Consider the following 57,671-nt stretch of genomic DNA (forward strand, 5'->3'; position numbering starts at 1 on the left):
GCCATCGTGATCACCGTCTGAATGATCGTCTTGATGCGGCGGCGTTTCACTTTGTGATGTAATGGATGTCTCGGGTCGCTTAATAGATCTTGTCCGATCAGGCGAAGAAGGTTGTACACGAAGGCTCCCATGACCAACACGAGCGCATTCGTTTTCATCTTCCCAGATGGAAGCCGCTCTAAATCTAAGTCGCTCTTGAGTTCGCTATGAAACTGTTCGCATGTCGCATGATCATGATACAACGCGAGCACATCGCTCATTCGAACATGCTCGTATCCTTTGAGCCGCACCCAATAGCTTTCCACTTCATAATTAGGAACGAGCATCACCTGTCCATTGCGTTCCATCGTCCGTTCCGTCACTTGGGTGACTTGAACGTACGTATACGTATTTCCATCGATCGCTGCCGTCTGTGGAAGGCATAACTCATACGTTTGGACTCCTTCTGTTTGTCCATCATCGACGCGTTTGCCCTTTTGCGAAGCGATCTGGAACCAAAGCGCTTTCGATTCTCGGCGCAAGTTTCGTTTGATGACAAAGTCCACGTCTTCCTTTAGACACACGTGCACGTTTGCTTCCGCGTCGTTTCCTGCATCCATGCGAACAAGCAGACGAGACGAGGTCAGTTGACGAGCTCGACGGATGGCGGTGGTTAAAAACGAAGGCATGTTGTCTTGCACATGTTGTTTTCCAGGACGCAACTCGGCATGAACGATATAGCCTTCCTTCCCCGCATACGCAAACAACGGCGTAAAACCGTCAAATCCTTTATACGTTCGACTCACTCCTTCTTTTTTCGTATCGGAGTTGTCAAATGGGGAGCCATCTATATCAAGGGGAAGCCATGTCGTCTTTCCTTTGGCCCAACAAGGGGACAAGGTGGCATGTCGTTGAATCAACAGACGCATGGACTCCTCCCAAAGAATCGTTTCGGTCATCGGAAGACAAGCGAGCTGATCGAGTCGCTGTCTCAACGTTGGGGAGGAAGGCACGTGCTGAATGCCCATCGATGTCGAAAAGATATCGTCCTGACGATATGCTTCAATATGATCAAAGTCCGTTTTTCCTGTGGCAAGCAAGCCGATCATCGAGCGAATGACGTCGCTATGGGAAATGTGCACGTCTCGACGAACGGTAGGAGGCCGAAGCGCGTTTACTCGTTTATTCAGTTTCGTTTGATGGAGCAAGTAGCCAACGAGGGCAAGCCCCGCACTTGGGGTAATGGCTTCATCTGTCAACACAAACCGAATCGGGAAATCTTTCATCGCATTTTCACCTGCTTGATGAAAAGTCGTTAACGTCGTTTTCCCTTATCGTATCAACGGTTTGCGACCATTGTAAAGATGTTTTGTCACGGATTCAGGTTTTAAGTTTGACACGGATCCTTACAAGCAGGATGTGCGAGCCAAGGAGCAAGGTATATCAGGGATCTAGCACCGGCTCAAACTACCAATCATGGTCGTTTTTCCGCATTAAATGATGGTAATTTAATTGTGTATTTACTTTGCAACTTTTTTATTACAAACTGTAGTTGAGCAAATTTACTAACATAAATTTACATCCAAACAAAAAAGGAGACATGAACCCGACTCCTTGGTTAAAATAGATGTGCTAACCAACCATTCACAAGGAGGTTCATGTCTCATGAATAGATTAGCACATCATCAAGGAATCCACAAGTTTTTCATGGCGTTGGAGTCAGTCAAGACTTTGTGGAGAACATTTTTTCGGTTCACTACGGGCGTTGTCAATCACTAGTTATCGAACCATTTTCAGGAATTAATATCGTAAGCGCTTTCCGACTCTCATCCCTCATCTTGAGACGATGATACGATATTCCATTTTTTTACACCCAACCACCATCCCGGAGCGCCGACAACGCTTGATGGATCGGCGTCCCAGATGACTGTTGCAGACACGGTAGATTCTGACGCACCACATCCGCCCACAACCGTCCTGCCTTCCGTTTGGCCTGTTCGATCCGCTTGGACGTTGTTGAGGCCGAGACGGCCGACTGGGGCTCTTGCTCCTCCCACCGTCCCTTTCTCCACCCGATCCCGTCGATTCGGGCTGCCATCACCCTCAGAAACGCCCGAAGCCCTTGGTCTTTCCAGCTGCGGCGGGATTTCACCCGATGCGCAAATCGGCTCATCACGCTCTCGGCGTGGCCCATCGGACGCATGCCGGTCGTCTCCACCCCTTGCTCCGACAGCCACTCCCGGTAGTCCCGGATGCATCCCGGCATCGACTCGATCCGGCGGATCATGGCAGCCATCTGCTTCTCTTTCGCTTCGTCCTCCAACGTGCCGATGGCGCTGTTCAGCTCCACGAGAAGCCCTTCTTCGTCTTGTTTCGCCAGCTTCTTCCGCACTTCCCGCCAACGCGGATGGCCGGACAGACACTGACGCAGCTCCCGCGCCACATGAAATCGATCCAGCTGAAAGCACGCCCGCTTCCCAAAATACTCCCGGGAGGCCGTGATCCACGACGCCGCGTCGCCGTTGAGGACCAACAGGTCTCGGCACGGATCATAGGCATATTCCTTCATCAGCCACTCCTCAAACCGTTCCCACACGTCCCCCGTCCCTTCATGGAGGTAGTGGCGCCGGTTCACCAGCTCAAGCTGCGACCCGTTTCGTCTCCATCCCTCGTGAACCGCCAGGATTTTCTCTTCTTTCGCCCGTTTCCCTTTCCCCTGGCGGGAAACAGAGTCCTTCCGCCTCCACAAACAGCACCCGGCCGTGCCGTTTGGAAACAGGGTGATGCAGCGAGACAGGGGCCCTCCAGCACCAGTTGGCGAATCGCCTCGTGGCTGAGGACCGCATACCCCACGATCGACTCCAGCGTGCGAGCTGCTTTGCGGTAGGAAGAGCACTCTACGGCCAACTCGACCGCCGTTTCCTCGAGGCAAGGGCTGATCGATTGGGCTCCATCAAAGCCCAGTTCGGCATCCAGCAAGAAGGTATAGTTCCCCGTTTGCCGGTCATAGTAGTAGTTCCGTCGGAACGTCACTTCCCCAAACAGCGTTTGGATCGTAGTCGGCCGTTTGTCTTTCAGCTGATGCCGGCGCTTGTCCCGCGCTTCCGCCAGTTGTTGATCGATCTCCTCCAAAAGGGCCGCCAACAAGACAGCGAACACCTTTTGAAGAGTTCTGACTAATTGCTCCTCCAGCTCTTTTAATAAAGGCCATTCTGTGGTAAGATGTTTCATGGACTCTCTCCCTCCTGTTTTCGGTTGGTTTGCCAATCACCATCATAGCAGGGAGAGAGTCCTTTTTGCATGACATTTGCTTGTTCTACCGCGCTTCGCTTGGTGGCCCCGACGAGCGTCGCGAACAAAAGTTCGCAACCCTCGTCGGGGAATCATTCCGGAATGCCCCCCACAAATATTTTACTCACACGGAAAAGAAATCTTGCCGATGCCGGAGCGAAAGCGTTTTGCGTATGACCAGATCAATGAGCTATGGCAAGGGGACTTATCCCATGGACCCACGATTCGCGTCCATGGGAAACCCCAGAAAACGTTTTTGATCGCTTATATCGATGACTGCTCGCGGTTGGTGCCGTATGTATAGTTTCCCTTCGGAGAAATTTGACGGGCTGCGGATCGTCACAAAGGAAGCGGTGCTTCGTTGCGGGAAGCCAAAACGCATTGACTCGGACAACGAGAAAATTTATCGGTCCGAGGTGCTGCAGTATGCGTGCGCCGAGATGGGGATTACACTCATCCACACTCAGCCGTATGACCCGCAAAGCAAGGGAAAAATCGAACGGTTCTTCCGCACCGTACAGACACGGTTTTATCCACTGTTGGAGCTGAATCCGCCGAAATCGCTTGACGAGTTGAACGAGCGTTTTTGGAAGTGGCTTGAAGAAGAGTATCATCGAAAGCCTCACGCCTCGCTGGATGGGAAAACGCCGCATGAGGTGTTTCAGTCCCAAGTGGAACGAGTGGTGTGGATCGAAGACATCGATTGGCTGGATGCGATTTTTCTGAAACGGGAGCACCGCAAGGTGAAAGCCGATGGCACGATCACCTTGAATAAACAGCTATACGAAGTGCCGCCTCGGTTCATTGGGCAATCGATTGAGCTCCGCTATGACGAACGAGGCGTCTATGTGTACGAAGATGGCAAACGGGTGGCGGAAGCCATTCGGGTGCGTTTGGAGGACAATGCCTATGTGAAGCGCCACCGGTCGCCGTTTGCGGCGGTTTCGGCCAAGGAGGGCGAACAGGATGTATAAAACGTTTTATTCCCTCTCGCGGGAGCCGTTTGCGAAAGAAACCGACCCGTCCGAGGCGTATCAAGGGGCGGCGTTTCAAGAAGCGCTGCGGGCGCTGGAGTACGTGAAGCGAACGCGGGGAATCGGGCTGTTGATCGGAGAGCCGGGGGCGGGCAAGACGTTCGCCCTTCGGGCGTGGAAGGAATCGTTGTCCCCTTCTTTGTATCATGTGGTCTACTTCCCGTTATCGACCGGAGGCGTGATGGATTTTTACCGCGGGCTGGCCTTGGGATTAGGAGAGGAACCGAAGTACCGCAAGGTAGATCTCTTCCGCCAAATCCAGCAGGCGATCGAGCGATTGCATCATGAACGACGGATCACACCGGTGTTCATTTTGGACGAGATGCATTTAGCAAAGGATGCATTTTTACAGGACATCGCCATCTTGTTCAACTTTGAGATGGATTCAACCAACCCATTTGTCTTGATTTTGGCCGGGTTGCCTCATTTACAGGGGAAGCTGCGGCTCAATCAGCACCGCCCTCTCGACCAGCGGATCATCATGCGATACCGGATGGGGCCGATGGAGAAGGAAGAGGTGGCGGGCTACATCGAGCATCGAATGAAACAGGCCGGGGCGAAGCATCCGATCTTCACCCCATCGGCGTTAGAGGCGATGGCCCTGCAATCACGTGGTTGGCCCCGTGTCATCAACACGTTGGCCACGACTTGCCTGCTGTACGGGCATCAGCTGAAAAAGGACGTCATTGACGAAGAAGTGGTGCGCATGGCCGCAGAGGAAATGGGGTATTAGCACGAAAGGGGCCAAATCGGCCTCTTTTGTGCTTCCTCTTTTTCATCGATCCATCAGGCGCGCTGGAAATCTTCATCTGAAAGAGCGTGCAAATGTTCCGAAAGAATGTGCAAAATCCGCAATAATTCGCAAAAATTTTGCACATTATTTCAGAATCCGCCTGAAATAATTTGAAAAAGGGATTCTGAAATAATGTGCTAATTTACAGCGATTTCTGTCCGATTGCCGTTTTCATCGTAACGGTACGTTTCCGATACAATTTCTGTTCCGCCCGCCGTACCGACCGAAACGCTTTCCACGAGGCCGCGGTCATCATACGTAAAGGTCGAGCCGGCTCCGTTTCCTGTCGTGAAGGTGCGAACGTTCCCTCTCTCGTCATAGTCAAAGCGATACGTATACGTTCCGTCTTGGACGACTGTATTTTGATCCAAGGCATTGTATTGGTATGTGACTGTTTGGCTAAACGATCCATGGGAGAACATAAACTGTTGTAATTTATCCGATGTCGTCGGATAGGTCCACTTTTGTAATCCTCCGCGGTCGGATTGTTCAATGACACGATTCGCGGAATCAAATTTTCTTGTCTTGATCGTACCGTCTTTTACATATTGTACAGAAAGTTCGTTTCCGTTTTTGTCGTAACTAAATTCGTAATACGGAACGTTGTTGTAAGAAATCGTTTTGACCCTTTCCGTTCCGTCATACGTCCATTGAATCGTGTTTCCTTTCGGCAAAACCGTTTTGATTTTATTTCCATTGGCATCATATTCATTCGTTGTCACATCATGGAGCGGACCAACGGTTTTCATGAGTTTGCCGGCCGCATCATAAGAATAGGCAAATGTTTGAGACTGGCCGTCGCTGGTTCGAATGACTTTTGAAGTCATATTGCCATTTACGTCATAATCGTAGTTGACGGAAGTGCCGTTCGCTAACAACAGCTGTTTTAAGCGATCCGATAAATCGTACGTGTACTCTTTCTTGTTTCCTTTCTTATCGTACTCGCTTAACAGGTTTCCTACGGCATCATAGTTCTTTTTCGTGACATACCCGGCTTCATCTGTTTCTTCCTCAACATAGTTGCCATTGGCGTCGTACTTGTTTTTCGTGACGACGTTGCCTTCCATCAAACGAATGGCGTCAAACCATACCGTTCCTGTGTAATTGCCGCGGAAGACAGCGGATATGTCGATTTTATCCATTGGCTTGGGAGGTTGAATCGAAACGGCGGCACGGTTCCAATCTTGATTGCCAGTAGGGAAATCGGCGGTATACGTTTGGGTCGTTCCATCCACAAAGTATACTTTAGCCGTAATGGAATAATCGCTTGCGCTCACTGTGCCATTGGCTTTTACATTTTCAGCTTTCGAAACCCCAGTAAGCGTAAGGTTAATTGGTGCATCACCAGATGTTTGGCCAACGATGATGGTCTGCTTATACTCACTTGCCGATTGCGTGGTGCTTGTTCTAGATAGTTTTAGTGAGCACCCTCCATCAAATGATTGCGTAGAATCTACGCTTCCTCCTGTTCCACTCCAATTCGTGGTGGTTCCTTCAAAACTACTATTTACAACTGGGTTGTAGCTGGAAGAAACCTGCGCTTCTTCCAATTGAACATTATCAAACCAGGCTTCTCCGGAAGCATCTGGAGACTTATGATCGACCTCTAAATAGACGCGAATTTTGGCTGCATTCGAAGGAGTAGTAAACGTAACTTGCCGCTCTGTCCAAGGTCTTGTGCCTGTAAGTTGGCTATAACGATGATCCGCCCAAGAAATCGTTTGATTTTGACTATTCATGAATTGAACATTGAAAAAGGCATTGGCTTTCGTTAAATTCGTTTTGATCTTCCCGCTTAACGTATACGTGGTATTTGGTTTCACTGTGATTTCTTGGGTAGCCGCTACATAGCCAAGTTCTGTATTAGGAGAAGTAGAGTCAGCGACGATTTTTAACGTTTTTCTCCCTGTCAATCCATTATATACATTCGTGTCTTCCAGTAATTGCCCAGAATCATCATGACTGAGAAGATTCCAAGCTGTGATTCCTTGTTCAAAGCCGCTATTAGAGAGCAAATTCGTCGCACTGCCTAATGTATCGCTTTCTTCAATGATATTCCCATAGGCATCGTACTTCGATACAGAAGACGTTTTTCCCGATTGATCCGTTTCGGATACAGGATTTAAGCCATCATAGGCAATCGTGGTTGTATCGCCTTCCGTATCTGTCATGGAGATGACATCATTATTTTTGTTATACTCGTATGTTTCCGTACCATAACGATCTTTCGCCGTTAACACATTCCCCTTGGCGTCATACGTATATGATTCAGTAGGATTCGCTGCATTTTGATCATTCGGATCCCGTGATTCTACTAGATTATTTCCCTCATAAACATAGCTTGTCGTAATGTTTAAGCCATCTACGTCTTCGATAATTTGAATTGGGTTCGCTGCTTCATTAAATTTATACTGAACTGTAGATGAGCAAATTCACTAACATAAATTGACAACCAAACAAAAAAGGAGACATGAACCGGACTCCTTGGGTAAAATAGATGTGCACAAAACCCATTCACACAAGGAGGTTCATGTCTCATGAATAGATTAGCACATCACCAAGGAATCCACAAGTTTTTCTTCACTTTGGGGTTGACGCTGCAGCTTTCCAAACCGGTCATCAAGCATCTCATTCATATCGTCGATGCCTTGACCACCAAGGGATTCTCGGGAACATTGACCGATATTCATCACTGGAGCTTTCATCCGAATCATCGAACGACGCTCAGTCACTTTTTCACGAAAAGCCCTTGGGATGAGGAAAGGCTGCTTGGGAAGCTTCAAGAGTGGATCCTCCGCCGAATCGAGCGCCTGGTCGAGCGAAAGAATCAGCCTCTTTTTGTCTCGATTGATGATACGATTTGCCAAAAAACGAAGCCTTCGTCACGGGCAACGCACGCCATTCAAGGGTGTGGTTGGCATTTCTCTCACAAAGATCATCAATCGGTTTGGGGGCATTCGCTCGTTTGGCTGATGGTGCACACCTTGACACAAGCGTTTCCGTTTGCGTTCCGCCTGTATGACAAGAAAGCGGGAAAAAGCAAGATCGACCTGGCCATCGAGATGCTTTCTTCGCTCAAAGTGAAGCGGGCTCAGCCGGTGTATGTGCTCATGGATTCGTGGTATCCGTCCAAAAAGCTCATTGAAGCCTGCTTGAAACAGGGATTCCATGTCATCGCCATGCTCAAGACGAACCGGATTCTCTACCCGAAAGGCATCGCCATCCAAGCCAAGCAGTTCGCCCGCTATGTCGAGTCCGAAGACACCCGCCTCGTCACGGTGGGTCAGGAGCGTTATCGCGTGTATCGCTATGAGGGGGCGATCCATGGCCTCGATGACGCGGTGGTGCTGCTGGCTTGGAAGGCGGATCAGCCGATGGCGCCGGAACATCTCCATGTCGTCTTGAGCACCGATCGGGAGCTCGGGGACGAAGACATCTTGCGTTACTATGCTCAGCGTTGGACGATCGAGTGCTTTTTCCGGCAGGCGAAAGATCAACTGAAGCTTGATGGATACCGCGTTCGCCACATTCGGGCGGTGAAACGGTATTGGGCGGTGGTGCTGCTCTCCTGCGTGTATAGCATCGCCGAATCCCGACAAAACCTCTCCGCCGGGCTGGAGCTTCTTCGGTCGCGGAAAGACCACAGCGTCGTCGAGTTCATTTATGACGCTGCGAAGCAAGATATTCCCATTGATGTGATCAAAAAACAGCTCCGTATCGCGTAAGGGGTACCCTGTTTGTCTCTCTAACCATGGAAATTATTGTAATGAAAAATGCTCATCTACAGTACTGAATTTTACGGCCATTCGGTTGCGTTACGACAAGTTGTCGTTTTGTTTGGTCATAGTTCATCGTATAGATGCGGTTTTCAGGATCAATCGCTTGGCTTAGCCTGTCGCCATGATAAATGAACTGATTAACGACCGGTTTTGCTTCCGTATGCGTCGGTTCCAATACTTTCTCTAATCGACCAAGTTCATTATATTGGTATCTCGTTACTTCCCCGCCCGTCTGGGTTACTTTTGTTAACAAGTCGTTGTTATACTCATACGTGATTGTCCGATTCATTGGGGCGGTAATTTTCTGGATTCTGCCGCTTGCGTTGTACTCCATACTCAGTTTTCTGCCCGACGCATCGGTAATCGACACTAGCTTTCCGTTAGAATAACTGTAGGTAGTGGCATTCCCATGTCCATCTACGATTTTAGTTAACTTGCCGTCACTTTTTTGAAAGTGGATTTTCGTTTGATCTTTTGTCGTTAGGATATATTCATCGGTTGTTTCGCTTAACTCCAAGTAAACACCTGTCGGGGCTTTATACGTGCCGTCGGATAATTTCGTGAATATATGGAGCGTGCCATCTTCATCCGTAAATCTTGCTTCGTTTCCTTGGGCCACGATGTTCATTTCCGCATCGCTATGCCATCCTTTTCCAAACAATCCAACCGATGTGGATAAACTATTGTAAGTTCTTGTGATTTCAAGCCCCGGTCCTCTTCCGGAAATCGAAACATCGTCTTCGTCTATAATCAGATTGCCGGTAGCGGCATTCACGCTGCCATACGGAACATCAATGATGGACCAGTACTCTTCTTTTCCTAAATACTCATTCGCCTCCGGAATTTTCACCGTCAAGGCATTGCTGGAAAATACTGTTTCCCCATCCGCATTGTATGCACTGAGTCGGAAGTAGTAATTGGTGCTTGTGGCGTATTTTGTCCCCATTTTCTCATACATGGGGGAAGGATCTTTCGGAAGTTCCAATCCTTTTCCATCATGATGCAACGTTAAGGTGCTGGAATCCCCCTGTTGGATTTCCTCCGGAGTTGGCCAAATTCCTTTGTTTTGTGTCGTCCAATGGTCCACGTCTCCTACATCAAATGCTTCATAGTAAAGTCCATTGAAAATCCACACTTTATACCCTGTCGCTCCAGGAATCTTATCCCAGTCTAACATGACATAACCCGAGTTGCTTCCTAATTGGTTGCTGTAAGCAAACCCTGAAGGCGCTGGCGGCACTCGCAAATCTGGAATACGAGGCATATACGCATCCGAAAAGACGGTTTCCCCTTGAGAGTTATAGGCGCTTACTCGAATCCAGTAGTTGGCAGCTGTTGCGTATTTGGTTCCTGCATTGGCATAGACCGGGGACGGGTTAACAGCTAATTCCGTGCCAAGACCATCGTTTACATGCAACTTATATCTACCTGCATGAATTTCCGTGGATGTTGGCCAATACTTTTTGTTTTTCGTTGTCCAAGAAGTGACGTTCCCGACATCTAACGATTCATAGTAGGAACCGTTAAAAATCCAAATTTTATACCCCGTCGCTCCACTCACAGGATTCCATTTGAAATCGATATATCCTGTTCCATTTCCGTTTGTATAACTTCCCCCCGTCGGAGCAGATGGTTTCGCCAAATTCGGAATGGTTGGCATATAGGCACCTGACATAGCGCTTTCGCCTTGAGGAAAAATCGCACTGACTCGGAACCAGTAGTTCTTGCTGTTTGGATAGCTTCCGCCTGAATTTCGATAGACTGGGGAAGGATCGACAGCCAACTCCGTCCCTAACTGATCTTGATGCAGGTCATATCTTCCAGCGCTAATTTCAGAAGGGGTCGGCCAAATTTTTTTCCCTTTTGTACTCCAGGAAGTAACATTGCCTACATCAAACGCTTCATATGATTTCCCGTTATAAATCCAAACCTTATAGCCCGCAGCGCCAGGAACCGGATCCCATGATAAATTGATATATCCTGTGCCATTCCCATTGCTGAAGACCGTTCCTGTCGGCGTATGGGGAACGGGTATCGTATACGTGACAGACAAATATGGTTTATAACTGCTATTCGTCGTGGAAACAACTTTTTTCCAATACGTTTGTCCATTGCCATTCGTATGAAGTTTCAATCCGTAATTTGGCTTTGTCCCGGATGCCCATTCTTTTACCGTATTCGTGACATCAAATTGCGCCCATTGGTCTCTTGCGACATCGACCTTGCCAATGTTGGTGGAGGAAGGTTGATTACTCCATGTTAACGTGCTCGCGGACCATGGACCGTTGACAGCATCTAGCCATAGACCTGTTGGCGTCGTTGCATAGTACGAATGGGTGACATAGACATGGAATGTGGCACTCGTCACGTTCATATTTTTGATGCTCGATAGATCTGGGTTCAAAAAGCCATAGCAAGTACCTGTTGTTCCATTATAATAACCCACTTTCAAAACGTATTGTCCCTGTGCAGAGTCCCACTTGCTTGATGAGGAACTATAGTTGGTTGTGGGATAGGCGCTCATCACAAATGCATCGGCAGACACCTGAATGGAAGTGCTCGGATCAATATAAACAGGGTATACACGTTTAGGATCCTTCAGCCAATCAGGGTCGGCTTTGACCGTTAAAATATATCCTTGATCATCCTGTTGTAATTCATACGTTACATTCTCTGAGCGCTGCACTTCACCAGAGTGTTCATCGACATTCGAATCCACCATAAACGGCTTCGGCAGTTCAAACACCTTTTCATGTTCTTGATTTGTCAATAAAATGGAGCCATCGTCTTGAATGTCTGCTTGCAAATCCGTTTTCAGGCGGAATTTGAAAATATGATAGCCAGTAAACGAATGAAGAACCAAATCTTCTTTTGTTGACTCGTTAAATGCAATATTTTGCAGGTCTATGCTCGGAAAAATGTTTTTGTGAAGAATTTTGTTGTCTTTTTTCTTATAGACGGCGGCAACATCCTTCGCTTTTATCGATTGTACGTCATTACCTGCCGCCTCTAAAATAGAATAGGAAATCGAATATCCATTGTAATGGAACGTGGCGTATTCTCCATCGACCATCTTTTTATAAAAGTTTGTCTCCAAAATGGTATTCTCTGTTTCAACGTAATTCGTATTATTGGTGCTATCCGTTAGACTAGAAGATACTTCCTCAAATATTTTTTGTCCCTTTTTCTTCACATGAATAGGCTCAAAGTAAATCTTCTTGGTAAACGTGCCATCGCCGTTGTAGTAAACCTTTGTATTCTCAGTTCTTTCTTCTATGATTTCCCCTGGCTTGAGATCACGTTTCGGGGCTTGCGGCACCTTTGGCGGCTCCTCTTTTGGCTCTACACGGTCAACCCCTGATCGGATCGTTTCGGCAAGTCCCTTTGTCGGGACGCTTGACATCACTAAAGCCCATACGACCATCCAAACCAACCATCGTCGCAAACGAATGTTTCTCATATGCTCTCCTTCCCCATTTCCATTACTTTTACAATCAAATTGTATCTTTCCTCCTCCCTTCCATCCACCGTTTTCGACAGACAAAGTTCGACATGATTGGGCATGTTCTGCAGGAGCTTTTGCGGCGCGCTTCGTCATGAAAAATGCTCATCTACAGTCTCTAACATGCCGTCTTGGTTACTAGCCATTTTTTCAATCATCCATGGGGTGTCAACGATTGGAGAGAATCTTGGTTTCATCAAGCACCAAAAAGCCCTTAGAACCGCCTTCGGCTCTAAGGGTTTTTCGCTTATTTCAACCATTCCGTATGGAAAATGCCTTCTTTGTCGACGCGTTCGTACGTGTGGGCGCCGAAGTAGTCGCGCTGCGCTTGGATTAAGTTGGCTGGGAGCACCGCGGTGCGGTAGCTGTCGTAATAGGCGAGGGCGCTTGCGAATCCTGGCACTGGAATGCCGCGCATCGCCGCGGTGGCGACGATTTCGCGGAGCGCGTCTTGGTAGCGTTCGACAATGTCTTTGAAATACGGATCCAAGAGCAAGTTCGAAAGCGCCGGATCGCGGTCGTACGCCTCTTTAATTTTTTGCAAAAATTGCGCGCGGATGATGCAGCCGCCGCGGAAGATCATGGCGATGTCGCCATAGCGCAAGTTCCAGTTGTATTCCTCAGAAGCCGCCTTCATTTGCGCAAATCCTTGGGCGTACGAGCAAATTTTGCTCATATAAAGCGCGCGGCGCACGGCTTCGATGAAGTGGCCGCGGTCGCCTTCAAACGGCTTCACCGCTGGGCCTGCCAGCACTTTGCTTGCTTTCACGCGCTCGTCTTTCATCGCCGAGATGAAACGGGCGAACACCGATTCCGTGATGATCGGCAGCGGCACGCCCAAATCGAGGGCGTTTTGGCTCGTCCATTTGCCCGTCCCTTTTTGCCCAGCTTTGTCCAAAATGACATCAACAAGCGGCTTGCCTGTTTCTTCATCGATTTTCGTGAAAATGTCGGCCGTAATTTCAATCAAGTAGCTGTTCAATTCGCCTTTGTTCCAGTCGGCAAACACTTCGTGCAATTCGTTCGCATCCATGCCGAGCACATGTTTGAGCAGGAAGTACGCTTCAGCGATCAGCTGCATGTCGCCGTATTCGATGCCGTTATGCACCATTTTGACATAATGCCCCGCGCCGTCCGGGCCGATGTACGTCGTGCACGGCTCGCCATCGACTTTGGCGGCGATGGCTTCAAAAATCGGGCGCACGAGCTCATGCGCTTCTTTTTGCCCGCCCGGCATGATCGCGGGACCTTTCAATGCCCCTTCCTCGCCGCCGGAGACACCCGTGCCGATAAAGTGAATGCCGAGTTCAGCGAGTTCTTTATTGCGGCGCTGCGTATCCTTAAAATACGTATTGCCGCCGTCAATTACAATATCGCCTTTCTCCAAATGCGGCTTCAGCTGTTCGATCGTCGCGTCCGTCGGCGCTCCGGCTTTGACCATCAGCAAAATTTTCCGCGGTTTTTCCAAGGCGTTGACGAATTCTTCGATGCTGTATGTACCGACAATGTTTTTTCCTTTCGCTTCTTGCAAAAACTCGTCCGTTTTTTCGCGCGAACGGTTGTATACCGCCACTGAATAGCCTTTGCTTTCAATGTTCAACGCCAAGTTTTTCCCCATGACCGCCAGTCCGATGACGCCGATTTGCTGTTTCGCCATTGTCCAACGTCCCTTTCCGTTTTGGTTTGTTCATCAAACAACATACCATACGTTTACGCTTGCCTGCAAGTTTTTCTAAACCGATTTATGAACGAGTCTGCACGACGGATTTGTTTGCCATTTTCATATTGAAAATGAAAGGGGCGCAACGCCCCTCATGCTTAGTAGCCTCCATAGTGCGGGAAGCCGTATGGGGAAAACGGATAGTGGCCATCATACATCCCGTATGGAAAATGGTGATAGCCGCCGTAGCCCCCGTGCCAATAAGGATAGTAGCCATACGGATAGTGGCCGTAGCCGCCAAAGTACGGCGGATAAAAGCCGCCCGGATACGGGCCAAACGGTCGAACCATGGAATGCGCCTCCTCTTCATGAGTTGAAGTTCATTTCCATGATTAGGATATGCGCGGAAGAAAAAACGGTATAGGCAAACACCTATACCGTCTCTCCTGCCCGGACAGCGGCTTGGGCAGCGGCCACCTGCTCGCGAATCGCGTCCGCTTCCTCCAAATGGGCAAACAAGACGCGCGGGTCAAGCACGGTCAACAGCCGGTCGTCTTGCGCCGCCATCCCGACTACATACGGCGTGCGCTCCGCGGACATCAGTTGAAGCGGTTTAATGGCCTCAGGCTCAATATCGGCGATCTCTTTCGCCTCATCGACGATAAACGCGACCGACAAGCCATCCACAGCGGCGACAATGAGGCGTGTCTGATCCGTTTCCTCAATCGCTCTTCCGTACAACAATTCCCGCATATCAAGCACCGGCACGAGCTCGCCGCGGATGCGCACGACGCCGGCCATATAGTCCGGCATATGCGGAACGGCGGTCGGCTCTGTCATTTTTTCAATCGAGACGACATACGCGATCGAAACGGCGTACTGTTCCCGCTCAACGCGAAAGATGACGTATTTGTCCATTCCCCAGCCCTCTCTTCTTCAACATCTTGCCTTTGCTTTTTTTATCGGCAGCTTTCATCCTATTTTCAGCGCGAATGTTCTCCGCTCGAGAAAAAGAGCATCCAGCCTCGGGATGCTCACTCGGCATTGGCGACTTCTTCGACAATGGCGATGACCATTTCCGTCAGTTTGACCAACTCTTCAATCGGCATCCGCTCGTTCGTCGTATGGATCTCTTCATAGCCGACAGCGAGGTTGACCGTCGGAATGCCGAAGCCGGCGATGATATTGGCATCGCTGCCGCCGCCGCTTCGCTCGAGCTTGCACGGCCGGCCGATTTTCGCCGCCGCCCGTTTGGCGATTTCCACGACATGGTCGCCGTCGCTGAACTTAAAGCCAGGGTACATCACTTCCACTTCGACATCGGCGCGGCCACCCATTTCCGCGGCGACCGTTTCAAACGCCTCTTTCATTTTCGCCACTTGCGCTTCCATTTTTTCTGGGACAAGCGAGCGGGCTTCCGCTAAAATATCGACGCGGTCGCAGACGATGTTCGTTTGCGTGCCGCCTTCAAAGCGGCCGATGTTGGCCGTTGTTTCCTCGTCGATGCGGCCGAGCGGCATTTTCGCGATCGCCTTCGCCGCAATCGTAATGGCTGACACCCCTCGCTCCGGAGCCACACCGGCATGAGCGGTTTTGCCGTGCACAACCACTTTCAGCTTCGCCTGCGTCGGGGCGGCGACGACGATGTTGCCGACTTTGCCGTCGCTGTCCAAGGCATAGCCGTATTTCGCTTGGATCAGCGACGGATCGAGCGCCTTCGCCCCGACAAGCCCCGACTCTTCTCCGACGGTGATGATAAACTGGATCACGCCGTGCGGGATGTTTTGCTCTTTCAACGCCCGAATCGCTTCCAACATCGCCGCCAAGCCCGCTTTATCATCCGCGCCTAAAATCGTCGTCCCGTCGGTGACGACATAGCCGTCTTGAATCGATGGCTTCACGCCTTTGCCCGGCACGACCGTATCCATATGCGACGTGAAATAAATCGGATCCACCCCGTCTTTCGTCGCCGCGAGCGTGCAAATCAAATTGCCGGCGCCGTGCCCGGTTTTCGCGGCGGCATCGTCTTCGATCACCTCAAGGCCGAGCGCTTCAAACTTTTGTTTCAGCACCTTCGCAATGTCGCCTTCATGCTTCGTTTCGGAATCGATTTGCACGAGCTCCAAAAATTCGTCGACAAGACGCTGTTCATTGACCATAACTTTCTTCCTCCTGCTTATGTATTCCACCTTAAGTATACCGAAATGTTCCGCCAAGAGCCAAACCGGACGCCGGAACGATCAAAACACTGCCAACGTATCAAAATGTGCTTGAGATGCACCGTCTCAACAAGAGGGCTCCTGCTGCGACCCGAGTTCGACAGTTTTGAGGCCATTTTAGGCAAATGAAAATGGCCAAAATGTGGTTATATCAAGGATTTCGCCATACCGATCCTAGAAAAAAGCGCTGAATTCCACAGGCACACGACTTGACAATTTAACCTTTTTAAAAAAGCTCCATATCGTTTATCATATAGGCATGTACATACGACGAGTCACACGCAAAACCAAAGGCGGAACAACCGTTGCTTATCTCCATCTTGCTCATAGCGAATGGAATCCGAAGGCCAAATGGGCAAAAGCGAAGGTGATGGATTCGTTTGGACGCGAAGATGAGGCGAATCGCACCGTCTTGGAGCGTCTGGCCAAAAGTTGCGATTCCTTTCCCCTGACTCATGAATCATATCCGAAAATAAGAGACGGGTGGGAGCGTTCTCATGCTTGGACATTTTTCTTCCAAAAACGAAGACCTTTCTCAACGAACCGAACTGACGGCCAAACAGGCTCAACTCTTTGTGGCTCTAGGGTTGGAGCCTCCTCCGAAGATCCTAGGCATCCATCCTCGCGCCTAGATACACGCCCAAAGTATGCTCAAATGCCTCCCGTCCCTTTTGTATCAAGGGTCGAGAGGCATTTTGTTTGCCTAGTCAATGTCGAACTCGGGTCGGGGGTGATGACTCAAATCCCTCATCCCTACAACTTTGGGGACAAAGGGTACATCAGCCACGCTCTTCGAGAAAAGCTGTACGAAGAACACCGATCCGCGTTCTGGACACCGTCTCGACACAATCAAAAGCACGGCCCATCCAAGGCATGGGAAGAATGGATCAGGAAAAAACGCAAAGTCATCGAGACGGTGTTTTTGATTCTCGTAGACCAATATCGGTCACCGACATTCGAGCGAATTCCATTGCCGGGTTTGAAGTGGTATTCGATGGCATCTTGTCGGCGTATTCCCTAGTCACAATAGGGCTCTAGTTGAGTGTTGACGCTCAACTAGCACCACGGGTAATCATAATCTCATCGTTAATATATTGGTAAATTTCTTTCAATCGAGGAAATGTAGACAAGGACAATAATTTACCGTTTACAATTACAGCCGGTGTAGCATACTGTATAGCTTTTTCGGCATTAGATGCTATTGCTTTAAATCCTCTTTCTTCTAATATAGAGGTCAATTTTTTTTGAGCCAAAACCAAATCTAGATGAACTTGGTAATTATATATTTGAACAATCACTTGGTCCTTAAATTGTTTCAATAAACGTTGCTTTAGTTCCTGCATTTCAGCACCTGATTCGTCAGAGACTGTATCACAGCATACACTTTCTGGTGTGCATTCAGTGATTTCAGATTGAACAAGGTACTTTGGGAATAGTTCAACCAACAGTTTTTTTTTCATGCAAATCTCCTCCCTCTAGAAATGGTATTGTCAAAAGTTTATCCTCCACACTCAGGGTTTTCCCTTGAGTTTCAACGGTTGAACGAAAAAAGCTTGCCACCCCCGTTGTTTTCGGCCATCATTGAGGTAACCACACACTCAACAGCCAAAACAAAGGAGTGACAAGCTTTGTTACCTCAATGATTAGCCTATTTGCTTCAAATCATCAAGACCCAATATCAAATCATTGTGTATTTGATGGGTGTGATATTGGGAAAATCCTTGAATCTCGAGGACTTGGACGAACCCATCCAAAAGCCGTACCGGAAACTTCAGGTCGATGACCTTCCCATCATCGATGTGCCGGAAACCCTTGATTACCGGAAGCTGTTGGCGGACTACGAAGCCCAGCACGGACGTCCTTTACGGCCCATCCAGCGCCGCGCGAATGCGAAACACCGTGTTCCGGATTCGTTGACCTGCCCTCGCTGCCAGGCTCCCTCTTCTTACCTGTACGCCAATAACGGCGGAAACGGGCAATACCCATGCAAAGTGTGTCAGTGCCGGTTCAACCACCGAAATCGGTTCACCAAGCAAGCGGTCTTTCGCTGCCCGCACTGCAAAAAGACGTTGGAAAAAATCAAGGAACGCAAAGAATACAACATCTATAAGTGCAAGAACAACGATTGCCCGTTTGACCAGGCCAACCTTCGCCGGATGACGAAGAAGGAGCGCCAACAGTTTCAACAGGATCCTCAAGCCTTCAAGGTGCGGTATTTGTTTCGAGAGTTCTTGTTTGACTTTCTCCCGTTGGCTTCCTCGTCGCTCATCAAGCCGAAGGTCGATTTGTCCCGGCTGGCTGCGTCGCCGCACGTGTTGGGGCTCGTGTTGACGTACTACGTCAACTTTGGGATGTCCTCGAGGGAGACCGCCGCCGCCATGAAGGACATCCATGGCGTCTCGATCTCCCATCAGACGGTGCTCAACTACGCCAACAGCGTCGCGCTTTGGATCAAGCCCTTTGTCGACCGGTTCCCGTATGAGCTGTCCGGTTCGTTTTGCGGGGACGAGACGTATATTCGCGTCAAAGGGCGCTGGCATTACCTGTTCTTTATGTTTGACGCCGTCAAAAAGATCGTGCTGTCCTATCGCGTCTCGCCCAACCGGGACACGCTCTCGGCCATCAAGGCCATCGATGATGTCCTGAGGAAGCTGGCGTCCCTCCCAGACGACTTGTCGTTCGTCGTGGATGGCAACCCGATTTACCTGCTGGCGCAACACTTCTTTGCCCAGCACGGGATTTCGTTTGACGTCCGCCAGGTGATCGGCCTGACCAACGAAGATCCGGTCTCGGAAGAGTTTCGCCCTCTCAAGCAGATCATCGAGCGATTCAACCGGACTTTTAAAGGCAACTACCGCCCGACCCATGGGTTCGGTGCGGAAGAAGGCTCGGTGTCCTTTGTGACGCTGTTTGTGGCGTATTTCAACTTTCTGCGCCCGCATAGCGCGCTCGAGGGCCGGGTGCCGGTCGTCATCCCGGAGCTCGCCGAGCTGCCGCATATGCCGGCCCGGTGGACGAAGCTGATCGCCATGGCTCAAGATTTCCTCCAACAAGAGGCGGCCTAACTTTTTTGTCCTCCGGAGCCCGTTGAACAGAACTCCTGCCGGATTCGGCGAAGCGAACCCTTGACCAACCGAACACCGCCAAAGGTAACATTCGGTCATGGCAAGGGCGGCTTTCTTATTGCCTTCTTTTTTGTCCCCGTCGCCCTTGACGACTCTTCCGCACCTTTGGCGGGTGTTGGTCAAGGGCGAATCCGGCTCTCCACATGCCCAATGATGCTCAATGGGATGGCCTGTGTGGAGTTTTCATAAAACTTTTGACGCTACCTTTTTTATTTATTAGTTGCAAAACGAATCAATTTTGTTATATAATTTTAGCGTATTTTTTATCCAATTTGAATTTTCTCATATTTTTATATTTTTTTAATATTTTTTTAATATTTTTTCAATATTTTTTAGAAAATGGAGGTTGTGGTAATATTGGATAATATCTTTTCCGGTAAAAATAATCAGCACTTAGTTTGCATCAGAGAAATGCTTCAAATACTTATTCGTCGATTTGGTCTATTACAAAAAGAAGGAGCTGAATGTTGCGGATTGACACTTGTTCAAAGTCATGTATTATATGAGATTAACCGATTAGGTAATCCTTCACTAAATGATATTACCGATGTGTTAGGTTTGGATAAAAGTACAGTAAGTAGACACGTACAAGGCCTTGTAGAGCAAGGTCTAATTGAAAGGAGACAATCCGCTATTGATCGACGTTATGTGGAGCTAATACTTACTGAACAAGGAAAGAAATATGAAGATCAAATTAGCAATCAAATGCTTAAATATCTTGATGAAATTATGAGTCACATTGCTGAAGAAAAAAGAGATCAAGTTAATGAAAGCATTAGTCTATTACTAATGGCTATGAAAAATAGTAGTTGTTGTTAAAGAAAAAATATATATTTATTCTGTAGATGAGCAAATTCACTAACATAAATTGACAACCAAACAAAAAAGGAGACATGAACCCGACTCCTTGGTTAAAATAGATGTGCTAACCAACCATTCACAAGGAGGTTCATGTCTCATGAATAGATTAGCACATCATCAAGGAATCCACAAGTTTTTCTTCGCATTGGGGTTGGCATTGCATTTCTCGAAGCCGGTTCTGAAGCATCTCGTTCATATCGTCGATGCCTTGACCACCAAGGGATTCTCGGGAACGCTGACGGATCTCCATCACTGGAGTTTTCATCCCAATCATCGAACAACGCTCAGCCATTTTTTCACGAAAAGCCCTTGGGATGAAGAGACGTTGCTTCGCAAACTCCAGCAATGGATCCTTCATCGCATCAAGCGAATCGCCAAACGGGAGAATCAACCCCTTTTTGTTTCGATTGATGATGCCATTTGCCAAAAAACGAAGCCTTCGTCACGGGCCACGCACGCCATTCAAGGGTGTGATTGGCACTACTCGCATAAAGATCATCAATCGGTTTGGGGGCATTCGCTCGTTTGGCTGATGGTGCACACCTTCACGCAGGCGTTTCCGTTCGCGTTCCGCTTGTATGACAAGAAGGCCGGAAGAAGCAAAATCGACCTGGCGATCGAGATGCTTTCCTCGATCAAGGTGAAGCTGACTCAGCCGGTGTATGTGCTGATGGACTCTTGGCATCCGTCCAAAACGCTCATCGAAGCCTGTCTGAAACAGGGATTCCATGTCATCGCCATGCTCAAGACGAACCGGATTCTCTACCCGAAAGGCGTCGCGGTCCAAGCCAAGCAGTTTGCCCGCTATATCGAGCCAAAAGACACCCGCCTCGTCACGGTGGGGCAGGAGCGTTACCGCGTGTATCGCTATGAGGGGGCGATCCATGGCCTCGATGACGCGGTGGTGCTGCTGGCTTGGAAGGCGGATCAGCCGATGACGCCGGAACATCTCCATTGCGTCTTGAGCACCGACCGGGAGCTCGGGGACGAAGACATCTTGCGTTACTATGCCCAGCGTTGGACAATCGAATGCTTTTTCCGGCAGGCGAAAGATCAACTGAAGCTGGATGGATACTGGGTTCGCCACGTTCGGGCGGTGAAACGGTATTGGGCGGTGGTGCTCTTGGCCTCTGTGTACAGCATCGCCGAATCCCGACAAACCCTCTCCGCCGGGCTGGAGCTTCTCCGGTCGCGGAAAGACCACAGCGTCGTCGAGTTCATTGATGACGCCGCGAAGCAAGAGATTCCCATTGATGTGATCAAAAAACAGCTCCATGTCGCCTAAGGGGTTCCCTGTTTGTCTCTCTAACCATGGAAATTATTGTAATGAAAAATGCTCATCTACAGTTCATAAAAAAACTTGATCACTCCAGATCCCGGTGCTGTTGTACGTCAATGAGACCCATGTTCGTACCAAATCTTGCGGGCCACTTGGTCAGAAGTCAGTCGGTAGAAACAGGTCTCACATATGACCATCATGCCCATGTTTCGCTCTTTGGCGCCGTGAACGTATTTAAAGGGGAAACATTCTTCACCGGGTGGCAGCAACCAACGCCACAATGTTTGTGAACTTTTTGAGAATCCTAAAGAACCACGATCTAGACAAACACATTGTGCTCGTACTCGACAATGCCTTGAAGAAGTGCTTCAACGCTTAGGGTGTGCTGTGTAAGGCAGAGGTCAACTTTTCGAGGCGCATTTATATAATAGTTGTAAATAACAACCATTATACATTTATTTATCAGGAGGAATTTATCATGTGGGATATTGTTTGGAATACAACAAAAGAGTTTATTTCTTTAGCTAAAAATCTTTTGATTTTATTCGTATTGATAACTTATCTTATTAATATCCTTGAGTATATAATACCGTTTGATAAGTTAGAGAAGTCACTTTTTGCCAAAAATCGTTTTTTAGCCAATATATCAGGAGCATTGTTAGGATTTGTAACACCCTTTTGTTCATGTTCCACAATTCCTATGTTGGTCACTATGTTCGATAAAAATGTTCCTTTTCAAACCGCAATGACTTTTTTGTTTACCTCACCGCTGTTAGATCCTTGGATTCTTACGATGATGGCGTATATATTGGGATGGAAAGTTACAATAATTTATACTTTCGTTACTTTAGTAATTTCTATGATTATAGGGTGGTTGTTGGATAAATGGGGATTTAAAAAATACGTAAAAAATGTACGGATCAAAGGTATAGAATCTCCGCAACTTGAAGGTTCCCGTAAAGTAGATTGGAAGAAGGCATGGAAAGATACACTCTCTCTTTTAAAGTCTGTATATATCCACATTCTCGTCGGTTCTCTTATAGGTGCTTTTATTAAAGAAGCTATACCACACTCTCTTCTAGAGGTTGTTTCTAAAGGAAGTCAATGGTGGGTAATTCCATTAGCAGCTATTGTAGGAGTGCCACTGTATATCCGACTTTCTACCATGTTACCTGTTAGCCAGTCATTAATTGCAAAAGGTCTTCCTCTTGCCCCTACCATGGCATTACTAATCGGAGGAGCAGGAGCAAGTTTACCAGAAATTATTATGCTGAGTAGTCTATTTAAGAAACAATTACTAATCGCTTTTATTGCCTCTGTCTTTATCATGGCAACCTTTTCTGGATACCTATTTCTAATAATTAATTAAAAGGAGGTGATAAATTTGACGAACAAGTTTTTATCCATTTTCGGATTAGATAAGAAAAAAGATAACAATTGTTGTAGCTTTGAGATTGAAGAAGTTAAAGAAGAGGAAAAAGAAAAAAAAGAAACTTGCTGTTCTGTTGATTCTTCTTCTGAAAAAAATAATAGATGACCTATGTAGGGTTATAAAAAAAGATCCGATTTTTTTGATATTATTGTAAATTATCATTTTATTTCAGCATAAAACGCCCATTTTTTTGCACATTCTTTCAGAAAGCCCTCTCCCCTTTTCTGAAGGAATGTGCTAAATTTTTTGTGAATTGTTTCGGACAAAGATTTCCATTCGTTTCAAGGAGAGGGGGGAGGAAGTGTGATCCAGTTTCACGACTTTGGCATTGACATTCAAACGTATACGGATCGTGGGAAAGGGAACGATTTTCCCGACGTGAACCAATGCCCCCACTGTCCATCCCGCCGCCCCTTGCATCGTCACGGATACTACCAACGCTATGCGTTGACGGCAGAGGGGGAGTATCGCCTTTGGATCGCACGATACGCTCGCGAGAGTGCCGTAAAACCGTGAGTGTGTTGCCTTCTTTCCTCCTCCCGTATGTTCAATATACACGATCGGTTATTTGGCAAGCGGTCAAAACGTGGCTGGAAACGCCAAGGCGAGGAGCGAAGACCAAACAGGTTGGTTTTCCCACCAAGGAGGTCATCTTATTTTATGTCCGACGATTTTTACGGAATCTCTCCCGCTTGCATCACGCGGCGGCGAGAAGGTGGGGGATCATCGGCCCTGTGGGGAACGCAAGAACAGAACGGGCGGTTTGGTGGATGCAGACCTTGGAGGGACGGGGGGTGGGCTCGATCATCCAAGACCTGTGGACAAACGAGAGGTGGCATCCGTTTGCGGATCAAATGGTTTCCTAATATCCCTCCTAACACCAAAAATGGAGATGATTGATGTTCCCACAAACCCTTCCTCTCGACGAATCTCGAGCCGTTTCGTAAGATAGGAGGCAGAGGGACCGGAACGGTCCAACATCACAGGGAGACAGGGAGGAGATCCGGATGGATGAATCGATGAGACACGACATCGCGCTGTTTCGGTACGGGCTGATCGCTCCGTTGGTGAATGGCCAGGTGGAGCCCAAGGCGTATTTGAATGAGGTGGGCGGGCGAGTGCATTCGATTCCTCATCAAGGGGACAAGCCCATTGCGGCGAAGACGATTCTGGATTGGTGCGCCCGATACAAAAAAGGGGGCTTCGACGCCTTGAAGCCGAAGCGCCGTTCGGACCGCGGCCGCTCCAGACGTCTGTCCCCCGATGATGAGGATCATATTCTAGCATTGAGGAAGGAACATCCCACCATGCCCGTGACCCTATTCTACGAACAACTCACCAAGCAGGGGGACATTCCCACCACCCTCTCATACTTTACTATATACCGACTGTTGAAAAAACACAACCTGGTGGGAAAAGAAATCTTGCCGATGCCGGAGCGAAAGCGTTTTGCGTATGACCAGATCAATGAGCTATGGCAAGGGGACTTATCCCATGGACCCACGATTCGCGTCCATGGGAAAGCCCAGAAAACGTTTTTGATCGCGTATATCGATGACTGCTCGCGGTTGGTGCCGTATGCCCAGTTTTTCCCTTCGGAGAAATTTGACGGGCTGCGGATCGTCACAAAGGAAGCGGTGCTTCGTTGCGGGAAGCCAAAACGCATTTACTCGGACAACGGGAAAATTTATCGATCCGAGGTGCTGCAGTATGCGTGCGCCGAGATGGGGATTACGCTCATCCACACTCAGCCGTATGACCCGCAAAGCAAGGGAAAAATCGAACGGTTCTTCCGCACCGTACAGACACGGTTTTATCCGCTGTTGGAGCTGAATCCGCCGAAGTCGCTTGACGAGTTGAACGAGCGTTTTTGGAAGTGGCTTGAAGAAGAGTATCATCGAAAGCCTCACGCCTCGCTGGATGGGAAAACGCCGCATGAGGTGTTTCAGTCCCAAGTGGAACGAGTGGTGTGGATCGAAGACATCGATTGGCTGGATGCGATTTTTCTGAAACGGGAGCACCGCAAGGTGAAAGCCGATGGCACGATCACCTTGAATAAACAGCTATACGAAGTGCCGCCTCGGTTCATTGGGCAATCGATTGAGCTCCGCTATGACGAACGAGGCGTCTATGTGTACGAAGATGGCAAACGGGTGGCGGAAGCCATTCGGGTGCGTTTGGAGGACAATGCCTATGTGAAGCGCCACCGGTCGCCGTTTGCGGCGGTTTCGGCGAAGGAGGGCGAACAGGATGTATAAAACGTTTTATTCCCTCTCGCGGGAGCCGTTTGCGAAAGAAACAGATCCGTCCGAGGCGTATCAAGGGGCGGCGTTTCAAGAAGCGCTGCGGGCGCTGGAGTACGTGAAACGAACCCGGGGGATCGGGCTGTTGATCGGAGAGCCGGGGGCGGGCAAGACGTTCGCCCTTCGGGCGCTGAAAGAGTCATTGAATCCATCATTGTATCATGTCGTCTACTTTCCGTTATCCACCGGAGGCGTGATGGATTTTTACCGTGGACTGGCCTTGGGATTAGGAGAGGAACCGAAGTACCGCAAGGTAGATCTCTTCCGCCAAATCCAGCAGGCGATCGAGCGATTGCATCATGAACGACGGATCACACCGGTGTTCATTTTGGACGAGATGCATTTAGCAAAGGATGCATTTTTACAGGACATCGCCATCTTGTTCAACTTTGAGATGGATTCAACCAACCCATTTGTCTTGATTTTGGCCGGGTTGCCTCATTTACAGGGGAAGCTGCGGCTCAATCAGCACCGCCCTCTCGACCAGCGGATCATCATGCGATACCGGATGGGGCCGATGGAGAAGGAAGAGGTGGCGGGCTACATCGAGCATCGAATGAAACAGGCCGGGGCGAAGCATCCGATCTTCACCCCATCGGCGTTAGAGGCGATTGCCCTGCAATCACGTGGTTGGCCCCGTGTCATCAACACGTTGGCCACGACTTGCCTGCTGTACGGGCATCAGCTGAAAAAGGACGTCATTGACGAAGAAGTGGTGCGCATGGCTGCAGAGGAAATGGGGTATTAGCACGAAAGGGGCCAAATCGGCCTCTTTTGTGCTTCCTCTTTTTCATCGATCCATCAGGCGCGCTGGAAATCTTCATCTGAAAGAGCGTGCAAATGTTCCGAAAGAATGTGCAAAATCCGCAATAATTCGCAAAAATTTTGCACATTATTTCAGAATCCGCCTGAAATAATTTGAAAAAGGGATTCTGAAATAATGTGCTAATTTACAATTATCCCTCTAGTGTAGACAGTTGGGAAAATGCCCATACTGTCAGTAAAAACACTGGTGGGATTTGTTTATGTTCGAGACCAAGCAAACACCAAAAGGGAAGACCACCATACCCATCACCCGAGTTCGACAGTTTTGAGGTCATTTTAGGCAAATAAAAATGGCCAAAATTCTGTGATATCACTCACATTTCGCACCCTAACAAGGTCAAAACAAAGGATTTTTTATTTAACCCGTGGTGCTAGATAAAACTCAGACAAGCATAAAAATAGCCCTTGCTGGCGGATCTCCAGTAGAATGAAAGTGTCACCCAACATTCGAAAGGAGAGATCCCCCATGCAAGAGCACTTTCATTTTACTACAGATCCAGCCAAACTTCAAAAACAATATGCCGCTATTTTCTGTTTTGTTTCTGCTCAACTGTCGTTGATTCAAATGTATCTTCATCGCCGCAACCGTCACTTGGTCAAGCAAAAAGACGAAGTGGTCATGGCGGTTCACCTTTTGGGGAAGCTGCTGGGCTTTTCTTCTGAACGAGCCTGGCATCGCTTTGTCACGGGAAATTTGTTCACAAACGGCTCGTTTCTTGAACGCTCCCGATACAACCGCCGCTGCCGAGCGCTTGGCTTCGCGGTCAAATGGATTCGTCATGAACTAGCCAAACGTGGCCAACACCATGCTTATGCCGTTGTCGACAGTTTGCCTCTTCCGTTGTGCCATCCCGCGAGAATGCAGCGCGTCAAGCGATTTCGAGGGATCGCGGATATGGGGTATTGTGCTTCCAAAAAGCAATGGTACTACGGTTTCAAGCTGCATCTTCAAGTGACCAATCAAGGGCTGGCCATGGGCTATGTCGTGACGGAAGCGTCCTGCCACGACGTCAAAGCGGCTGAAACGGTGATGACTCAAATCCCTCATCCCTACAACTTTGGAGACAAAGGGTACATCAGCCGCGCTCTTCGAGAAAAGCTGTATGAAGAACACCAAGCCGCGTTCTGGACACCGTCTCGACACAATCAAAAGCACGGCCCATCCAAGGCATGGGAAGAATGGATCAAGAAAAAACGCAAAGTCATCGAGACGGTGTTTTCGATTCTCGTGGACCAATACCGGATCACCGACATTCGGGCGAATTCCATTGCCGGGTTTGAAGTGGCACTCGATGGCATCTTGGTGGCTTATTCCCTGGTCACACTAGGGCTGGTTGAGCGCTGACGCTCAACTAGCACCACGGGTTTATTTAGTTTTTCAGAATAACTTTTTGACCAACACAACGAGCGATGGCAATCCTTTTTTTACCATCGCTAGTCGTTCTGTATCATGTTAGACGTAGATGCTCTCATCCATGCCCAATCCCTGCAGAATCCTTCGCTGATCCGGGTTGAGGGAGCGATCCAGTGCGCGTTGGATGCGCCCGTCTGGCAGCTCCAGCAGGATGACGTTCACATATTGAAACAGCTGAAAAATCGCCTGTCCCGTTGGCCGGGTCAGCTTGTGGCCTCCCGCGCCCTTTAACGGGCGTTCTGGTGTGATGAACTGACGCACCCGGCGCTGAAAAACGCGGTAAATCGCCAAGGCCAAGAGAAATAGATAGCCCAATACGGCGACCCGTTCTGGCTTTTTGACATCAATCTCATCCGTGAAAAACGGATCTTTCAAAAACGCGAAGTTCATTTCCACCGAGATTTGCCCTTTATACAGCTTCAAGATCTCTTGGGCATCCATTTGTTGGCCCTTCCATTCCTTCGGAACGGTCGTGACGAGGACAAACCGGGACGCTTTCCGTCTTGCCTGTTCCCATGCCTGTTGGTCGAATTCGACGTTTAGGCGAAGGGTGTACAGCGTCTCCGTCTCGGGTTCCGCCCCTTTTTTCGGCCGTCCGCGCCGTTTTTTCGGACGCACGATCTCTTCGACCGCGGCCTCCACTCGATGAAACCGAGGGCGAAGGGACGCCTTGAGGGACGTCAAGGCTTGTTCGGCGTCTTCGCGGCAGGAGAAGGGGTGGCGCTCCCAACGGACTTGTTCCTCGCGAAGAAGCTCCGCTTCTTTGACCCGCTCTTTTTCGAGCGTTTTTCCTTTGCGCTGGTCGAGCGCGCTCGATTCGACGACGATCAGCCGAACCGGGTGGCCTTCATAGGTCGCGGCCGTTTCCCATACCCGGTACGTGGCGCCGTTTCTCTCCGCTAGGGTAAAGGGTTCGCTCCACGGGATGTGAGGCGAATCGGCCTCCGCGAGCGCCTGTTTCACGATTCGAAGCGACGAAGGGCCTCTGGTGATCAAAAAGGCACGGGCGGCTTTTGTCTGCGCCAAGGTGTCTTTCGTCATCGCGGCGGAATCGGCCACGTAAATCCATTCGTCGTCGATCTTGGCTTGTTTGAACTGTTCGTGGATCCGCGACAGCACCTCAGGATTCCACGCCTTATCCGATAGATTGCCGTCATGCACATCGCCGTAAAACGGGATGCCATCCTCGTTGCCGACCAGCCCGAAGCCGATCTGTTTTTGCCAACGGTGATGGCGGTTATAGCCATGTGTGATCTGCAAAGCCTCTAATGAGGCCGATTCATACGCTCCGTAAACAGTTTTGTCTGTCGTATCGGCGTGAAAGGCTCGGAGGGAAAGGCCTTCTTTGCGATAAATGTGAATCAAGCAAGTGCTGATGACCTTGTGAATATCGGCCTCATACAAGCGGTCGAGATGACGGGCCAAGGCATCGTCGTTCAACCAGGAAGGATGGAGACCGGGACGGATGAGTTTCTCCAGATCGATCTCCTGAGCCCATCGTTCTAAGTGAACCAGGGCTTGCCGGCCGTCAAATAGATTGTAAAGGATGGCCTGAACGGCATCGCTGACTCGCGTTTGGCACTGTGGATCGACGGGCACAAGATGGTCAATCAAGTGAGGGATGTCGAGTTTTTTGACTAGAACACTTATTATATTCAAATAACCATTACGATAGACCCCTTTGACTTTCACATTCATGAGAGAAAAACTCCTTTACGTTCCTTGTGTGTCAAGGATTCATTCGACATCGGAACAAAAAATCCTCCCGATTTTCGTCGGAAGGGTGCGAAATGTGAGTTACAATAGATACTAATGAGGAAACAACTTTTACAAAGAAAATAGAGTTACCTGATAACGGATACGTAATTGTGGAACAATCTATAAATATTGAAGATGAACCATTAGATGTAGTTCCGCTAGCTGCTGATTATTTTTATTTTTATAATACTAGTACATTTTATAGTGCAACAGTTTACATTCACCATGTACTTTACCCTGACACAAAATTAGTTCTAAAAACTGGTTTTAAAGTTACTACAAAAGGTTTGACTGCAACATATGCTTCTGTTGCAGGAACATCTGCTTGGTTCCCAAATACTGTTGATGGATCAGCTCAAATAACAGACAGTACAGCATATAAAGAGGGCTATGATATTAATGCACAAGGTGATTATAAATATGCAGCTATTGGAATAGGTGGATCAGGTATTTTTAATTCCTACCATACCATTGTAAGTTCTGTAAAACTTATAGACCTAAAATCAAATGGAGCGACAGTTAGAGTTTCTTTCAAACATCTCTATTAAAGGCGGGGGTATCTATGGCTGAAACGACAATTTATTCATCCTTTATAACTGACTGGTTACCTATAACAATTGTTTCGGTAACTGTAGCCATTATCGTTTTAGTTGGTATCCTTGTATTTAGAGTATTAAAACAGAAATAACTATACTGTAGACATTGTAAGGTACCGTCAAGATTTTTGTGTAATGTAAGATAGATAGGGTGTCTTTGAAATGGGTTTAGAATAGAGGGGGATATTTCCTCCACACAACAGACTGAATATTCAGTCTGTTGTGTGGAAAGGGAGAATCCCCTAATTTTGTTTATTTACAACTCACATTTCGCACCCTAACAAGGTCAAAACAAAGGATTTTTTATTTAGTTTTTCAGAATAACGTTTTGACGAACACGATTAGCGATGGCAATCCTTTTTTTACCATCGCTAGTCGTTCTGTATCATGTTAGACGTAGATGCTCTCATCCATGCCCAATCCCTGCAGAATCCTTCGCTGATCCGGGTTGAGGGAGCGATCCAGTGCGCGTTGGATGCGCCCGTCCGGCAGCTGGAACACGACGACGTTCACATAATGGAAACAGCTGAAAAATCGCCTGTCCCGTTGGCCGGGTCAGCTTGCGGCCCCCAGGCCCTTTTAACGGGTGTTCCGGTGTGATGAACGGGCGCACCCGGCGCTGAAAAACGCGGTAAATCGCCAAGGCCAAGAGAAACAAATAGCCCAATACGGCCACTCGTTCTGGCTTTTTGACATCAATCTCATCCGTGAAAAACGGATCTTTCAAGTGGGGCAGGCCCAGTTTTTTGACTAGAGCACTTATGATATTCAAAATAGGAATTGCGATAGACCGCTTTGATTTGCACATTCATGAGAGAAAAACTCCTTCACTTTTCTTGTGTGTCAAGGATTCATTCGATATCGGAACAGAAAAACCCTCCCGATTTTCGTCGGAAGGGTGCGAAATGTGAGGCTTACAGCGGAATATTGCCATGCTTTTTCTTCGGCCGCTCCTCGTGCTTGTTTCGAAGCATCTCGAGCGCCTGAATGAGCTTGATTCTCGTGTCGCGCGGATCGATGACATCATCGATCATGCCGTATTTCGCGGCGACGTACGGATTGGCAAATTTCTCCCGGTATTCGGCAATTTTTTGTGCCCGCGTTTCTTCCGGATTCGGACTTTTTTCAATTTCGCCCGCGAAAATAATGTTCGCCGCTCCTTGCGGCCCCATGACCGCCACTTCCGCGTTCGGCCACGCATAGACGACATCGGCGCCGATCGATTTGCTGTTTAGGGCGACGTACGCGCCGCCGTACGCTTTCCGCAAAATGACCGTAATTTTCGGCACCGTTGCTTCCGAGTAGGCGTACAAAATTTTCGCCCCATGGCGGATGATGCCACCGTGCTCCTGCTTGACGCCCGGGAAAAAGCCGGTGACGTCCTCAAACGTAATGATCGGGATGTTGAACGAATCGCAAAAACGGATAAAACGCGCCGCCTTGTCGGACGAATCAATGTCAAGCCCGCCGGCCATAAACTTCGGCTGGTTGCACACAAGCCCGACCACTTCGCCTTTAATGCGGGCAAAGCCGATCACGATGTTTTTGGCGAAATCTTTTTGCACTTCCATAAACGATCCGTCATCGACGACTTGGGCGATGACGTGGCGAACATCGTACGGGCGGACGGCGTCAATCGGCACGACATCGGCCAAATCGGGGCGGTAGTCGTCCCCGTCCGGAATCGGGCCAAACGGCGGCTTTTCGTTATTGTTTGACGGCAAATAGCCAAGCAGCCGCCGCACCTCGGCGAGCGCTTCCTCTTCATTCGCCGCCGCAAAATGAGCGTTGCCGCTGATCGTGTTGTGCACGCGGGCGCCGCCTAAATCTTCGGCGCTGATTTTCTCCCCGGTCACCGCTTCAATCACTTTCGGACCGGTGATGAACATTTGGCTCGTTTTTTCGACCATGAACACAAAATCCGTGATGGCCGGGGAATAGACGGCCCCGCCGGCGCACGGCCCCATAATGACGGAAATTTGCGGGATGACGCCGGAATAAATGGCGTTGCGGTAAAAAATGTGCCCGTACCCGTCAAGCGACAAGACCCCTTCTTGAATGCGGGCGCCGCCCGAATCGTTCAAGCCGATGACCGGCGCCCCGGTTTTCGCCGCCAAATCCATGATGTTCGTGATTTTTTTCGCGTGCATTTCCCCAAGCGCGCCGCCGAAGACGGTGAAATCTTGCGAGAACACAAATACGGTGCGTCCATTGATCTTCCCGTAGCCGGTGACGACCCCATCGCCCGGCCCCTTCTTTTCGCCAAGTCCAAAATCGGTGCAGCGGTGCTCGATGAACGGATTGAGCTCGACAAACGTCCCTTCGTCCAACAGCAAGTCAATCCGCTCGCGCGCCGTCAGCTTCCCTTTCGCGTGCTGCTGTTCAATTTTCTCATCGCCGCCGCCCAGTTCAATCTCACGTCGGCGGTCATACAGTTCGTTGATTTTGTCGTACATGTCGCTCATTGGTGTCCCTCCGTTCGGTTCGTCCGTTCACAAAGTTCGTACAACACGCCGCCGGTCGATTTCGGGTGCATGAAGGCCACCCACGCGCCGCCGGCGCCGCGTTTTGGCGCATCTTGAATCATGCGAATGCCATGCTCCTTCAGCTCACGGATGCGCTCGGTGATGTCCTCGACGCCAAGCGCCACGTGATGGATCCCTTCGCCGCGTTTCTCGATAAATTTCGCCACCGCGCTCTCTGGCGACAGCGGCTCGAGCAGCTCAAGCTTCGCCTCTCCGGCCTGCAGAAACGCCACTTTCACCTGTTCCGACTCAACTTCCTCGATGCCGAGAAACGGCAGGCCGAGCACATCCGTATAAAACGGAAGCGCTTTATCGATCGAGCGGACAGCAATGCCGATATGGTCGACTTTTTTCACCTGCATCGTCTTGGTCTCCTTTGCTGCAAAATGATGAGGCCAACGTTTTATTATTCGCCGTTTCGACAAAAAATCCTGCTTTTTTTGTTTTTCTTTGTCTGCGCAACGGTCAAGCCATGGAGCGGTTCGTTTCATCTCTCATCCTGCTTTTTTCCTTGTCCGCTCCGCTGTTTGCCGTTACAATAAACGTAGAACAGCGGACGGAAGGAGGACGGACCGTTGTCGCGCAAAACGCAAAAATTCGTGGTTTACTTGATGCTCATTTGCATGCTGCTGACGACGCTCCTCGCCGGCATCAGCATGTGGTTTTAAGCGCGATCCGGCGTAAAAAACGCAAGCTCCGAAACCGGAAGCTTGCGTTTTTCATTGGACAGCGCCGTACCGTTTGGCAATGGCGTAAAACGATTCGTTGCTGCGGAGAATGAGCACGTTGGCGCCGATGGGCACCCGTTCATACAGCTGCTCGACATTGCGGTTGTGCATGCGCACACAGCCTTGCGAAACGTAGCCGCCAATCGACGCCGGGTTGTTCGTGCCATGAATGCCGTACGTGCGCCCGTCCGTCCCGCGCGCGTTAAAGCCGATCCACCTTGTGCCGAGCGGATTGTTCGGCGCCCCGCCTGGAATGTTCTTTTTCCGATAATACGGGTGTTTCGCCTTCACCGTCACCGTAAACATTCCTTCCGGCGTCAAATCGGCATTGACCCCGGTCGCCACCGGATAAACGGCTTCGATGCGGCCGTCGCGGACGAGCGCGAGCTTATTGATCGCTTTGTTCACAATCACGAGCGGCTTCGCCTCCGCCGCTGTCTGGAAAGGCGCCCCCAACACTGCGGTTATCACGAGACAAATGGCCAACCATACCCGCATATCCGTCCATCCTTTGCTTGAATGTTTGGCTATAGTGTGCGCCAAAACGGATGGACATATGCCCTGCATCATGCCTTCAGCCGCTGCGGTTTTCGTTCGTTTCCGGGGTGGAATTCGCTTTTGATGATTAAATATCGCTCCAATTCGCGCACTAAATGAAACAACGCCGCCCGCTCTTCAAACTGCTCGCGCGTCTTTGGCAGCGGCATCGCCTTAAACTGTTCGCGCATCTCGGCAAGGCGCCGCAAAAAGCGGTCCGCCGTATTCCCCGGATGAATGGCGTCGCTTAATTCGTCGATAAAATCCGCAATCATCATCCGCTGTTCGACCGTGTAGGTAAGTGACGTCACAAGCGGAAGCATATGCTCGATGATTTCCAACTGCCGCTCGCGCATGCGGAAGTAGCGGACATATTCATCCTCATTCCGCCATAATTGGTTGTCGGCGTGGCGCATGGCGAGTTTTTTCGCCTTGTCGAGCGTCTCGGCGGCGAGCGGAAGCTCTTTTCCGTCCCAATCGAGTTCATTGGTGCGCAAGTAGCGGACGATTTCTTTTAAAATGATGCGGAACAAATCCTCAACGATGCGTTGGTACTCTTTGAGCTGCTTCTCGACGCTTGGCATGTACATATTCATAAGCAGCGCCACACCAATGCCAACCGCCACCAGCAAGATCTCATTGGCGACCAATCCCCACGTGATTTCCTTGGCCGCATACAAATGCAAAATAATGACCGAGCTTGTCGCAATGCCCTCGTTCACCTTCAGCCTGACGGTCACTGGAATGAACAGCAGCAGCAACAGCCCGATCGTCCACGGATGATAGCCGAAGACGGCAAAAAACAACGCCGCAAACCCGATCGCGACAACGCACGCCGCAAAACGAGCCCGGGCGGTCTCAAGCGACCGCTTTTTCGTCACTTGGACGCATAAGATGACGATAATGCCAGCGGAAGCGAAGTTATGAAGACCGATGAGCTGAGCGATGGCAATCGCCAGCGCCGCCCCCACCGCCGTTTTCAATGTCCGATAGCCGATTTTCATCGCGCCGTCTCCTTTGCCAATGGTTGCCGACTTCATTGTACCGATGACGGCGCTTTCGATGCAAGGAAAAACGGACAATATTTGGCTCACATGCACACCCGTCCCGAAGCCCATCTGCCCCAACAGCCGCGCAAGGGCAAAAAAGACGGCTGTCCGCTAATGCGGGACAGACCGTCCTAGACACAAACAGGGGCGCGGTTCATGAGCGGGCTTTTTCATAAATCGTCTTCCCGTCGCGCTCGATTTCGCGCCTGATCGCTTCGTTCAGCGCGTCGAAAAAAAGCACGTCGCACAATGGACACTCCCTACACCTAAAGACGCAAAATTTGCCAAAAATCGTCATCATGACAATACGATTTTCCTATTATTTGTGAATATACTGTGAATTTCCATGTAAAAGGTTGACATCTTCTTTTTTTTTTTTTTTATAATGCCACCTGAATCCGTGATGGATGGAAATCAACTTCGATTTTGGTGCTAGTTATATGGATGAATGATCCATAAATCCCTTTTTGTGATGATTCCCTGCACTATTTTCATGTTTAAAAATGAGATAAATTTCTTTTTATGGAGATCTAAACTAAAAAAGAGGCAAAAAAGTACAGGGAGTGATGGTTGACTTTTGCATCCGAACATCTGTTTGTTATCTTGCTTCTTTCCATTTTTGATACACATTCAGTAGGAGTATACTGTACCCGCTCCTTCGCGTCAGTTTCATCCATAGTTGCCGTGATCGGCGAACGAGTCGCCCTGCCATCGTGATCACCGTCTGAATGATCGTCTTGATGCGGCGGCGTTTCACTTTGTGATGTAATGGATGTCTCGGGTCGCTTAATAGATCTTGTCCGATCAGGCGAAGAAGGTTGTACACGAAGGCTCCCATGACCAACACGAGCGCATTCGTTTTCATCTTCCCAGATGGAAGCCGCTCTAAATCTAAGTCGCTCTTGAGTTCGCTATGAAACTGTTCGCATGTCGCATGATCATGATACAACGCGAGCACATCGCTCATTCGAACATGCTCGTATCCTTTGAGCCGCACCCAATAGCTTTCCACTTCATAATTAGGAACGAGCATCACCTGTCCATTGCGTTCCATCGTCCGTTCCGTCACTTGGGTGACTTGAACGTACGTATACGTATTTCCATCGATCGCTGCCGTCTGTGGAAGGCATAACTCATACGTTTGGACTCCTTCTGTTTGTCCATCATCGACGCGTTTGCCCTTTTGCGAAGCGATCTGGAACCAAAGCGCTTTCGATTCTCGGCGCAAGTTTCGTTTGATGACAAAGTCCACGTCTTCCTTTAGACACACGTGCACGTTTGCTTCCGCGTCGTTTCCTGCATCCATGCGAACAAGCAGACGAGACGAGGTCAGTTGACGAGCTCGACGGATGGCGGTGGTTAAAAACGAAGGCATGTTGTCTTGCACATGTTGTTTTCCAGGACGCAACTCGGCATGAACGATATAGCCTTCCTTCCCCGCATACGCAAACAACGGCGTAAAACCGTCAAATCCTTTATACGTTCGACTCACTCCTTCTTTTTTCGTATCGGAGTTGTCAAATGGGGAGCCATCTATATCAAGGGGAAGCCATGTCGTCTTTCCTTTGGCCCAACAAGGGGACAAGGTGGCATGTCGTTGAATCAACAGACGCATGGACTCCTCCCAAAGAATCGTTTCGGTCATCGGAAGACAAGCGAGCTGATCGAGTCGCTGTCTCAACGTTGGGGAGGAAGGCACGTGCTGAATGCCCATCGATGTCGAAAAGATATCGTCCTGACGATATGCTTCAATATGATCAAAGTCCGTTTTTCCTGTGGCAAGCAAGCCGATCATCGAGCGAATGACGTCGCTATGGGAAATGTGCACGTCTCGACGAACGGTAGGAGGCCGAAGCGCGTTTACTCGTTTATTCAGTTTCGTTTGATGGAGCAAGTAGCCAACGAGGGCAAGCCCCGCACTTGGGGTAATGGCTTCATCTGTCAACACAAACCGAATCGGGAAATCTTTCATCGCATTTTCACCTGCTTGATGAAAAGTCGTTAACGTCGTTTTCCCTTATCGTATCAACGGTTTGCGACCATTGTAAAGATGTTTTGTCACGGATTCAGGAATGCCATTGAATTTTACAAACATTTCAAATTGATGATCAGAGAGGGCATTCAATATGAAATGGGTTTTCATTTCAAGGATGGCGTCCCGCTTAAAAGCAGAAGCCATTTTCATATTGGTATTTTCCGGGGCTTTGATGTTTGATTGCCTCAATCCCCATACCATCAATCCAGCGGAATGGATCTTATATACGAAGTACTTGGTTCCGATTGGAATGGCGGTCTGGCTGCTTTTCAGCTTTCGTTTGCACGTTTCCTTGTTCGCCTCAACGCCGATTCACTGGATCGCGATGAACGACATCATGCGAAACCCACAAAAGATCGTCTTCTGCCAAGCTTTGATCGCGTTTGTTTGTTTTTTCGCTTTGCAAATGGCCTTGGCCGGGATCATCGCCTGTGCGGTGGTGATCAACTATTCAGCGGGTTGGGATCTTTTCACCTTTCTGTTTCCATTGTATTTGATTCATTTTCTTCTACCATTTCTATGGGCGTGGATGATTGGATTGTCCACAAGCGCTGTTTACGCCTATCATTCTCCGAAAAAAGCGATGTTGCTCGTTGGCGTACTTGTTTTGTGGATCATCGTGCTGTTTTCTTTGGAATATCGCAACCCATCCTTCTCCTTGTGGGTAAACCATCGTTGGCCTTACATTGACCCGTTATTCAGCTTAACCTTTCAAAAAGAACGCATGCTGATCAAGTTGGCGTATATCCTTTCTTCCATCGCCGTTTATGGCGTTTTTCGAAGCATGCGGCGATCCTTCGCGGGGCTCGCGGCTGGTGTGACTCTCGTTATTTTCGTAACATTTTTCCTTCAACATGCACAATCAAAATTCCAGTTGGATGACATTCTGTTGGCAAACGACGTCAAACTTTATCAACAAATCAAACATCAGGATCAAACCAAGAACATCCCGTTGCATGGATATTGGAAAATCAAGGAGATCGAGGTGAATCCGAAATCCACGCATCCGATCAAAGTCACACTCTCTCTGCATCCGAAAGAACGCACCGTTCGTTTTTCGATCAACGAGCAATTTCAAATCGATCACATCCAAGGCGGAGGGAAGCGTTTACCCTTTCAACAACAAGGAAACGTTGTTCAGGTGGAGACCAACGGTGCGCCATCCATGACGATCTATTATCAGCATACGTTCGGCTCAACCTTTTATCCGTTGACATCGGGCGTCACTTTGTTGCCATTTGAAGCCAACTGGTATCCGCAATCAGTGGATTCAACGCTTTACCATCTCGACTCATCCGGAACGCTTCATTCCAATGTGGAAACGAAAACATGTACACGGGTCAAAATGATTGTCGGAAAGGAAAAGTACCGTTGGCGTGGGGACCATCCCCTTTGTCTCTCCATGATCAACGGTCCTTACAAACAAATTCAAGTGCAACATACTCGTTTCCTTGTTTATAAACCGTTTCTCACCACAACAAGAAATTTATCAAATTCATAATGCAAAATTAGTTGCCTTTGAAAGGATGTGAAAAAGAGTGTTAGGAAACAACAATGAAAAATGGAAAAGCTCATCGTTATTGGTTCCATAGCCTCTTACGAAATGAAGCTGGAACCGCAGTAAAGACGAGAACAATCTATATAATATTTGGAGAGGAGAAGGGATAACATGATCGTGAACCGAAAAAAGAAATGGAAATCAAAATGGGCATCTTTATCGCTTGCAGCAGCAGTAATAGCGACTGCCGGTGCAGCGGGAGCAGCATCCGCAACAGCCTTTTTAGACGGCTCAAGTACTTATAAGAATACATCTCCTCTTACTGCAAGCCGTAATGATACAGGAAATATTAAAGCTGTGAATAACGGTGCCAATACCCAAACGAGAGGCTATGCTTACAAATTGATCAATTGGTGGCCCGACAGCGTCGTCGCCTCCACCAACTGGCTCAATCCTGGTCAAGAAGAAACCCGCAGTTTTACACAAACCAAAGACGATAAGTATTATGGCCAAATTGTTGGTCAAACGATTGGCTCAAGAGGATATGTGACCATTACCGTCAAATAAATATACCGAATCAGGATGATGAGGGAGTCAGGGATACGCCTAAAAAGAATGGGGCGATCCCTGACCGCATTTTTCTTTTGTCAACTTCTCGGAAAGAAAGCGGTTGATCAGCTATGAGGTGGAATTTTCTCGTCTTATTTTATCTAAAAAAACTGTTGAGAAGTAAGCTATACGTTGGTGCCAGCATACTATTTTTTGTTTTGTTGCTTATCAGATTCCTTTTATTCTTTTCAGACGATATGAACTCAGGCATGGAATACTCTGGGGAGTTGCCCTCTGAAGTGTTCATGCTTGTCCAAATCGTTTCGATCTTTTACATCGTGTTTTTCTATCTTCTCTATTCCAAAGAACTTCTTTACGGCGTTTCGTCATGGTTCGCCGATGGCTACCGGATTCTGCTCGAGAAGATGAGTGCCTTGTTCGCGGTTCATACGCTGTGCCAAGGGATCATGTTGATGATGGCCTACGCCGTTTTTTCACTCGTGTATATCTTCATTGGGATTGAGCCTTCGGATCTGTATTTGTCGCTGCTGCGGTTTCTCGCCGTCTACCTGTTCGGGCCGCTCGTGTTCACCGTTCTGTACGGCGTCATCATCGCGATGCTGTTCGGCACGAAAAGAATTAGTTTTTTCGCTATTTTGTTTGTGTGGATCCTGACCGGACCGATGACGACGGAGCTGTTCATCGATGTATCCCAAACCGTTCATGCCCGCGACTGGGCGTCGCTGCTGTTTATCGGGAAACATATGATCCAACATGTGTATGATTCATACATCGGATTTGAGGTCGATCGCGGCGGGGAATGGAAATTCGCTGCATGGCTTCTTGCTCTTGCCGCATTGTCCTTGCTGTCGTCGATCCGCTGGACGCAGACGAAAAAGGAACGAAACACAGTCCTAAAAGCGCTGCTCGTCTTCCCGTTTCTGATCGTCCTAACCGCCTACAACTCCTTGCAAACGAACACAAAGGCATTCACCCGGGCCGATCAGACGACCGAACTTGAGGAATACCGCCAGATGAAACAAGAGGTAAAAGCCGATTTGCGCTACCGTATCCAGTCGTACGACCTTTCCTTGCATGGATCGCGTGCGGTCGTGCGCGTGGCCTTGTCCCATTTGGAAACGAACCGGCCAACGTTTCAACTGTACCATTTGTATCCGCTTCACTCGATTGAAGCGGACCATCAGCCCGTCAAGTTTACGAGAAACGGCGATCTCGTGACCGTGTGGCTGCCCAAACGAACCTTGACGCTCACCTTTTCCTATGAGATCGTCGATACGGCCCTCATCCCGCACACCAACGGCCGCATCGTCCTGCTGGCGGATCGGGCGTGGTATCCGAAAAAACGAGCTGCGCACATGTATCGGATTGATGAATATCGGGTAGCGGGAACGAGAGCTTGGGATGGGGCATTCACGGACCAGTTTTTTCCGGGCGAAACGTATACGTTTACCTTGGACGTGGACGGCGATGTGCTGTTTTGCAATGTGCCAAAGCGTGGAAAGGTTTACCGAGGGAAGGCGCAAGCGGTCACCTTGATCAAAGGGCAAGGACATCAACTCGTCTATCAAGGATATGAGATCACCTACCCGGCCGACTGGCCGCACATGGCGGAACGGGCGCCGACTGTCATCCGCCAGTTGGAAAAAACGTTTCATTATGTACAACAAATCGCATCAACGGCGGTTCCATCGCTGCCGAAATCCATTGTGTTCTCAAGTTGGGGGCTATCCTCGTTTATGGCCAATGACCATCTTGTCTATAACACGAGCTTTTTTTCGATTGGCACCTATCATGTGGAACGAGATTATTATGAAAAAATACTCCGGCTTTCCGTGCCGCCGAAAGGATCGCGGATCATGTACAACGAGTGGATTTCGCTGGCCACCCGCTGGTTGATGCAAAAAAATGGCCTGCCGGTGATCGACTGGAGCTCCAAAAGCGAGTGGTTCGAGTCGCAGCCGCGATCCGTGCAGAAGCAGATTGAATCGATTTATGATGATTTTCAGCCGCTTGGCGTAGACCAAAAACAACAATTTTTGCGGACATGGTATGAGAACATGGACGATGCTTGGACATGGGATCGCGTCTTCGAGATGATGCAGGAGGTGAAAGGTGTTGACGGTCACCATTGAAGGATTGACGAAAATCGTGAAAAAAAAGGCGATTTTATCGGATGTCTCCCTCACCATCTCCGGCGTGTACGGCTTGCTTGGACCAAATGGCGCCGGCAAGACGACGTTGATGCGCATTTTGGCCGGGCTGTTGGATTTCAATGAGGGGCGGGTGTTGCTCGGAGACGAACCGATCAGCACCGGCACGAGAGTGAAACGGGTGAACGAGATCGGCTATTTGCCGCAAGAGTTTATGATTTACCCGGAGCTGACAATGTATGAAGTGCTTGAGCATCTCGCCGTCTTGCAAGGAGAACATCCCGCCACCTGCCGTCCGAAAATCGAACAGGTCATCGAACAAGTCAACTTGTCTTCGCACATGCACAAACCCATGCGCGAGCTGTCCGGCGGCATGCGGCGGCGGGTGGGCATCGCCATGCTGCTGCTTCGCGAACCATCCATCCTGCTGTTTGACGAGCCGACGGCCGGGCTCGATATCCGCGAGCGCGTACGGTTTCGCAATTTGTTGAAGCGGCTGGGCCACGACCATACGATCGTCATCTCTTCGCACCTTGTCGAGGACATTGAATTTTTGTGCACCAAAATCGGGGTTTTGGACCGCGGCGTGGTGCTGTTTGAAGGCAGCCCGGACGAGCTCAAGCAAAAAGCCGCTCCTTATACGTATGAGTTGGACGTGCCGTTTGAGGAACTCGACCCGATCATGGCCGCGAACGAAGTCGTCCAAATGAATGAAGAGCCTTCCCACGTCGTCGTGCGCGTCTTGTCGGAAGAACCAATCGGTCGGCGCGTCGCCCCGCGGCTGATGGACGGATATTTGGCGTTGTTGAAAGAGGCGGAAGCGCATGGATAAGAAGACGATCGCCCATCGTTTTTCCTTCGACCGCCGATTGCTGGGCCGATTGTACTGGTTTCCGTTTCTCGCGTATGGGCTGTGCGTGGGGTTGATGGTGATCTTTTCCGCCCGCTCCGACGAACCGTTTTTGCCCTACACTGTCATCCAAGGCATTGCCGTGCCGATCGCCGGATGGCATCTCGTCTTTTTGTACCGCCATTTGTATGACGAGGGGGCGAAAGAGGCGGTGTTATGGTATTATCGGAAAGCGGTCGTCCTCGACTTGCTTCGCTATGCCGTTTTGCATGGGGGATGCATCGTTCTTCTTGTCTTGGCGGTCATATGGATCCATGGAACGATGTTTCTCACTGCTCCCGTTTTGGTGCACCTGTTTCTGTTGTTTTCGTTTTACCAGTTGATTGGACTTGCCATGTTATGCGTCTTCCGCAGCCTGGATGTCGCCTTGTCGGTCATCGTGGTCTATACCTTTATGGAAGTCGCGACGCAAGGGACGTTCATGCCGTGGCCGCATCTGTTTTTGTTTCAAGCGCCGGCCGACTCGCTGTCCCTCCTTCTTCCTATGATGTGGCTGGGGGCGGGCATTGTGATCGCCGCCATTTTGATTGGACGGGAGTTTTGGTAAACGAGGGCGGAACCCAACAGAGGAATGTGGGGGGCTTGTTGGTGTGGTCTCCGTTCATGGGACGCACCCGTCCGCCCCCACCTCATCTCCGCAATACGGGACAGACCGTCCTGGACACAAAAAAGAGGCACGGTTCATGAGCGGGCTTTCTCATAAATCGTCTTCCCGTCGCGCTCGATTTCGCGCCGGATCGCTTCGTTCAGCGCGTCGAAAAAAAGCACATCGCACGAATAAATGCCGACGATCTCATCAATATCCTCTTTGATTTTCCACTTTTGTTTGCCGGTATAGTCCACGCACAAGTCAATGTCGGAGTTGTAGCGGGCCGTGCCGCGCGCCCGCGAGCCGAACAACACGACTTTTTGAATGTCTTTTTCGCCGGCGAAATACGCCATCAGCCGTTTAAACACGACCGGGCTAATTCCATACATCACGGTCGATCACTTCTTCTTTGATGTTTTGCAGCAGCGCTTCGATTTCGTGGATATATTCTGATACAATTCGGTTTTTGATCTGCTCATCATCTTCCTCGTTATACACATGGGCCGTGGCGTTGCGTGAGTTGAGTATATCCTAAATAAATCCATTCCTCTTTTTGAGCGATTAGCATTGATTCTAACCGTCCTCAAACGAGCAACTGTTGTTTGCCTTCTACAACATTTAAATATACATTGGGCAAATCATGCAAAACTTCATAAGCCGAAACATACGCAATAGCAGGCTGGCTGTATGCGCATACCAACATCCTTTCTATATTATTTTTTGCGCCAATTAAGCGATTCCCTTTCGATTTGACTTTAATGAGATATCGTCCCCCTTCTTCGAATTCCTCGAATTTTTCATTGTGTATTTCTAACATGCGCTTAATGGGGGCCAACACTTTTTGTTGTTCCGTTAATGTTAATACCTTCAATTCACCTTTAACGATATAATCAAGCAACTCTAGGGCGACAAAACGATTTAACTGATGATGATAAAATTGATTGGAGTAATGTCTTAAGCATTTATAGCAAGATGTCTCGCAATGGTTTTCGCATTCATGCAAAATTTCCCTTGCCATTTTAATAATATCAGGGAGCATTTCCCCTGCAATGTGTGAATACCCCGCTCCTCCGGATAAAGTATCAAACAGGTAAACATCGGCTTGATACAGATGTTGTGAACTTTTTGTCTCTAATGGAAGAATGCGATATCCTGACAGCAACTCATTATAATCGATGTCCAATACCCGGCTTGCAGCCAATACGAGCGCCTCGCCAATCGTCTTCAAACCGTCATGAACCCATTGATGATTCGGGTGAAAGTCGACTTTTTCATCAAAACTCATCCGCAATAGTAATAAATCAGAGTTAAATATATTCCCAAGAAACACTTTCATAATACTTCCTCTACAGCGGCTATCCCTTTGACCAAGATGTGTTTTCAACCTGTAAGGTACATCATGAGCCAATTTATGTTCACTCTCCCCTGCTGGCCAAATAGCCCCACAATCCGTGCAGATTTCGAATCCTTCCTGTCGATCCGTCCCTTTATTCATGACGATAAGCTGTTTGTTCATCTCATTAGCATATTGAAGCCGCTCTGAACCTGAATAAGCCTTCAAACTTAGTTTTTCACCAGACACAGGAATAGGTAACTGAGGAGGAACTGCATAGGTGAATTCCTGCTCCCTATCTCCTTCCTTCACCTCCATCCCTTTCTCAGGCGAAAACCCCGTTGGTCGCAACAACGGACTGTTTTTCAACTCACCACCACACACTGAACATTTTTTCGTTTGGATTGGATCCAAAGAAACAAATAAGCACGATTCACAATAGGTGATAACCGGCAAACTGTCAAGCAACAAATCTTTAGCCGGTTTTAACGGATCGTGTGGATTAGGTACATAAATTCCCCCTATTCGATATGTTTTCTTATCAACAACAATTTGTCTTCCTGGCGCATACTCGCTCAACGCTCTATTTATCTCCAATTGCGGTCGTTGTTTAACGATTATTCTCCCCGTTCTTTCATCTTTCCCTTCGATGTAAAAACTGCATAAATCTTGTGGAAATGCATAGGTTGGAAGCAAGCCGTGATTGAACAAAAAATCGAGAAATTTATCGTTCGGATTTACTTCCGCTATATCGTCACCATCGATGGGTTGTATTGTATGTTTGACTTTCTCATAATTCCGTTCCAACTCGCTTACTAGCTCATTACATGCTTCCTTAACAATATCCCATTTTCGCTCTGCCATATCCCCCCCGCCTAATATTCCTCCTGTCGAAACAACCTCATCCGGAATCAAGTCAAAAATCACAGGATAGTCGCGAAAACGACAGGCGATATTGTCATTCAGCCATTTTTTAAACTGCTCATAATTAAAAGGCGGAGTACCTTCAAAAAATGATTTTGTATCACCTAACGAACTGCTGAGAATGCTTGACGCAACGGCACTTGCAGAAACGTTTTCATGAAAATACGTTTGAATGAGAAATGCGTTCAAATGCCTTTTGGTGATTTTTTTATTATCAATATAAACAATGGGTTTGCGAGCCGAACCGCTGATCATTTTTTCAGGCTGTTGAAAATAATAATAATCGTGCGGCCCTCCCTGGGCATAAGTAACTACGGTCGATAAAGCCGTTCCCCTCCGTCCAGCACGTCCCGCACGCTGCTGGTAGTTCTCCCGTTGTGGCGGAACATTTCGTAGTCCAACGGCAGTCAGTGAACCAATGTCGACGCCGACTTCCATTGTGGTTGTACAGCTTAAAATATCGACAGGTCCTTCTAAAACATCTAATATGATATCTTGGAACCGCAATTCGTACTCTTCTGTTGTTGCGATCGCTATTTTCGCATCCTTTTGCGACAGTTGAGCGGTATGCTCTTCAACGGTGATGTTCGAAATTTTCTCATGGTTTGTCAATATTTTTTGTATAGGTGAACGCCAAAATCCTTTTTCTGAATCCAACCGTTTACTGTTCACGTCTAATATCTCGATATTTTCCGATAAACAATTCACACATTTATTTTTTGCTGCAACGATATTCATTTCTTTGCAATCATTGCATTTATACCAAGTTGTATAAATGCCGGGAATCAGTTTTAATTTTCTAGGGGATAAATAATATCTTCCTTCCGATTCTGTACACAATTTAAACAAAGCATCGACAATTTCCTTCTTATGCTCCTCACTTTGAACATAAAGATGAATGATATTCTCTAAGTTTTTCGGTATATAACCTTTCTCAACTCCCCAATCATCGCCCCCGAACCCTCTAATCTTCAGCCTCTCATAGAAATGAATGGTTGAATCTATGGCCACTCTATCCAGCATTTCTTGAATGAACAGCATAGTCAGTACATAAATGTCTTCCTTCGACAATATCTCTTTTAGCTTTCTTTCTACTCTTGCCATTTCTCTTTTAACAGGCTCTACGTAGCCTGTGGCCGTTGTATAAACCGAGTAGAGTGGATGGCAAAGCTGGCGAAGAAGTTCTGTTTTGAAACGAGGCAGCAGTTCAATGTCGCCGTTTTCAATCAGCTCCTCATAGTCGCCATCAAAATCCTCATGTAAAATTTGAACATGATAGGCCAACGATTTTCGATCCTGTCCTTCAAAAAAGTATAATTTATGCTCATCAATCACTTGCAGCAACGAACAATATAAAGCGCCGCTCAGTTTTGGTTCAATATCTTGATCAATTAATTTTTGAGCCGCCAATAAAATGGACTGTCTAAAAGAGTCGAGCTCTACTTCATGGGGAATATCCCTGGCAAGACGTGCAGCCTTTTGGCGTCCGTCAGAAAACAGCAGCACTTTCCGTCCCTCATTAGGCAATTGTTTATTCAGCTTTACCGGAGGTTGCAATAAAAATTGCTCGCGAACTAAATTAGCAAAAGGCTGCTCACCTTTTGTTTTTAAGTCCGTAATCGTTCCCTGCACTTTTCTCATACAGCACGGACATTGTTGGAATGTAATTGTTTGCTTTTTCTTTTTGTTCTTATTTGCCTCATCATGAGGCAAATACAATTTTAGATAACCTTCAGGATCTTCCGGCGGCGACTTCATTAAATATCCCGTCCTGATATCGAGCCATACAGGACGCACCGATCGTTCTCCTTTTTGTATTTTTTCATGGGGCGGTTCAACCAGCAAGTGAATCTCTGTCAACTCCTCGCCAACAATGCCTTTCCCTTTTTCAGCCCATAAGTAGTTGCCGTCCTTTTTCGATATATACCCTCGAATAAACGCAGTTCCACATTTTCGATGGGTAAGCAATTCGTAGACCCTTGCTTCCTTGCTACAAGTACATTGTAATTTCGGAGAATCATACATTTTTCCTAAAATCGAATCGTTTCCTTTTACTCTTTTTTCCTCACATTTCGGATTGGTGCAGACATAAATGCCTGATACACCTTTAAAGAATAAATGGATCCTTACCGGCAATAACACTCGCTCATTATCTTTCGCTGCATTGGCCAACATTAATAAATGGCTCGTCGCTTTTTGGGCCACTTTCATATCGACACTTGGAAATACCAACTTGGCAATATCGCTGAACTTTTTAGCATTTCCGCTTATTTGTTCAATAATTAATTCGAGCGGTCCAAATCCGTCTAAGCTTTTATATAAATACGACGGCAGCTCATCTAAATTATGTGGGACATCTCCCCATCCAAGCCGCTTTGCTACAGCCTGGAGATTCGACCGCAATGTATCGTACTGATGAATGCGATTGGTAAACTGCTCGCTGTCTAGCAAGGCGAATGCATAGGCCTCTTCTGTCGTGCCAATTCTTCCGGGCTTTCTTTTTTCTTTCACTCCTTTGATCAACTTAAACGAACGTTTTTTCAGTTTGCCCGTTAATTGTTCAGCAAACTCAATAGCCGCAGAATTATCATCCTCCGCGCCCAAACTTGCACTCGTTAGAATGCAGCGCAATCGATCGCGTGTAATTCCTAATCTTGCCTGCAACCTTCTAATGAGTAGAGCCACCTCTGCACCACTCGTTCCTCGGTACATATGCGCCTCATCAAGCACTAGAATCAATGTGTTCGCTTCATCTTCTGCAAGCCATTGTCTTGTTTTCTCCCAAATTGGCCGCTCAATCGGGCGCATCAACATATACTCCAGCATGGAATAGTTCGTTACCAAAATATCCGGGGGAGTCGTTTGCATCTCGTGTCTAGTAAACAATTCCCGGTCGTCAGGAGAGGTCAAATATCGAGATTTCCAGTCGCCTTTTTTGCCTGAACGAAAGTTTGTTAAATTTTTCGCTATCCATTTCCCTCTTTTTTTCATTTCCAGCGCCAGTTGCGGCCGATGCTTTTCAATATCCAAATAATAATCAATAATCTCCTTCAACTGGTAGTCGTCTTTTTCCTTTGTCCGCTCTCCCGGGTAAGGTGTTCTTGATGTGTACATACCGAATAATGGATGACGGCCGAAATGATCCCGAAAGTACTTGGACACTCTCTCATCACCAAAAAGCTGGCGCAATCTTGTGATTTGATCGCTGACTAGCGCATTCATCGGATATAGTATTAACGCCCGAACCGCATGTGTTTGAAACTGTTCCCTTCTATTAAATCCTTCATCAATTAATGAGTTTAAAATGGGATGTAAGAATGATTCCGTTTTACCTGAGCCGGTTCCAGTCGCTACAACTAAATCATGTCCATCCACTAAAAATGATTCAAGCGCCTCCTGCTGATGGACGTACGGCCTCTTATAAATTCCTACACTAGGAGACAACTCCGAAAAATAAGTCATTGCTTCTTTACAATGAGCAGGCAAATTCATCTGCTCGTAGGCAGGCCCCAGCTCATAAACAGGAGTGGCCTCAATATAAGGCTCCTTCGAAATGACCCCTGGTGAATCCAATAACTCTCTGCGCTCTAACAGCAAAGAGGGATGGCTGATTGGATATTGCGCTTCAATATATTCGCGCAATTTTTGATGCAGCCGTGCAGAAACGGAGTTAATGGTAAATTCCATCATCCCATTTCGACTCCTTCCCATCGTATTGAATCCTCATCAATCCCCAAGCGCCGCAAAACCCAAATAAAATCTGAATAATGCCACAAAGGCACAATCCACTCAATCGGTTTGATAAAGGAAAGCGGGAAACAAAAAAGCATCGCCATCTTTTGTTCAAACACAGGAAACTTTTTAAAAAGACGGACATAAATAACATCTTCACGAATTTTTGCACACTTTATCGTTGTTTTCACCTGAGCCTTATACTCTAAGGCATACTTAGCCGTTTCTAAATAATATTCGGGTATCTTGTAATAACGCGCATCACCCCTCCCCATGTTCTCAACCCAAAAGTAGAGCGGTTGACTGTTTTTTAATGCATACCTAGCAATATAACAATCAGACTTTGATGCAAGATTCATTTGAAATGGGTGCCATTTGCGCCGTTTTTGAGGCAAAAATAGTTCTGTTGGTTCATCGTTTAGTTTTACTGGGTTCTGCAATTTGAGCGTTTCGATAAATTCATTTACAGTCGGTGAAGGCATCCATTCATCAATCATCAACGTTGGAACATGACTGCCCTCTTCCATATAACCGTTGCCGCACCCGTAATACTTGTCGCTCTTTCCTTCAGGGTTGCTGAGCACAACCAAGCTTTTAGACACGGGAAGTTCGACACAGCGCGGGGGCAACGGCAAATAATATCCATTGGCAAGCTTCAATATTTCCCCCAAACCAGATAACAGTTCGAGCAATGACTGTGCTTCGGTTTGATCTTCTTCTTTCATAACGTTTCGAAGATCTTCAAAAAAGCGCCCCTTTAGCAATCTTTGCAAAGGCGGGATAAGCCGCTGAAAATGCACCGGGTTCATTTTATAGTCCTCGAATGCATAAAAGTGCACCAAAGAAAGGACATGACGTTTTATTTGTCTGAATTGTATAATTATATTCTCCCATGCATCTATCAACATCTCTCGAGCTCCACCCCCTTACTAAATCAAAATATTCTCGCTGTCAAACTCTTCTAAGATTTTCTTTGCCTGCTCACGGGCAACATACGGCTGCAGTAGCACCTTGACAACCCATACAGACACGGCTTCTTCCTCAAACCGTTCATCCTCTAATAACCGAAACCATTTTTTAAATGCTTCTTTTTGTTTCGTAAACGACATGACTTCTTGCACAATTTCCACAAAATTATTGAACTCACTAGATTTTTCCTTTAATATTTTACCTTCTACAAGTAAACGTGCAGGGATGGATCCAAAGACTAGACGATGCGTCTTTCTTAGTAACCGAATATCAGGAGTTGTTATCATTTCATTTGCGCTGATCACAGGCGAAAACGACAACTTTTGGATGAACGAATCAGTCAACTCACTTTCTTCTTTTATGCTTATCAAAATCAATTCCGGCAACGACTCATCAATAGACACGCGCCAATGGTCGAGAAACGATTGTAAATACAATTCAGCAGGCGAATTTTCAATTTGGCATAAATGAAGAGACTTTACACAGTCAGGCCGTGTATAACAAGAAAAGGAATTGATCAACGTTTTATTAGTAAAATTCCGTATATCTGGAAAAACCGTTAGATGATCGTTTCCTGCAACCGCCCAGCCGATTGCCTGTGACAGTTCAAAACTAAATTCTCCTTTGACCACGACTGGTTTACGAAACAAAATCGCTCCGATGATCGTTTTCGCTGTCAACCATGCTTTATTCTCCTGCATGCCAATCATGCATAGGTTTTCTGCAATGGATGTCATTAAATGATTTATATCTTCATAATAAACTGTTGTTTCATCAACATCCTTCACCACCCATTCCGAATGATTTCGATCGTCTGATGCGTTATGCACAGAGACATTTAACCCCAAATTCATAAAAGGTAGTAAATCAGCCAAAGTCTGGAAAATATTATCTTTCATTTCCTTAATCTTTAATTCCAATGCCTTATCGGCTTTTTTTAGTCTTTCTTCCCTTTCTTTTATCTGTCTTTCGATTTCTTCCATCTCAACTAGCAAATGCTCTTTTTTTCTACGCAGCTGTTCTGTTTCGTTCAATACTTTTCGATGCTCATCTTCGATTCTTGCTTTCTCCGCAGCAAACCTTTCCTCTAATTCAACCTCTATTTTCCTTTGAATCACTGGGTACTGTAACAATTCCTCCTCAAATTGACCAATATCTTCCTTTGTTATTTGATATTTATCCAACAACTCAATGGCTTGCATAATACGCTCATAACGAACTTGCGGAGGGAGATCGCTAACCAATTCAGATAGCTGACTGATGACTTTTCTTGAAATTTCCTGAACCTGTTGCTGGTCTTTCAACGTTTTTAAAGCATAACGCATAATCCGAGCGTTAGTGGCACAATCGAGATAATCTTCGACAGGGCTCGCTAGCATCGCCGATACAAAGTATCGTTCGATCCCGACGTTCTTATCATTATATTTAACGAGATGCATCCCTTTTTTTCGTATTTCGAGCAACTTATCGTCGGACGAATCAATCACCCATTTTTGTTCTTTTGTCTGTTTGACACGGTAAGGCCCAACTAAATAATCATCATTCGTTAAGAGTAAAATTTCTGAACTAAACTGCTGCGGGGCATCAAACCCGTTCTGAATCAAATAAACAATGTCATGATTTTGCGCAAGTGAAAACGGTATTGGGAATACCTCATAATATTTTAAATTCTCCAATTCTTTTCTTACGATAAACTTTGAATATACAGGTCTTCCTGTGTATTCTTCCTCATTTCTTTCTTCAACTGTATAAAATCCCACTTTCCCTGCGTGAATGTCTTCAGGAGCAGGAGACCATATCACTTCCCCCTCACTTGGATAATGCAATCGTGCTTCCTGAACCTCAATTAACTGGTGATCGCGATATTCCGCTAAAACTTTAACAAACACATATTTTTTATTTGGCTTTCTTTCTTTTTCGACAATCCCAAATATCGTCTTCACGACGATCTCCTCCCATCAATAAATTCCTTTACTATTTTTGGAACCTTGTTTCGATACGTCTTTACATAGTAGGCTAGTTTTGCCCGCAACATTTTATCCCCTACATCTTGCAACAAAAACTCTAGAAAACGATATTGTTCATTTGAAATCCAACAACACTTTGTTTGCTCAAGCTGCATATACGCCAATAAAACTTTGCGCCAATCGGGATGGGCTAAATCGCACATCTCTTGAGCAGAAAAGTCAAACGCCCAAACCCCAGGAATAAAAAGCTTCTCAACAGATGGATGAAAAAACTCTCCCCCTTGACTGAGCTCTCTGGCAAACCGATTTTTTTCTTTGATCCAGTAAGGAAACAAAAGAGGATCTGTTACCGAAACCGTTGTGTATTTCAAGATGCTCTTTTCCTCACACAGCGCCAATGTCCGCTGGTCAACCACAACCCCGGATTCCAATCGTTCCGAAAAATATGGGTTCGCGTTTGGATCATAAAATAGATGTAACATCTTTCCTTCATGTTTTTTAATATAAAAAGTATGAAAACCTTTTTTATGCAATATAATGTCAACATAAGAACTCGACAGCGGATATTCCCGACTCGTATAATCCGGTTGAATATGAACTAGGCTGTACTTTTGCGGTTGAAAGTCACGGAAAGATATTTGGATTCTACATTTTCCTGTTCCGATTAACATCGCTTCTCCTTTTCTGCCAAAAATTGAAGGGACAACTATATCCAAATAATAATACGGCGGTTTCAAGTCATATCCAAATTGCCGAAACCACTCTATTAACGGCTCCGCCAATAGAAAAGGAAGACGGATTTTATAGGCAAACCATCCATACTTTTGATTTAATGGTGTTACATCCATTTCCCTCGGAAACTCTATTTTTTTTCGTGACATCATATAAAACGTATCACTCAGTGATAGTTCTCTAGGCTCAATCATGCAAAAGCTTTGGTTTATTGGCCGAAACAAATATGTATGGTTTTGAAACCCTTTAATATATTCAGGCCAAAACAAGCCGAGTTTCTCATAACATTCTTCATCTTTTCTAGTCGCAAAAGAAAAACTGTAGCTCTGCTTTGGAACAATCCACAGTTTATTTTCACTAGAGTTAGGCCAAAGCTGTGCAGAGGAAATAAAGGAATTCATTTCATTGCATTTTATTTTAAAGTGCAAATGATGCACGTCACATTGCATCACTTGAGAAGGCGTTAAATAAGGAAAGGTAATAAAAAGCTCCCAATCACGTTCCAATGGTTCAAATGTAATAAAGGGGCGGCTTATCATCACTGAATAATCATGAAGATGGGATGAACCTGACAAACGTTGAACATAAAGTTCGCATCGTTCAGACCCTTGCCCGCGTTCGTGACGAAAGTGAGCGGACTGCACCCTTCCTTCTGCTTTAAATACTCTCGCGCCGCAGCATGGACACGTATAGACAACCCCATACTTATGTGCGTTTTTCGCATGAACAAGTTGTCCTAACGGGTTAAATGCTCTTTCCATATGAACAGAACCCCTTACAAAAATGACTGGATGTTGTTTTATATCTTGACCACTTCAATAAACTATTGCTAATGCGACAAAACGATGAATTTCGCGGGGAGAGACAGCATATTCTCCATAACTGTCTCTCCTCAAAGCACCGATTGATCCCCTTACATATTCATGCACTGCAGCTTCGCCTGCTCAAGCACATCTTCCACCGCTTTCGGCTGTTTATTTGGCGGATAATCGTACTTGCGCAGCACCTTCTTAATTTCAAGGCGCATGCGCGCTTGGGCTTGCGCTTTTTTATCCCAATCGTGCGTCCGGTTTTCCTTTACCGTTTTCGCCAAATCCTTTGCGATTTGAATTAATACCTCATCTTCCATTAATTTTTTTATATCCGGGTCAGAACCTAACACGTCGAAAAACGCCTTCTCCTCCTCGGTTAAGCCAAGCTGTTTCCCTTCTTCAATCGCCGCCTGCAACTCTTCTTTAAATTTAAGCAATTCCTCAAATACTTCATACACATCCGTGTAATCATTTCGATTGTTGTATTTTTCTAATATTTTTTCAAAACGTTTGGAAAATGTTTGGCTCACCGTCATGTTTGTCTTTTTCACATCTTGCAATTTTTGCTTTAATACGCGCATTAAAATGGTCGACGCAATATTTTTTTGCGGCAAGGCGCGTAATTTTTTGATGTTCTCCTCATTCAACAAATCAAAACTTTCCGATGAAACCGCTTGGGTCAACACCATCACTTCATCTTCCAAAATCGCTTCTTCCAACATTTTCGCGATTCGTTCATTCACTTCTTTTAAGTCAGGTGTGCCTGTTCGCGAAGATTTCATAATAAAGGAACGAACAGCGATAAAATAGGAAATTTCCTCTTTTTGTTCTTTCGAAAGCAAGCCGGTGCAAATTTTATAAACATCTTTCAGCTTTTTCGTTTCCGTCATAAACAGCAATTTTCTTTTTTCCGTTTGCTGCACAAATTCTGCTCCGTCGCGAATGACTTCATAACGCTTTTTGTCGCTATCACCGAAAAAGGCGCGATAATCAAACGAATGGAACATATTGCGCAACACTTCGAGGATGTTTAACGCGATGTCGCGGGCTTGGGTATTTTCTTGCACTTTATCTTGGTCGCGCTTCGTATACGTTTGCAACGCTTCCATTAAATTTTTCTTTAAGCCGATGTAATCAACAATCAATCCGCCTGTTTTCCCCGGATAAACGCGGTTGACGCGGGCGATCGCTTGCATCAAGTTATGCGCCTTCATGGGCTTGTCAATATACATTGTATCGAGCGCCGGCACGTCAAAACCGGTGAGCCACATATCAACAACAATGACGATTTTAAACGGATGATCGACATCTTTAAATTCTTTTTCCCGCTGTTTCCGCGTTTGTTTATTTCCGACAAGCTTCGCGAGCTCCTCCGGATCCTGATTGTTTTCGGTCATGACAATTTTCACTTTGTCTTTCCAGTCCGGACGTTGACGCATGATCTCTTTATACATTGCAAACGCGGTGTTGCGCGAATAAGCAATGATCATCGCTTTTCCTTTGACAAGATGTTCGCGCTCCTCGTAATGGTGGATAATGTCCGTGACGACTTCGCGAATTCGGTCTTGGTCGCCTATGATTTGCTCCATGCGGCTCAAGCTTTTTTGGCTTTGTTCAATAATATAGTCGCCGACGCCTTCGTGAACTTGCATGCGCCAATATTCTTGGTCAATTTCATTCATTTTCTTCTCGTCCAATTTCACTTTCGCCAAGCGAGATTCGTAATAAATTTTGACCGTCGCCCCGTCTTCCACCGCTTGGGTCATATCATACACATCAATGACATCGCCGAACAAGCCGGTCGTCGATCGATCGGTCGTTTCAATCGGCGTCCCTGTAAATGCGATATACGTCGCATTCGGCAAAGCTTCACGCAAATATTTCGCATACCCGTACTTTTGCTCCCCCGTTTCGATATCGTATTTCGGATCAACGCCGTATTGGGAGCGGTGGGCTTCGTCAACCATCACGATGATGTTTTCCCGTTCAGAAAGCAAGCCGGTTTCTTCTTCAAACTTTTGAATCGTTGAAAAAACGATGCCGCCCGTTTGCCGATGTTCCAACAACTCTTTCAAATGGCTGCGCGTTTCCGCTTGTAATGGTGTTTGCCGTAAAAATTCACTCGCCCCGCAAAACGTTTCAAATAACTGTCCGTCTAAATCGTTGCGATCGGTGATCACGACAATGGTTGGATTTTTCAGCTGTTCCTGTCTGACTAAGTTCCCCGCAAGAAACACCATCGAATAACTTTTGCCACTTCCTTGCGTATGCCAAATGACTCCTGCACGTTTATCTGTATGAATGGCTTGGATCGTAGAAGCCACTGCTTTCTTCATGCCGTAATATTGGTGATACGCCGCCATTATTTTTGCTTCGTTTGCAAATAGCGTAAAGTTTTTGATGACATCCAAAAAGCGTTTTGGCTCGAACAAGCCGAATATTAACGTTTCTAACTCCCGGTTTTCTATGACATCATCTTCGATATTGATCTTTTTCCAAGCCATAAACCGGTCAAGCGGCGCGGTGATCGTTCCCGCGCGCGCCTGAACCCCGTCACTAATGACAAGAAACGCATTGTAGTAGAACAATGAAGGGATGTGGACGTTCATATAATTTTTTAGCTGCTTGTATGCATCTTCAATATCGACTTCTTCGCGTGACGTGCTTTTTAACTCTGCAATAACAAGCGGAAGACCGTTGACATACAGCACGATGTCTGGAATTTTCTCCTGTCCTTTTTCAATGACTTCCAATTGGTTGACAACGAGAAAATCGTTGTTTTCTGGCGTTTCCCAATCGATGAGTCGAACATGATGGTAAACCGTCTCTCCATTCACAAGCTCAGGCACTACTACCGCTTCTGTTAAGTACTTATGAAACATTTTGTTGTTTGTAAGCACGTCATTCGTTTCAAAATAGTGGATTTTGCGCATCACCTCGCGAATGATCTCAACAGGCACTTCTGGATTCAATTTCACTAACGCTTCTTCCAAACGGTCAAGCAATAAAACGTCCTTTTTATCTCGCTTTAACTCCTTCGCTGGCATATATGGGTAGCCGAGCTCTTGAAAATATTCAATGACGGCTTGCTCTAGCTGCTCTTCTGTAAACACACTTCCACCTCCCGTTCGGCGTCAACGACACGAATTTCTCCGGACATGAGCTTGGGCAATAATGAATCTCTCATACTTATCAAAGCGTTGATTTCTTCTTCATTATTGCATATTAATTTTCCTAAACTTCTCACTGCTTCGTTATAACGTTGAATAACTTCCATTTTTGGCAAAACAATAGGTACTTTTTTCAACTCCCCACCTGAAATTTCTTTGAACGTTGTTCCGGAGGCCCTGCTTTCGATCAAGTCTTTGTTATATTTTAAAACTTGAAACACAAATTCCGAACCGATGTCCTTATGCGGGATCACTGACTTAAATCCTTGATTTGTAGTGACCTCATTTTTAGCAATAGCAATATAACCAATAGGTGCCCTTGAGCTAAAAAGAACGGTACCTTTAGGAAGCAATTTTGCACTACTATTTTTTAATCCCTCTTCCGTAATATCAACACTTCCTCTTTCAACATAACGATTTTTACTGTTTGATAAATCTTTCGGCGTAATCCAAGGGATGCCGTTTTGGGTGAAATAGTCTTCCCGCTTTTTCGAAGGGGTTCCTCCCCCTACAACGTCCCCTAAATCGCCGATTGTTGCCACTCTCCACCCCTCCGGTATCATCCCCAACTCACTTTCCACAAACTTCCCACCGCTTGATTTGTACGGTTCGCCGTTTTCATTTGGAAACTCGAAATCAACAAACCAACGTTTAAAAATCGTTTGGGCTAGTTCTTCAAGCGTTTTGTTCATTTCGTTGTTGAGTTCAATTTTGTCGTCAATTGCAGACAACAGATTTGCTATTCTCTTTTGCTCCTGTAATGGCGGCAAACAAATAACGGTATTAGCCAAGACGTCGCTCTGCACCCTTTGTCTGCCGGATGATCCCGTCATGGACTTTATTGCTACATTTCTGAATTCTGGTGAAATAGCCAAGTAATATACAAACTTGCTATCGGTTATTCCTTCCTTTGCTCTTAACACGATAAACTCCGTAGAGCCAAAAGCAATCTCATTATCTTCAAGGATGTCGACATAAGCTGTTTTTCCATTTTCAAGACAAGGTGTTATCCGTGCAAGGAGAGTATCACCGTTTTTAAATTTTGAACCGGATGTAAACTCGGCAATTTCATATGACTGTATTTTTCTTGTAAACTCCGCAACATCTTGCATGGACACTTTTTTGGCCAACGTTCCTTTTCTTAAAGGGGTTCTAGGGTTTATGTCTATAACATCTATTAACCTTGTTTCTTTCCACCCGTCATATCTCATACCCTATCCCCCCCAACTGCTTGCGAATTTCTTCTTCCAACTGGCGCGATTTTTGAAATTGCTTCGCCAATGTCGCTGTCAGCCGCTCCATTTTTTCCTCAAACGATTCCCCGTCTTCTTCCTCTTCTTCAATGCCGACGTAGCGGCCGGGCGTGAGGATGTAGTTGTGCTCGCGAATGTCGTCGATCGTCGCTGATTTGCAAAAGCCTTGCACGTCTTCGTAGTTCTCGTTGTTTTGCCAATTGATATACGTATCGGCGATTTTGCGGATATCCTCATCCGTCAACTCTCGCAACTTCCGGGTGACGAGCTGGCCGAATTTGCGCGCATCGATGAATAACGTTTTCCTCGGATGTTTCTTGTTGCGGTTTAAAATCCAA

40 protein-coding genes and 8 pseudogenes (2 of these 48 only partly in view) are annotated in these 57,671 nt (G+C 47.3%); 22 read left to right on the top strand and 26 right to left on the bottom strand.

Annotation, left to right across the window (positions count from 1 at the left end; all coding sequences use genetic code 11):
• Window positions 1-1,265, bottom strand: the 5' portion of a protein-coding gene (locus tag GYMC52_RS11790) for an IS1380 family transposase (RefSeq protein ID WP_012820626.1). The gene continues 109 nt to the left of window position 1, outside the view; the window shows 1,265 of its 1,374 coding nt (coding positions 1-1,265); the start codon lies at window positions 1,263-1,265; the stop codon falls past the left edge of the window.
• A 581-nt stretch (window positions 1,266-1,846) separates the two neighbouring features.
• Window positions 1,847-3,210 (bottom strand): annotated as a pseudogene (locus GYMC52_RS11795) (ISLre2 family transposase).
• A gap of 190 nt (window positions 3,211-3,400) precedes the next feature.
• On the opposite strand from GYMC52_RS11795, the pseudogene GYMC52_RS11800 reads away from it, so the two are divergent.
• Window positions 3,401-4,244: pseudogene (locus GYMC52_RS11800) on the top strand (Mu transposase C-terminal domain-containing protein); the annotation flags it as partial.
• A complete protein-coding gene (locus GYMC52_RS11805; protein ID WP_012820648.1) occupies window positions 4,237-5,037 on the top strand; it encodes an ExeA family protein in 801 nt (266 codons plus the stop codon). The pseudogene GYMC52_RS11800 and the gene GYMC52_RS11805, both read left to right, overlap by 8 nt.
• Before the next feature lie 197 nt (window positions 5,038-5,234).
• Here GYMC52_RS11805 and GYMC52_RS18765 read toward each other — a convergent pair whose 3' ends face one another.
• The gene (locus GYMC52_RS18765) at window positions 5,235-7,337 is read right to left on the bottom strand and encodes a hypothetical protein (protein WP_230982697.1); all 2,103 of its coding nucleotides are present in this window, start codon (window positions 7,335-7,337) and stop codon (window positions 5,235-5,237) included.
• A 297-nt stretch (window positions 7,338-7,634) separates the two neighbouring features.
• Here GYMC52_RS18765 and GYMC52_RS11815 point away from each other — a divergent pair, with 297 nt between their 5' ends.
• Window positions 7,635-8,822 (top strand): IS701 family transposase, encoded by a 1,188-nt coding sequence (locus tag GYMC52_RS11815; protein ID WP_012820647.1) that lies wholly within the window; start codon window positions 7,635-7,637, stop codon window positions 8,820-8,822.
• Between the two features lie 61 nt (window positions 8,823-8,883).
• On the opposite strand, the pseudogene GYMC52_RS11820 reads toward GYMC52_RS11815, so the two are convergent.
• From GYMC52_RS11820 to GYMC52_RS11840, 5 genes and pseudogenes are all read right to left on the bottom strand, one after another.
• Window positions 8,884-11,973 (bottom strand): annotated as a pseudogene (locus GYMC52_RS11820) (DNRLRE domain-containing protein); the annotation flags it as partial.
• Between the two features lie 652 nt (window positions 11,974-12,625).
• Entirely contained in the window at window positions 12,626-14,035 is a 1,410-nt protein-coding gene (gndA, locus tag GYMC52_RS11825; RefSeq protein ID WP_012820646.1) for an NADP-dependent phosphogluconate dehydrogenase, read from the bottom strand.
• A gap of 161 nt (window positions 14,036-14,196) precedes the next feature.
• On the bottom strand, window positions 14,197-14,388 hold the full coding sequence (locus GYMC52_RS11830) for a hypothetical protein (RefSeq protein WP_012820645.1): 192 nt from the start codon (window positions 14,386-14,388) through the stop codon (window positions 14,197-14,199).
• Window positions 14,389-14,470: 82 nt separating this feature from the next.
• Window positions 14,471-14,956, bottom strand: coding sequence for a chemotaxis protein CheW (locus tag GYMC52_RS11835; protein WP_012820644.1), 486 nt, complete (start codon window positions 14,954-14,956; stop codon window positions 14,471-14,473).
• 116 nt (window positions 14,957-15,072) lie between these two features.
• The gene (locus GYMC52_RS11840) at window positions 15,073-16,197 is read right to left on the bottom strand and encodes a tripeptidase T (RefSeq protein ID WP_012820643.1); all 1,125 of its coding nucleotides are present in this window, start codon (window positions 16,195-16,197) and stop codon (window positions 15,073-15,075) included.
• A gap of 319 nt (window positions 16,198-16,516) precedes the next feature.
• Here GYMC52_RS11840 and GYMC52_RS20415 point away from each other — a divergent pair.
• Window positions 16,517-16,889 (top strand): annotated as a pseudogene (locus tag GYMC52_RS20415) (hypothetical protein).
• A gap of 98 nt (window positions 16,890-16,987) precedes the next feature.
• A pseudogene (locus tag GYMC52_RS18770) lies at window positions 16,988-17,295 on the top strand (transposase); the annotation flags it as partial.
• A gap of 14 nt (window positions 17,296-17,309) precedes the next feature.
• Here the strand turns inward: GYMC52_RS18770 and vcpD are convergent.
• The gene (vcpD, locus tag GYMC52_RS11845; protein ID WP_012820642.1) at window positions 17,310-17,717 is read right to left on the bottom strand and encodes an ArsD-related vicinal cysteine protein VcpD; all 408 of its coding nucleotides are present in this window, start codon (window positions 17,715-17,717) and stop codon (window positions 17,310-17,312) included.
• 192 nt (window positions 17,718-17,909) lie between these two features.
• Between vcpD and GYMC52_RS11850 the strand changes: the two genes are divergently transcribed.
• From GYMC52_RS11850 to GYMC52_RS11885, 9 genes and pseudogenes are all read left to right on the top strand, one after another.
• Window positions 17,910-19,322, top strand: coding sequence for a DDE-type integrase/transposase/recombinase (locus tag GYMC52_RS11850; protein WP_012820641.1), 1,413 nt, complete (start codon window positions 17,910-17,912; stop codon window positions 19,320-19,322).
• Window positions 19,323-19,730: 408 nt separating this feature from the next.
• The gene (locus GYMC52_RS11855; protein WP_230982699.1) at window positions 19,731-20,201 is read left to right on the top strand and encodes a MarR family winged helix-turn-helix transcriptional regulator; all 471 of its coding nucleotides are present in this window, start codon (window positions 19,731-19,733) and stop codon (window positions 20,199-20,201) included.
• 139 nt (window positions 20,202-20,340) lie between these two features.
• The gene (locus GYMC52_RS11860; RefSeq protein ID WP_012820639.1) at window positions 20,341-21,528 is read left to right on the top strand and encodes an IS701 family transposase; all 1,188 of its coding nucleotides are present in this window, start codon (window positions 20,341-20,343) and stop codon (window positions 21,526-21,528) included.
• A 472-nt stretch (window positions 21,529-22,000) separates the two neighbouring features.
• The gene (locus GYMC52_RS11865) at window positions 22,001-22,891 is read left to right on the top strand and encodes a permease (RefSeq protein ID WP_012820638.1); all 891 of its coding nucleotides are present in this window, start codon (window positions 22,001-22,003) and stop codon (window positions 22,889-22,891) included.
• A 15-nt stretch (window positions 22,892-22,906) separates the two neighbouring features.
• A complete protein-coding gene (locus tag GYMC52_RS19785; protein WP_012820637.1) occupies window positions 22,907-23,059 on the top strand; it encodes a hypothetical protein in 153 nt (50 codons plus the stop codon).
• A 198-nt stretch (window positions 23,060-23,257) separates the two neighbouring features.
• Window positions 23,258-23,820: pseudogene (locus tag GYMC52_RS11870) on the top strand (DUF6431 domain-containing protein).
• 141 nt (window positions 23,821-23,961) lie between these two features.
• A complete protein-coding gene (locus GYMC52_RS11875) occupies window positions 23,962-25,212 on the top strand; it encodes an IS481 family transposase (RefSeq protein ID WP_012820636.1) in 1,251 nt (416 codons plus the stop codon).
• Complete coding sequence (locus GYMC52_RS11880) at window positions 25,205-26,005, top strand: ExeA family protein (protein WP_012820635.1); 801 nt, start codon at window positions 25,205-25,207, stop codon at window positions 26,003-26,005. The genes GYMC52_RS11875 and GYMC52_RS11880 overlap by 8 nt, the downstream gene beginning before the upstream one ends.
• 543 nt (window positions 26,006-26,548) lie before the next feature.
• Window positions 26,549-27,427 (top strand): IS982 family transposase, encoded by an 879-nt coding sequence (locus tag GYMC52_RS11885; RefSeq protein WP_012820634.1) that lies wholly within the window; start codon window positions 26,549-26,551, stop codon window positions 27,425-27,427.
• Window positions 27,428-27,535: 108 nt separating this feature from the next.
• Here the strand turns inward: GYMC52_RS11885 and GYMC52_RS11890 are convergent, their stop codons facing one another.
• Entirely contained in the window at window positions 27,536-29,194 is a 1,659-nt protein-coding gene (locus tag GYMC52_RS11890) for an IS1634 family transposase (protein WP_012820633.1), read from the bottom strand.
• Between the two features lie 170 nt (window positions 29,195-29,364).
• Between GYMC52_RS11890 and GYMC52_RS19360 the strand changes: the two genes are divergently transcribed.
• Both GYMC52_RS19360 and GYMC52_RS20200 read left to right on the top strand, forming a co-directional pair.
• On the top strand, window positions 29,365-29,802 hold the full coding sequence (locus GYMC52_RS19360) for a hypothetical protein (RefSeq protein WP_144319739.1): 438 nt from the start codon (window positions 29,365-29,367) through the stop codon (window positions 29,800-29,802).
• A gap of 14 nt (window positions 29,803-29,816) precedes the next feature.
• A complete protein-coding gene (locus tag GYMC52_RS20200; protein WP_255347934.1) occupies window positions 29,817-29,942 on the top strand; it encodes a hypothetical protein in 126 nt (41 codons plus the stop codon).
• Window positions 29,943-30,240: 298 nt separating this feature from the next.
• Here the strand turns inward: GYMC52_RS20200 and GYMC52_RS11895 are convergent.
• The 3 genes and pseudogenes from GYMC52_RS11895 to mce form a co-directional block, all read right to left on the bottom strand.
• Window positions 30,241-30,580: pseudogene (locus tag GYMC52_RS11895) on the bottom strand (transposase); the annotation flags it as partial.
• 184 nt (window positions 30,581-30,764) lie between these two features.
• Window positions 30,765-32,315, bottom strand: a complete 1,551-nt coding sequence (locus GYMC52_RS11900; RefSeq protein ID WP_012820632.1) for an acyl-CoA carboxylase subunit beta — start codon at window positions 32,313-32,315, stop codon at window positions 30,765-30,767.
• Window positions 32,312-32,737, bottom strand: coding sequence for a methylmalonyl-CoA epimerase (mce, locus tag GYMC52_RS11905; protein ID WP_012820631.1), 426 nt, complete (start codon window positions 32,735-32,737; stop codon window positions 32,312-32,314). Before mce ends, GYMC52_RS11900 begins: the two co-directional genes overlap by 4 nt.
• A 213-nt stretch (window positions 32,738-32,950) precedes the next feature.
• On the opposite strand from mce, the gene prli42 reads away from it, so the two are divergent.
• Window positions 32,951-33,043 (top strand): stressosome-associated protein Prli42, encoded by a 93-nt coding sequence (gene prli42 / locus GYMC52_RS19620; protein WP_012820630.1) that lies wholly within the window; start codon window positions 32,951-32,953, stop codon window positions 33,041-33,043.
• Window positions 33,044-33,094: 51 nt separating this feature from the next.
• On the opposite strand, the gene GYMC52_RS11910 is transcribed toward prli42, so the two are convergent.
• The 4 genes from GYMC52_RS11910 to GYMC52_RS11925 all read right to left on the bottom strand — a co-directional run bounded on the left by GYMC52_RS11910 (window position 33,095) and on the right by GYMC52_RS11925 (window position 36,661).
• A complete protein-coding gene (locus tag GYMC52_RS11910) occupies window positions 33,095-33,601 on the bottom strand; it encodes a L,D-transpeptidase (RefSeq protein ID WP_012820629.1) in 507 nt (168 codons plus the stop codon).
• A gap of 68 nt (window positions 33,602-33,669) precedes the next feature.
• Complete coding sequence (locus tag GYMC52_RS11915; protein WP_012820628.1) at window positions 33,670-34,644, bottom strand: aromatic acid exporter family protein; 975 nt, start codon at window positions 34,642-34,644, stop codon at window positions 33,670-33,672.
• A 199-nt stretch (window positions 34,645-34,843) separates the two neighbouring features.
• Window positions 34,844-34,930, bottom strand: coding sequence for a nucleotidyltransferase (locus tag GYMC52_RS11920; protein ID WP_230982769.1), 87 nt, complete (start codon window positions 34,928-34,930; stop codon window positions 34,844-34,846).
• 357 nt (window positions 34,931-35,287) lie between these two features.
• The gene (locus tag GYMC52_RS11925; RefSeq protein WP_012820626.1) at window positions 35,288-36,661 is read right to left on the bottom strand and encodes an IS1380 family transposase; all 1,374 of its coding nucleotides are present in this window, start codon (window positions 36,659-36,661) and stop codon (window positions 35,288-35,290) included.
• A gap of 154 nt (window positions 36,662-36,815) precedes the next feature.
• Here GYMC52_RS11925 and GYMC52_RS11930 point away from each other — a divergent pair.
• The 5 genes and pseudogenes from GYMC52_RS11930 to GYMC52_RS11950 all read left to right on the top strand — a co-directional run.
• A pseudogene (locus tag GYMC52_RS11930) lies at window positions 36,816-38,210 on the top strand (hypothetical protein); the annotation flags it as partial.
• 183 nt (window positions 38,211-38,393) lie between these two features.
• Window positions 38,394-38,789: a hypothetical protein gene (locus GYMC52_RS11935; protein ID WP_012820624.1), complete on the top strand. Its 396-nt coding sequence runs from the start codon at window positions 38,394-38,396 to the stop codon at window positions 38,787-38,789.
• Window positions 38,790-38,902: 113 nt separating this feature from the next.
• A complete protein-coding gene (locus GYMC52_RS11940) occupies window positions 38,903-40,924 on the top strand; it encodes a hypothetical protein (protein ID WP_012820623.1) in 2,022 nt (673 codons plus the stop codon).
• Window positions 40,908-41,774 (top strand): ATP-binding cassette domain-containing protein, encoded by an 867-nt coding sequence (locus GYMC52_RS11945; RefSeq protein ID WP_041469516.1) that lies wholly within the window; start codon window positions 40,908-40,910, stop codon window positions 41,772-41,774. The genes GYMC52_RS11940 and GYMC52_RS11945 overlap by 17 nt, the downstream gene beginning before the upstream one ends.
• Window positions 41,767-42,399 carry a hypothetical protein gene (locus GYMC52_RS11950; protein ID WP_012820621.1) on the top strand — a complete coding sequence of 211 codons (633 nt, stop codon included), beginning with the start codon at window positions 41,767-41,769 and terminating at the stop codon, window positions 42,397-42,399. Before GYMC52_RS11945 ends, GYMC52_RS11950 begins: the two co-directional genes overlap by 8 nt.
• A 134-nt stretch (window positions 42,400-42,533) precedes the next feature.
• Here the strand turns inward: GYMC52_RS11950 and GYMC52_RS11955 are convergent, their stop codons facing one another.
• From GYMC52_RS11955 to GYMC52_RS11990, 9 genes are all read right to left on the bottom strand, one after another.
• Window positions 42,534-42,830: a nucleotidyltransferase family protein gene (locus GYMC52_RS11955; RefSeq protein ID WP_012820620.1), complete on the bottom strand. Its 297-nt coding sequence runs from the start codon at window positions 42,828-42,830 to the stop codon at window positions 42,534-42,536.
• Window positions 42,817-42,939, bottom strand: coding sequence for a hypothetical protein (locus tag GYMC52_RS20205; protein ID WP_255347935.1), 123 nt, complete (start codon window positions 42,937-42,939; stop codon window positions 42,817-42,819). The genes GYMC52_RS11955 and GYMC52_RS20205 overlap by 14 nt, the downstream gene beginning before the upstream one ends.
• An 85-nt stretch (window positions 42,940-43,024) precedes the next feature.
• A complete protein-coding gene (locus tag GYMC52_RS11960) occupies window positions 43,025-48,388 on the bottom strand; it encodes a DEAD/DEAH box helicase (RefSeq protein ID WP_012820619.1) in 5,364 nt (1,787 codons plus the stop codon).
• Window positions 48,385-49,338: a hypothetical protein gene (locus GYMC52_RS11965; RefSeq protein WP_012820618.1), complete on the bottom strand. Its 954-nt coding sequence runs from the start codon at window positions 49,336-49,338 to the stop codon at window positions 48,385-48,387. Before GYMC52_RS11965 ends, GYMC52_RS11960 begins: the two co-directional genes overlap by 4 nt.
• Before the next feature lie 21 nt (window positions 49,339-49,359).
• Window positions 49,360-51,342 carry a hypothetical protein gene (locus GYMC52_RS11970; protein WP_012820617.1) on the bottom strand — a complete coding sequence of 661 codons (1,983 nt, stop codon included), beginning with the start codon at window positions 51,340-51,342 and terminating at the stop codon, window positions 49,360-49,362.
• Window positions 51,339-52,859 carry a hypothetical protein gene (locus tag GYMC52_RS11975; RefSeq protein ID WP_230982700.1) on the bottom strand — a complete coding sequence of 507 codons (1,521 nt, stop codon included), beginning with the start codon at window positions 52,857-52,859 and terminating at the stop codon, window positions 51,339-51,341. Before GYMC52_RS11975 ends, GYMC52_RS11970 begins: the two co-directional genes overlap by 4 nt.
• Before the next feature lie 152 nt (window positions 52,860-53,011).
• Window positions 53,012-56,023, bottom strand: a complete 3,012-nt coding sequence (locus GYMC52_RS11980; RefSeq protein WP_012820614.1) for a type I restriction endonuclease subunit R — start codon at window positions 56,021-56,023, stop codon at window positions 53,012-53,014.
• Window positions 56,002-57,291, bottom strand: coding sequence for a restriction endonuclease subunit S (locus tag GYMC52_RS11985; protein WP_012820613.1), 1,290 nt, complete (start codon window positions 57,289-57,291; stop codon window positions 56,002-56,004). Before GYMC52_RS11985 ends, GYMC52_RS11980 begins: the two co-directional genes overlap by 22 nt.
• Window positions 57,281-57,671, bottom strand: the end of a protein-coding gene (locus GYMC52_RS11990; protein WP_012820612.1) for a type I restriction-modification system subunit M. It continues 1,103 nt past the right edge of the window; the window shows 391 of its 1,494 coding nt (coding positions 1,104-1,494); its start codon lies off the right edge, out of view; it ends in the stop codon at window positions 57,281-57,283. The genes GYMC52_RS11985 and GYMC52_RS11990 overlap by 11 nt, the downstream gene beginning before the upstream one ends.

It is taken from the genome of Geobacillus sp. Y412MC52, from assembly GCF_000174795.2.
In the GTDB taxonomy this organism is placed as follows: domain Bacteria; phylum Bacillota; class Bacilli; order Bacillales; family Anoxybacillaceae; genus Geobacillus; species Geobacillus thermoleovorans.

Excerpts from the sequence above, each read along its gene's own strand:
- GYMC52_RS11805 (WP_012820648.1), top strand. The coding sequence starts at position 4,237 with ATGTATAAAACGTTTTATTCCCTCTCGCGGGAGCCGTTTGCGAAAGAA.
- GYMC52_RS11815 (WP_012820647.1), top strand. The coding sequence starts at position 7,635 with ATGAATAGATTAGCACATCACCAAGGAATCCACAAGTTTTTCTTCACT.
- gndA (WP_012820646.1), bottom strand. The coding sequence starts at position 14,035 with ATGGCGAAACAGCAAATCGGCGTCATCGGACTGGCGGTCATGGGGAAA.
- GYMC52_RS11830 (WP_012820645.1), bottom strand. The coding sequence starts at position 14,388 with ATGGTTCGACCGTTTGGCCCGTATCCGGGCGGCTTTTATCCGCCGTAC.
- GYMC52_RS11835 (WP_012820644.1), bottom strand. The coding sequence starts at position 14,956 with ATGGACAAATACGTCATCTTTCGCGTTGAGCGGGAACAGTACGCCGTT.
- GYMC52_RS11840 (WP_012820643.1), bottom strand. The coding sequence starts at position 16,197 with ATGGTCAATGAACAGCGTCTTGTCGACGAATTTTTGGAGCTCGTGCAA.
- vcpD (WP_012820642.1), bottom strand. The coding sequence starts at position 17,717 with ATGAAAAAAAAACTGTTGGTTGAACTATTCCCAAAGTACCTTGTTCAA.
- GYMC52_RS11860 (WP_012820639.1), top strand. The coding sequence starts at position 20,341 with ATGAATAGATTAGCACATCATCAAGGAATCCACAAGTTTTTCTTCGCA.
- GYMC52_RS11865 (WP_012820638.1), top strand. The coding sequence starts at position 22,001 with ATGTGGGATATTGTTTGGAATACAACAAAAGAGTTTATTTCTTTAGCT.
- GYMC52_RS11875 (WP_012820636.1), top strand. The coding sequence starts at position 23,962 with ATGGATGAATCGATGAGACACGACATCGCGCTGTTTCGGTACGGGCTG.
- GYMC52_RS11880 (WP_012820635.1), top strand. The coding sequence starts at position 25,205 with ATGTATAAAACGTTTTATTCCCTCTCGCGGGAGCCGTTTGCGAAAGAA.
- GYMC52_RS11885 (WP_012820634.1), top strand. The coding sequence starts at position 26,549 with ATGCAAGAGCACTTTCATTTTACTACAGATCCAGCCAAACTTCAAAAA.
- GYMC52_RS11890 (WP_012820633.1), bottom strand. The coding sequence starts at position 29,194 with ATGAATGTGAAAGTCAAAGGGGTCTATCGTAATGGTTATTTGAATATA.
- GYMC52_RS20200 (WP_255347934.1), top strand. The coding sequence starts at position 29,817 with ATGGCTGAAACGACAATTTATTCATCCTTTATAACTGACTGGTTACCT.
- GYMC52_RS11900 (WP_012820632.1), bottom strand. The coding sequence starts at position 32,315 with ATGAGCGACATGTACGACAAAATCAACGAACTGTATGACCGCCGACGT.
- mce (WP_012820631.1), bottom strand. The coding sequence starts at position 32,737 with ATGCAGGTGAAAAAAGTCGACCATATCGGCATTGCTGTCCGCTCGATC.
- GYMC52_RS11910 (WP_012820629.1), bottom strand. The coding sequence starts at position 33,601 with ATGCGGGTATGGTTGGCCATTTGTCTCGTGATAACCGCAGTGTTGGGG.
- GYMC52_RS11915 (WP_012820628.1), bottom strand. The coding sequence starts at position 34,644 with ATGAAAATCGGCTATCGGACATTGAAAACGGCGGTGGGGGCGGCGCTG.
- GYMC52_RS11925 (WP_012820626.1), bottom strand. The coding sequence starts at position 36,661 with ATGAAAGATTTCCCGATTCGGTTTGTGTTGACAGATGAAGCCATTACC.
- GYMC52_RS11935 (WP_012820624.1), top strand. The coding sequence starts at position 38,394 with ATGATCGTGAACCGAAAAAAGAAATGGAAATCAAAATGGGCATCTTTA.
- GYMC52_RS11940 (WP_012820623.1), top strand. The coding sequence starts at position 38,903 with ATGAGGTGGAATTTTCTCGTCTTATTTTATCTAAAAAAACTGTTGAGA.
- GYMC52_RS11950 (WP_012820621.1), top strand. The coding sequence starts at position 41,767 with ATGGATAAGAAGACGATCGCCCATCGTTTTTCCTTCGACCGCCGATTG.
- GYMC52_RS11955 (WP_012820620.1), bottom strand. The coding sequence starts at position 42,830 with ATGTATGGAATTAGCCCGGTCGTGTTTAAACGGCTGATGGCGTATTTC.
- GYMC52_RS11960 (WP_012820619.1), bottom strand. The coding sequence starts at position 48,388 with ATGATGGAATTTACCATTAACTCCGTTTCTGCACGGCTGCATCAAAAA.
- GYMC52_RS11965 (WP_012820618.1), bottom strand. The coding sequence starts at position 49,338 with ATGTTGATAGATGCATGGGAGAATATAATTATACAATTCAGACAAATA.
- GYMC52_RS11975 (WP_230982700.1), bottom strand. The coding sequence starts at position 52,859 with ATGGAAAGAGCATTTAACCCGTTAGGACAACTTGTTCATGCGAAAAAC.
- GYMC52_RS11985 (WP_012820613.1), bottom strand. The coding sequence starts at position 57,291 with ATGAGATATGACGGGTGGAAAGAAACAAGGTTAATAGATGTTATAGAC.